The organism is Streptomyces sp. NPDC093109, assembly GCF_040701725.1.
Classification (GTDB): Bacteria; Actinomycetota; Actinomycetes; order Streptomycetales; family Streptomycetaceae; genus Streptomyces.
In genome coordinates, this window is sequence record NZ_JBFBEZ010000051.1 from 1 (window position 1) to 50,371 (window position 50,371).

Here is a 50,371-nt window from a genome sequence, read left to right on the forward strand (position 1 = left end):
GCCGCTGAACGCACCCGCGGACAGAGAACCGGCCCGCACGCGGCGTAAATCGTGCATCCGGGGATGCGCCTCCGGAGTGCCCCGGCCCCCGGCACCGGAACCAACCGGCCCACACCCACACCGCACCGCTAAGCCCACGGCCCCGCCGGGAGGCGCCCCGGCGACAACCCGCAGCTGTGCACCGGGCCCCGCCCGAACAGACCCGCACCCCCGGCCAGCGCCGCAGGCACGCACCCGCAGGCGCGCACCGCACCCGCCCAAGACCCACGGCCCCCCGCCGGGAGGCGACCCGCCACCTACCGGCGGCACCTCGTGCCACCGTCCGCGCAGCTCACCGACGCGTACGAAGCCACCCCAATGTCCGCGAAGTTGTCGAGGCTCTCGGTGCCCGGTTTGAAGTAGCCGGTGTGGCCGACCGCGTCGTGCGCCGCGACGACGCGCGCGCCGAAGTCCTTGGACACGGGGTCCGCGCCGTGGCCGAGGCCGCCGACCGCGAGGTACGGGACGTCCTGGATCCAGTCGTCGCCGTCCCGCATCGCCCAGACGCGCGCGCGGGTGTGGAGCTGGGCCGCGTTGCCGACGCGCATGCCGGGGCTGCCGGCGACGGCCACGTCGGTGACCCGGGCGGGCAGCGTGTGGGCGGCGACGCCGCAGACCACGGAGCCGTAGCTGTGGCAGAAGAGGGAGACGTGGGACTTCCCCGGGAGGGCGTCGGTGAGGGCGGTGAGCCGTACGGCGCCGCTCTCGGCGAGTTTGCCGATCGCCGCGTCCATGCCGAGGCCGGCGGGCGAGGTGTAGTCGGCCCAGGCGATGACGGCCGTACGGACGGTGGGCGCGGCGGAGCGCTCGGCGGCGTACAGCGACTCGGCCATGCCGGCCGGCGCGGTGTACCAGTTGTCGGACTTCTCGAAGGTGAGGAGGTTCGTGTCCACGCCGGGGACGACGATCGACACGCGCTGGGCGCGGTCGAGGTCGCCGAGCACCTCGGCGACGCGGCCGGTGCCCGACGGGTCGAACGAGAGGATCTGCCGCTCGCCGCCGAGCAGGGAGCCGAACCGGCGCATCCGCCGGTCGGCGACCGCCCGGCCGTCGCTCGACAGCCGGCTGTCACGGGCCCGCCGCTCCTCGACGTGGCGCGCCTGGATCAGGGCGAGCCGGTTGGCGCGGTAGCGCAGGGTGATCGGCGCGCCGTTGAGGTTGCCGACGACGAGCGGGTACGTCGCGGCGAGCCGCGCCTGCTCGGCGGCGGTGAGCGAGGCGAAGAACGCGGCGAGGACCTTGGGCGGCGCGGTGGGGGAGGGCAGGTGCCGTACGCCCGTGCGGCCCCGCTCCCACGCGCTGATGGCGACCTTCAGAGGCTCGCCGGGGCCGCGGTGGCGGGCCATGGCTGTCCATCCGGTCGTCGCCAGCATCACGAACACCACGGCGAGGGCCAGGAGGGCGCGCCATGCGCTGAGGGTGGGGGAGGAGTCGAAGGAATTCACTGCTCACCAGCGTAGGGCGAGGGCGAGGGCCTTCGCGACGAGGGTGAGTGAGATCACCCCTCGGGGAGGATTGAACCGCGGGTAACTTCACCCAACGTGGACGGCGGGTGCACGGTGCGGTGCGCCGTACCCCCTGCATCCGCGACTTTTCGGCTGACGGCCCGCCGCATTCAGAACTCACCCGAATGGCCCTGGACAAGCATCTGCGCGGGCGTGTCCGGGTGGGTCTGTGCGGGCGGGAAAGGGGACCCCGGAGGGGACCTCGGCGACAACCCGCACGTACGAGGCGACCCGCAGGTACGCACCGGGCTCAGCCCAAGACGTCCACGGCCCCTCGCCGGGAGGCGACACCGCGTTGCTGACGAAGTGGGGCGACAACGCCGCCGCGGCGGGCGGAAGGGTGCACATCTGGCGTCAGCGCCCTGCTGACCCGACGTCAACTCTCTGCCGTTCAGCGCCCCGCCGGAAGGTTCCGGCAGGGCTCTCGCCTATCAGGGTGGAGGCCGCCCCGGCCTCTTCCGGACATGAGGTGTCGCAGGTCAGGCTGGAGATGACCGAATTCGCACGACAACACACGGGGGTTGATCCGACATGCGCGGAACCACACGGACATCGAGGACCGTCACCGCGGGGGCGCTGGCCGTCGCCGCTCTGCTGCCCGCCGCCGCCACGAGCGTCGCCGAGGCCGCGCCGGGCCGGATGGGGGAGTGCGCCACGGGCGAGCTGTGCCTCTGGGAGCAGGAGGACTTCAAGGGCGTACGCCACACCCATGAGCTGTCCGACACCGACATCGACAGCTGCGTCCCGCTCCCCGCGGGCGTCACCGCCCACTCGCTGGCCAACCGGACCGGCCGGCCCGTGACCACCTACCAGTCGGCCGAGTGCGGCACGACGGGGGAGTTCGAGACCTATCCGGGCAAGGGCGGCACCTGGACACCCCGCTCGCCGTACCGCGTACGGGCGTTCAAGATCTGGGAGCGCTGAACCGGGCCGCCACGGGTCACGCGTACGGGTACGGACGGGTCACGCGTACGGGTACGGGCGGCGGCCTCCGCGGGTTCCGCCGCCCGTACCCGGCACACACCGAACGGTCAGGCGTCGCCGCCCGCCGCGCCCGGGTCGGCCGCCGCCACGTCCAGCAGCTGATAGCGGTCCACCGCCTGCTTCAGCACCGACCGGTCGACCTTGCCCTCGTCGGCCAGCTCCGTCAGCACCCCGAGCACGATCGACTGCGCGTCGATGTGGAAGAACCGGCGGGCCGCGCCCCGGGTGTCCGCGAAGCCGAAACCGTCCGCACCCAGCGACTGGTAGCGGCCCGGCACCCAGCGCGAGATCTGGTCGGGCACGGCACGCATCCAGTCCGACACCGCCACGAACGGCCCCTGCGCCCCCGAGAGCTTGCGCGTCACATACGGCACCCGCCGCTCCTCCTCCGGGTGCAGCAGATTGTGCCGCTCGACCTCGACGGCCTCCCGGCGCAGCTCGGTCCAGGAGGTCGCCGACCAGACGTCCGCCCGTACGTTCCACTCCTCGGCGAGGAGCCGCTGCGCCTCGACCGCCCACGGCACGGCGACGCCCGACGCCATGATCTGCGCCGGCACCGCGCCGGCCTCGCCCCGCTTGTAGAGGTGAATGCCCTTGAGAATGCCGTCCACGTCCACCCCGTCCGGCTCGGCGGGGTGCTGGATCGGCTCGTTGTAGACGGTGAGGTAGTAGAAGACGTCCTCGCTCGCCGGGCCGTACATCCGGCGCAGCCCGTCCTTGACGATGTGCGCGATCTCGAAGCCGTAGGCGGGGTCGTACGCGACACACGCCGGGTTGGTGGAGGCCAGCAGATGTGAGTGCCCGTCCGCGTGCTGGAGTCCCTCGCCGGTCAGGGTCGTCCGGCCGGCGGTCGCGCCCAGCACGAAGCCACGCGCCAGCTGATCGGCCATCTGCCAGAACTGGTCGCCGGTCCGCTGGAAACCGAACATGGAGTAGAAGACATAGACCGGGATCAGCGGCTCGCCGTGGGTGGCGTACGCCGAACCCGCCGCGATCAGCGAGGCCGTGCACCCCGCCTCGGAGATGCCGTCGTGCAGCAGCTGCCCGGTCGGCGACTCCTTGTAAGCGAGCAGCAGCTCGCGGTCCACCGACTCGTACTGCTGCCCCAGCGGGTTGTAGATCTTGGCGGTCGGGAAGAACGAGTCCATTCCGAAGGTGCGGTACTCGTCGGGGGCGATCAGCACGAACCGCCTGCCGATCTGCTTGTCCCGCATCAGATCCTTGAGCAGCCGTACGAAAGCCATGGTGGTGGCGATCGACTGCTGGCCGGACCCTCTGCGCACCGCCGCGTATGCCGTGTCCCCGGGCAGCTCCAGCGGCTTCGCCCGGACCACCCGGGTCGGTACGTACCCGTCCAGCGCCCGGCGCCGGTCGTGCATGTACTGGATCTCCTCCGAGTCCCGGCCGGGGTGGTAGTACGGCGGCGGGCCGTCCTCCAGCTCCTTGTCGGAGATCGGCAGGTGCAGCCGGTCCCGGAAGCCCTTCAGGTCGGCGACCGTCAGCTTCTTCATCTGGTGGGTCGCGTTGCGGCCCTCGAAGTTCGGCCCGAGCGTCCAGCCCTTGACGGTCTGCGCCAGGATCACCGTCGGCTGGCCCTGGTGCGCCTTGGCCGCCGCGTACGCCGCGTACACCTTCCGGTGGTCGTGGCCGCCGCGCCCCAGATGGAGGATCTGGTCGTCGGACATGTTCTCGACCATGGCGCGCAGCCGCTGGTCGTCGCCGAAGAAGTGCTCGCGGATATACGCGCCGGTCTCCGTGGCGTACGTCTGGAACTGACCGTCCGGCGTGGTGTTCAGCCGGTTGACCAGCACCCCGTCCCGGTCCTGGGCCAGCAGCGGGTCCCAGGAGCGGTCCCAGACCAGCTTGATCACATTCCACCCGGCGCCCCGGAACTGCGACTCCAGCTCCTGGATGATCTTGCCGTTGCCGCGCACCGGGCCGTCGAGGCGCTGGAGGTTGCAGTTGACGACGAAGGTCAGATTGTCCAGGCCCTCCCGGGCGGCGATGGACAGCTGCCCCAGCGACTCGGGCTCGTCCATCTCACCGTCGCCGAGGTACGCCCAGACGTGCGAGGCGGAGGTGTCGGCGATGCCGCGCGCCGCCATGTAGCGGTTCATCCGCGCCTGGTAGATCGCGCCGAGCGGGCCGAGGCCCATCGAGACGGTCGGGAACTCCCAGAAGTCCGGCATCAGCCGCGGATGCGGGTAGCTCGACAGGCCGTAGGGGGCCTTCGACTTCTCCTGGCGGAACGCGTCGAGCCGCTTCTCGCTCAGCCGGTCGAGCAGGAACGCGCGGGCGTAGATGCCGGGCGAGGCGTGCCCCTGGAAGAAGATCTGGTCGCCGCCGTCACCGGCGTCCTTGCCCCGGAAGAAGTGGTTGAAGCCCACGTCGTAGAGGGAGGCGGAGGAGGCGAACGTGGCGATATGGCCGCCGACCCCGATTCCCGGCCGCTGCGCGCGCGAGACCATCACGGCCGCGTTCCAGCGGGTCGCGTTGAGGATCCGGCGCTCGATCTCCTCGTTGCCGGGGAAGAACGGCTCGTCCTTGGTGGCGATGGTGTTGACGTAGTCCGTGCTGCGCATCTCGGGCACGGCGACCCGCTTCTCGCGGGCGCGCTCGATCAGCCGCAGCATCAGATAGCGGGCGCGTTCCCGGCCGCGCTCGTCGACGGCGGCGTCGAGCGAGTCGAGCCACTCCTGTGTCTCTTCGGGATCGAAGTCCGGGACCTGGCTGGGAAGGCCGCCAATGATGATCGGGTTGCGATCGGATCCGGAAGCCACTCTGTGTCCTTCGCTTTCGAGGGAGGGTCACGTCACGTACGCCGTGTCCATCGTGGACCGCCCCGGCGGACATCGTCATCTCTACCGAGAGGTAACCCACACCCGTGCCGGTTCAAATCGCAACTTTACGCCCAACCCGTCCATCTGTTCCGTTCGGTCGTCCGGGTCTGATTGACGTACCGAACCGGCATACGATGACAGAAAAGGAGGAAGTGTATGGCCTGTGTCACGGCGTGTGAGGGCGAAGTGGCAGGAGATGCCACGAAGGCGCCCGGATCGTCACCGTTTCGGCGGTCTCGGCGGCCGGGTACTTGCGCGATCCGCTCCGTCCGTGTGGACTACGGCCAATGCCCCGCGTACGCGCGCGGCCGAAGCATTTATCCGAAACATGATTCAGGAGGCAATCCGTGAGCGCGACCGCGGACCACGCGGAGGAACGGACCAACCCTGCCGCGAGGCTTGGGTTCGAACCCGGACAGGTGGTCCAGGAGATCGGTTACGACGACGACGTCGACCAGGATCTCCGCGAGGGCATTGAGTCCATCATCGGCCAGGACCTCGTCGACGAGGACTACGACGACGTCGCCGACGCCGTCGTGCTCTGGTTCCGTGACGAGGACGGCGACCTGACGGACGCGCTGGTGGACACCATCGGTCTGTTGGAGGACGGCGGCGTGATCTGGCTGCTGACTCCCAAGACGGGCCGTGACGGCTACGTCGAACCGAGCGACATCAGCGAGGCCGCCCAGACCGCCGGCCTGTCCCAGACCAAGGCCGTCAGCGTCGCCAAGGACTGGTCCGGCAGCCGACTGGTCGCGCCCAAGCGCTGACTCCGAGCGCCGCTACAGGCGCGCAGCCGCAGCCGCCCGGGACCCCCGGCCCACAGCCCGGGCCCTGGTCCCGGCCCCGGGCCCCCGCCGACCTCCGTCGGCGGGGGCCCCGTGCGTGGTCACGTGCGTAGGGTGTACGGCGACAGCGGGGCCCGCGCGGAGGGGCCCGCCGTGAGAAACGAAGGACGTGCACCATGGCGATCGAGGCCGGCAGCCCCGCCCCGGACTTCGCGCTCAAGGACAACCACGGGCGGACCGTACGGCTGTCCGACTTCCGCGCCCCCGGCGCGGCCCGCGATGTCCTGCTGCTCTTCTATCCGTTCGCCTTCACCGGCGTCTGCACCGGCGAGCTGCGCGCCCTGCGCGACGGCCTGTCCTCGTTCGTCAACGACGACACCCAGCTGCTCGCCGTCTCCAACGACTCCATCCACACCCTGCGCGTCTTCGGCGACCAGGAGGGCCTGGAGTTCCCGCTGCTCTCCGACTTCTGGCCGCACGGCGAGGTCTCGCGCGCGTACGGCGTCTTCGACGAGGAGAAGGGCTGCGCCGTGCGCGGCACCTTCGTCATCGACCGGGCCGGCATCGTGCGCTGGACGGTCGTCAACGGCCTGGCGGACGCCCGGGACCCCGACGCGTACCTCAGGGCCCTGGCGGCCCTCTGAGACCGCGTGCCGGGCCCCGCACACGCCCGTTCCGGTCCCTCCGGCGAGGAATCGGCGTTCCGGCTGTCGAAATCCTGTCGTATCGGGGAACCGGTCCATAGGATCCAGTCGTTGATCGGATGCCAACGCACCAAAGGGGCGCCCGGCTCGGTTGCCGGCCCCGAGAAACCATAGGGAGGACTCGTGGGAGTCAGCCTCAGCAAGGGCGGCAACGTCTCGCTGACCAAGGCCGCGCCCAACCTGACCGCGGTCACCGTGGGTCTGGGCTGGGACGCCCGTACGACCACCGGCAGCGACTTCGACCTCGACGCCAGCGCCCTGCTGACGAACACCGAGGGCAAGGTCGCCACCGACGGAAACTTCGTCTTCTTCAACAACCTCAAGAGCCCCGACGGCTCCGTCGAGCACACCGGTGACAACCTCACCGGTGAGGGCGAGGGCGACGACGAGGCGATCAAGGTCAATCTCGCCACGGTTCCCGCGGATGTCGACAAGATCGTCTTCCCCGTCTCGATCTACGAGGCCGAGAGCCGCCAGCAGTCCTTCGGCCAGGTCCGCAACGCGTACATCCGCGTCGTCAACCAGGCCGACAACAACGAGCTCGCGCGGTACGACCTGAGCGAGGACGCCTCGACGGAGACCGCGATGGTCTTCGGCGAGCTGTACCGCAACGGAGCCGAGTGGAAGTTCCGCGCGATCGGCCAGGGGTACGCCTCGGGTCTGCGGGGTATCGCACAGGACTTCGGCGTCAACGTCTGAGCGACGTCCGGGCGCGGCCGGATCCGGCGCCGCACCTCCCGTGCGGCGCCGGACCGCGTCCCGCCCGTCATCACCGGAGGAACAGAGCAACAGAGCCGGCCGTACGCACGGCACCACATCACCTCGGGGAGGACTCACCATCATGGGCGTCACACTCGCCAAGGGAGGCAATGTCTCCCTCTCCAAGGCCGCGCCGAACCTCACCCAGGTGCTGGTCGGGCTCGGCTGGGACGCGCGCTCCACCACCGGAGCCGACTTCGACCTCGACGCCAGCGCGCTGCTCTGCCAGAGCGGCCGGGTTCTCGGCGACGACTGGTTCGTCTTCTACAACAATCTGACCAGCCCGGACGGCTCCGTGGAGCACACCGGTGACAATCTGACCGGCGAGGGCGAGGGGGACGACGAGTCGATCATCGTCGACCTCTCCAAGGTGCCGGCCCACTGCGACAAGATCGTTTTCCCGGTGTCGATCCACGACGCCGACAATCGCGGCCAGACATTCGGCCAGGTCGCCAACGCTTTCATCCGCGTGGTCAATCAGGCCGACGGACAGGAACTCGCGCGCTACGACCTGAGCGAGGACGCCTCCACCGAAACAGCGATGATCTTCGGCGAGCTTTACCGCTACGGCGGCGAGTGGAAGTTCCGTGCAGTTGGTCAGGGGTACGCGTCCGGACTGCGCGGTATCGCCCTAGACTTCGGGGTCAACGTTTCGTAAAGCGGCGCTCTGCGAGAGCGGCGTTCTGCACGGGGGAACTCCCGTTCATCACACATGGGGTACCGAGTGATCCTGAAAACCTTCGGCTGGTCGTTCGCCATCACGGTGCTCGGCCTCGCCTTCGCGGCCTGGCAGTGGGGGTGGCAGGCGTTCGGGGTCGTGCTGATCCTGTCGGTCCTCGAAATTTCGCTGTCCTTCGACAACGCGGTGGTCAACGCCGGAATCCTGAAGAAGATGAATGCCTTCTGGCAGAAGATCTTCCTCAGCGTCGGCGTCATCATCGCGGTCTTCGGCATGCGGCTGGTGTTCCCCGTCGTCATCGTCGCGATCAGCGCCAAGGTCGGGCCCATCGACGCCGTCCAGCTGGCGATGCAGCACCCCGACCAGTACAAGAACCTGGTCACCGACGCGCACGCGGCCATCGCCTCCTTCGGCGGCATGTTCCTGCTGATGATCTTCCTGGACTTCATCTTCGAGGACCGGGACATCAAGTGGCTCGGCTGGCTGGAGCGCCCGCTGGCCAAGCTGGGCAAGGTCGACATGCTCTCGGTCTGCGTCGCGCTGATCGTCCTGCTCGTCTCGGCCATGACCTTCGCCACCGGCGCGCACGTCAGCACCGGCCACGAGGACAAGTCGGCCACCGTGCTCCTCGCCGGGGTCGCCGGGCTCATCACGTACCTCATCGTGGGCGGTCTCTCCAGCTACTTCGAGAACAAGCTGGAGGAGGACGAGGAGCAGGAGCACGAGGCGGAGGAGAAGGCCAAGGCCGAGGGCAAGCAGGTCTCCGCCGTCGGACTGGCCGGCAAGGCCGCGTTCTTCCTCTTCCTGTACCTCGAAGTCCTGGACGCGTCCTTCTCCTTCGACGGCGTGATCGGCGCCTTCGCCATCACCAACCAGATCTTCTGGATGGCGCTGGGCCTCGGCATCGGCGCGATGTACGTCCGCTCCCTCACCGTCTATCTGGTCCGCCAGGGCACCCTGGACGACTACGTCTACCTGGAGCACGGCGCGCACTACGCGATCGGTGCGCTCGCCGCGATCCTCCTCGTCACCATCGAGTACTCCATCAACGAGATCATCACCGGCCTGGTCGGCGTCGTTCTCATCGGAGCCTCCTTCTGGTCGTCCGTGCGCCGCAACAAGGCGCTGGAGGCCGAGGGCGGGGACAAGGACAAGGACGGGGACAAGACGGCGCTCCACGCCTGAGGCGGTGCGCCGGTGAGCCCTCATATGAGCCGGTCCTCCGGGGTGTGATCCGGAGGGAAAACAGGGAACGCTCTTCACGGGGCGGCCGTCAGGCGTGAGCCCACGGCCGCCCCGTCGTTCTGTGTGCGCATGTTCTCGGTGCGTACGGCGAGTTGGCGTGCTGGATGATGGCGAGTCGGACAAGAGACGGGGTGGGGGACATGGCCTTCTGGGACAACCTGTGGCAGGGACAGCGGGCATCGCAGTTCGATTCGGGCAACGCGGCGTCCAACTCCATCGAGCTGACCAAGCGGCGCCCGACGGTCTCGCTCTCCAAGCAGGGCGCGGCGACGGGCAATCTCCGCGTCAACCTCTCGTGGCAGATGCGCACGTCCGACATCGGTGAGCGGTCACGGCAGAACAACCGGCTGCTGAGCAATCCGCTGAAGCTCTTCAAGCCGGAGATCGTCCAGGGCCACACCCTGGGCGTCGTCAACGTGGACCTCGACCTGGGCTGCATGTACGAACTGACCGACGGCACCAAGGGCGTGGTCCAGCCGCTGGGCAACCTCCTCGGGGACCTCAACGGGCCGCCGTACATCAAGCTCAGCGGCGACGACCGGTTCGGCGCGTCCTCCGGCGAGACGGTCTACGTCAACCTCGACCAGCGCGAGTCGATCAAGCGGCTGCTGTTCTTCGTCTACATCTACGACCAGACGCCCGCCTTCGACCGCACCCACGCGCACATCACGCTCTATCCGAGCAACGGCCCGCGCATAGAGATCGACCTCGACGAGCAGGCGCCCCAGGCCCGTTCCTGCGCGGTGTTCTCGCTGGACAACGTCAAGGGCGAGCTGGTCATCCGCCGCGAGGTGAAGTACGTGTACGGGTTCCAGGCGGAGCTGGACCGGCTGTACGGCTGGGGCCTCCAGTGGGGGCGCGGCTACAAGACGAAGACCTGACCCCGCCCGCCGGCGCCCCGCGCCCCTGCCGCACGAACCGCCCCTACCGGATGAACCGCCCTACCGTACGAACTGCGGGCCCATCGGGGGCAGTCGGAAGCCCGGGTCGGGCGCGGGCGCGGCTGCCGCGGCCGGCTGCGGGTAGCCGTACGCGGGCCGCGGCGCCGACACCGGCTGCGGATAGCCGTACGGCGGCGGGGCGGCGGGCAGCGGGGGCTGCGGATAGCCGTACGCGGGGCCCCCGGCCGGCGGTGCGGCCGGCGGCGGGATCGTCGGAATCAGCGCGGTCTCCTCGTCGTCGGCCGGCGCACCGGCGAAGGCGCCGGGGGAGGGGGCCGGCGCGGGCCGGTCCGCGCCGGCGTCTGCCGACGGGTCGGCGCTCGCCTCCGCGTCCTCCTCCGAGTCGTCCACCGAGATACCGAACGCGGTGGCCAGACCGACCAGTCCGGTCGGATAGCCCTGCCCCACGGCCCGGAACTTCCAGCCGTCCCCGCGCCGGTACAGCTCGCCGCAGATGATCGCGGTCTCCTCGCCGGTCTCCGGCCGTACGTCGAAGGCGGCCAGCGGCTCACCGTCGGGCGAGCCCGCGTCGTACAGCAGGATCCGCAGGTCCTCCACGTGCTGGAAGCTCGCGCCGTCCGAGGAGGCCGCCAGCACCACCTGCTCGACCGACGGGTCGAGCCCGACCAGATCCGCCTCGACGCTGTCCGTCAGGGCCTCGCCGACCTGCTTCTTCGGCAGCCGGCGCACCAGCCCCGAGGGATGCCGGGGCTGGTTGTAGAAGATGAAGTCCTCGTCGGAGCGCACCCGGCCGCCGGGCCCGAGCAGCAGGGCGGACGCGTCCACGTCGGGCACCCCCGGCCCGGGCGACCAGTGCAGTACGGCGCGTACGGCCATGGCGTCGAGGGGGACGTTCGAGCCCTTGAGCATCGCGTGCGTCATAGCCGACATCCTGCCTTCCCGGCCCCCGTGCGGACAACGCGGGGCAGGGGACAGACGCGTCGGCACGGGGCGGCGGGGCGCCGCTGACACGTACCGGTATCGCGTATTCCGCACCAATGGCGCGGCGTGATGTGGACGAGTTACCGGGAATTCATCCACCTGGGGAACTCTTGACACTTGCCCGTACGTACTATTACCGGCCACCTGACCGAACGGGCCATAGCGGCAGTACAGGGGATTCACCATGCGTCACTTCGGGCATATCCCGCCCACTGCCCGGAAGGGCCTGTTCCACCAGGAGCCGAGCGAGTTCACCGCCGACTCTCCCGCCGCGCTGCTCTCCGTCGCCCTCGGGGCAACGCTCTACAGCCCCGCGACCCGGCCCCGGCTCGCGGACGACGTGGTGAAACAGACCGGCCGGGGCGTTGTCTCCATGGTGCTCTGCCTGGAGGACTCCATTCACGACGACGAGGTCGAGGCCGCCGAGGAGAACCTCGTCCGGCAATTCGCCGACCTCGCGGAACGCACCGAGAGCGGTGCCGTCGGCGGGACCGGCGGCGGGACCGGTGCCGGCGCGGGCCCCGGCACCCCGCTGCTCTTCATCCGCGTCCGCGAACCCGAGCAGATCACCGACCTGGTGCACCGGCTCGGCCCGACGGTCCGGCTGCTCTCCGGATTCGTCCTGCCCAAGTTCACCGAGGTGCGCGGCATCCCCTTCCTGGAGGCCCTCGCCGACGCCGAGCGCGCCTGCGGACGCACGCTGTACGCGATGCCGGTGCTCGAATCCCCCGAGCTGCTGCACCTGGAGACCAGGACCGAGACCCTCGCGGGCATCGCCGGCGCCGTCGACAAACACCGCGACCGCGTACTCGCGCTGCGCCTGGGCGTCACCGACTTCTGCTCGGCGTACGGCCTGCGCCGCTCGCCCGACATGACGGCGTACGACGTACGGATCGTGGCCGGGGTCATCGCGGACGTGGTGAACGTGCTGGGGCGCGCCGACGGCTCCGGCTTCACGATCACCGGCCCGGTCTGGGAGTACTTCCGCCTCCAGGAACGCATGTTCAAGCCCCAGCTGCGCCGCAGCCCCTTCCTGGAGGGTCGCGCCGAGGAGCTCCGCGCGACCCTGATCGAGCACGATCTCGACGGACTGCTCCGCGAGATCGCGCTCGACCGGGCCAACGGCCTCCTCGGCAAGACCTGTATCCACCCCTCCCACGTGCCGCCCGTCCACGCGCTGTCGGTGGTCAGCCACGAGGAGTTCAGCGACGCCCAGGACATCCTGAGGCCCGAACGGGACGGCGGCGGAGTGCTGCGCTCGGCGTACACGAACAAGATGAACGAGGTGAAGCCGCACCGCGCCTGGGCGGAGCGGACCCTGCGGCGGGCCGAGGTCTTCGGCGTCGCGCGCGAGGACATCGGCTTCGTGGAGCTGCTCGCCGCGGGACTCGCCGCGTGACCGGGCGGGGCGGCGCGCCGGTGTGGTCCGGTACGTGGGTCGCCGACCGGCTGGGCGTCGAACTGGCCGGAAGCGCCGGAAGCGCCGGGAGCGCCGGAAGCGCCGGGGGTACGGGGAGCACCGGGGGTGAGGGAGGCGCCGGGGGTACCGTTACGGACGAGCTGCGGGGCCTGCTGGGTCTCGCGCTGCGCCGCAACCCCAAGCGCGCGCATCTGCTTGTCTCGAATGTGCTGGGCAAGCATGTGCCCCAGCGCCCCGAGGTCGTATACGGCACCGGGCTCCGCCTCGGCGAGCGCGTACGGCGGCTGCTCGGCGCCGACGTGGCGCGCGCGGTGGTCCTCGGCTACGCGGAGACCGCGACCGGCCTCGGCCACGCGGTCGCCGACGGCATCCGCCACGCCCCGTATCTGCACTCGACGCGCCGCCCGGTGCCGGGGGTCGCGCGGGCGGGCGGCTTCGAGGAGTCGCACTCGCACGCCACCTCGCATCTGCTGCTGCCGTCGGACCCCGGGCTGCTCGCCACGGACGGGCCGCTGGTCCTCGTCGACGACGAGTTCTCCACGGGCAACACCGTGCTCAACACGGTCCGCGCGCTGCACGGGCGCTATCCGCGCGGGTGGTACGTGATCGTCGCGCTGGTCGACATGCGCTCGGCGGCCGATCAGGGGCGGCTCGCGGAGTTCGCCCGGGAGATCGGGGCGCGGGTCGATCTGGTGACGCTGGCCTCCGGGACGGTACGGCTGCCGGAGGGCGTACTGGCGAAGGGCCAGGCGCTGGTGGCGGAGTACGAGGCACGGGCCGCGCGGGCCGGCGGGGGCGCCGGCGGTGGCGAGGACGGCGCCGGTGGTGGCGGAGGCGAGGCAGGCGCCGGAGCCGGTGCCGTGTCCCGGGTCGTGCTCGACTGGCCGGCCGGGGTCCCCGACGGCGGCCGGCACGGCTTCACGCCCGCCCACCGGGCCCGGCTGGAGGCCGCCCTGCCCGCGATGGCGACCGCCGTCGCCGCAGGGCTGGGCGAGGGCGTCCGGCGCGTGCTCGTCCTGGGCTTCGAGGAGCTGATGTACGCGCCACTGCGGCTGGCCGGGGCCCTGGAGCGACGGGCGGCCGAGAGCGGCGAAGGCGAGACCGAGGTGCGGTTCTCGACCACGACCCGGTCACCCGTCCTCGCCGTGGACGACCCCGGTTACGCGATCCGCACCCGGCTCGTCTTCCCCGCGCACGACACGGCCGCCCTCGCCGAGGAGGACCGGAGCGGCGACCGGTACGCGTACAACGTGGCGGGCGGCGGCTTCGACGCCGTCGTCGCGGTCGTCGACTCCCTCGGCGACACCCCCGAACTCCACGCCCCCGGCGGCCTGCTGGATCGGCTGGCGGCGCACGTCCCGCGCGTGGTGCTGGCCACGATCCCCGCGTACGTACCCCCGGCGCACGTACCCCAGGCTCCCGTGCCCCCCGCACCCGTACCTCCCGCACACGCGCTTCCCGCACACGCGCTTCCCGAACGGCAGGAACCCCCCATGCTGCCCGAGCCCCTCCGCGGCCCCGCCTTCTCCTCCTACGCGCCCGACGACGTCGGCTGGCTCCTCCAGGACCTCTCCGACGTGGAGCTGGAGGCCCCCACCGAGGAGCGCGAGGAGGCGATACAGAACGGCGGCGCGCACTACGCGGAGTCGCTCCCCGTCGAGTACCAGCCCAGCGAGCGGTACCAGCGGCTCTTCACCGCCGCCCTCGACACCTCGGCGGCCCGGGTCGCGCGCGCCGTCGGCACCGTCACCGAGACGGTCCTCGCCGAACGGTCGCCGCGCCCCGTCCTGGTGTCGCTCGCCCGCGCCGGTACGCCCGTCGGCGTCCTGATGCGCCACTGGGCCCAGCACCGCCACGGCCTCGACCTGCCCCACTACGCCGTCTCCATCGTGCGCGGCCGGGGCATCGACGCCAACGCGCTGCGCTGGCTCGCGGCCCACCACGACCCCGCCGACGTCGTCTTCGTCGACGGCTGGACCGGCAAGGGCGCCATCACCCGCGAACTGGCCGAGGCGCTCGCCGAGTTCGACGGGTTCAACCCGGAGATCGCCGTCCTCGCGGACCCGGGCGGCTGCGTACGGACGTACGGCACCCGGGAGGACTTCCTCATCCCGTCCGCCTGCCTCAACTCGACGGTCTCCGGGCTGATCTCCCGTACGGTGCTCCGCGCCGACCTGGTGGGCCCCGACGACTTCCACGGCGCCAAGTACTACCGCGAGCTGGCCGGCGCCGATGTCTCCGGGAGCTTCCTGGAGACCGTCGAGGCCCGTTTCGACGAGGTCGCGGACGCCGTGGACCTTGAGGTCAAGGAGCTGCTCGCGGCGGACCGCGCCCCCACCTGGGAGGGCTGGGCGGCCGTCGAGCGGATCAGCGAGGAGTACGGCATCCACGACGTGAACCTCGTCAAGCCGGGCGTCGGCGAGACCACCCGGGTGCTGCTGCGCCGCGTCCCCTGGAAGATCCTCGCGCGGCGCGGCGCGGGCGCCGACCTCGACCACGTCCGGCTGCTGGCCGAGCAGCGCGGCGTACCGGTGGAGGAGGCCGACGGCCTCCCGTACACCTGCGTCGGGCTGATCCACCCCCGGTACACGCGCGGCGCGACGGGCGCGGACGGCACGGCGGTGACCGTCGCATGACCACTGCCACTGCCGCCGCCGGTGCGACGGCCGCCGCCGGTGCCGCCGCTCCGGTCCTGGTCGCCAGCGACCTCGACCGGACACTCATCTACTCGGCCGGCGCGCTCGCGCTCACCGGGCCGGACGCGGAGGCGCCCCGGCTGCTCTGCGTCGAGGTGTACGAGCAGCGGCCCCTGTCGTATCTGACGGAGACGGCGGCGGAGCTGCTCGGCAGGCTGGCCCGCGCGGCCGTCTTCGTACCGGCGACCACCCGGACCCGGGAGCAGTACGGCCGCATCCGACTGCCCGGTCCGGAGCCGGAGTTCGCGATCTGCGCCAACGGCGGGCACCTGCTGGTCGACGGGGTGTCCGACCCGGCGTGGCGGGCGGCCGTGGCGGAGCGGCTGGCGGCCGGGTGCGCGCCGCTGGCCGAGGTCAGGGCGCGGCTGCTGGCCACCGCCGACCCCGCGTGGCTGCTCAAGGAGCGGACCGCCGAGGATCTCTTCGCGTATCTCGTCGTCGACCGCGAGCGGCTGCCCGGGGACTGGGTGGCGGAGCTGGCCGGGTGGGCGGGCGAGCGGGGCTGGACGGTCTCGCTCCAGGGCCGCAAGATCTACGCCGTACCGCGCCCGCTCACCAAGAGCGCGGCGATGCGCGAGGTGGCCCGCAGGACCGGCGCGGAGCTGACGCTCGCCGCCGGTGACTCGCTGCTCGACGCCGATCTGCTGCTGGCGGCGGACCGGGGGTGGCGGCCCGGCCACGGTGAGCTGGCGGACGGCGGCTGGAGCGCCCCGCGGGTGACGGCGCTGGAGGAGAAGGGTGTGACGGCGGGGGAGGAGATCCTGCGGCGCATGGTCGCGATCGCGGAGGATCCGAGCGCCGCGGGCGGTGCGGGTACGGCCGCCTGACCGTCCCGCCGGGCCGCCGTACGTGTCGGGCCGCTGACCGGTCAGCCGCAGCAGCCACCCCCGCAGCAGCCGCCCCCGCCACCACCGGCGGCCGGGGCGGGGGCACCGGCGCCGCCGGAGCCCTTCGCGCTGCCGCCGACGGCGACGGTCGAGAGCAGTTTCACGGTGTCGTCGTGCCCCTCGGGGCATGCGGCGGGGGCCGAGGACTCGGCCATCGGCCGGGTCAGTTCGAAGGTGTCACCACAGGACCGGCAGCGGTATTCGTAGCGAGGCATGAGGCTCAGGCTAGTGCCTCAGCCGACGGGCAGTTGGCGATGGCCGCCCTCGCGGGCACGCTGCTCGCGCCCGGACGCCTCGCGTTCGGCGGCCTCGGGGTGGCGGGCGCGCCAGTACGGGTTGTTGTGCGGGAGGGTCGCGCTCACCCGCCCGAACATGCCGAAGAACATCAGCAGCACCCCGACCACGAAGCTGAACAGCACGTTCTGGATGTGGAAGGCGAGGAAGTTGTAACTGGTGTCCAGCAGCGCCAGATTGACGAATCCGCTGGCGATGAAGAGGATCCCGAAGACCATGTTCAGCGTCGATGCGGTGTTGCCGCCGATCACCATCCCGATCAGGAGCACCAGCCCGACACAGATCGACAGCACGCTCAACGTGCCGTTCGAGTTCAGGCCCGCGACCTCGTGGCCGCCGGTACCGAAGAAACCGATCTTGTCGACCAGCCCGAGGATGCCGAAGACGATCAGGAAGATCCCCATCAGTCCGGCGCCGACGCGGTAGATCTGGTTGAGCCGGTGGTCGAGGGGGAGCTGCGAGTCGAGCCGCACCCGCCGCCGGTGCCAGCGCGCGCGGCGCGGGCTCTGGCGGGGCTCGTGGTGCAGGAGGTGGTACTGGGGATAGGGGGACCGGTCGGGCCGTGCGGCTGCCGGAGGTGTCACGGGGGTGGCCATGGGCGGGCCTCCTTGGGACGGGAGTGGTGCACCGGCCTGGTTGTGCCATGTGTCGTGTCGTACTTCGTGTCGTACTTCCCCTTGTCGTTCCAGCATCAGCCCGCCGGGGCCACGGGACAACTCAGGCCCCCGTGCCCCGCTCCTCGCGGATCTCCGAGACGACCCGCGCGGCGGTGTTCCGTACCGCCTCCGTCTCGGTCAGGAACTGCCAGTAGTCGGGGTGGCGGCCCTCCAGCGCGGCCACCGCCCGGTCCAGCCTGGCCACGGAGTCGTCCAGCGGGCGGGCGTGCCGGGGGTCCGGGGTGTGCCGGCCGGTCATGGCCAGCCGCTGGGCGTCCCTGACCGCGAAGCGCGTACGGTCGATCTCCTGCTGCGGGTCCTTCGCCACGGCGTTCAGCCGGCGCAGCCGGTCACCGGCGGCCGACACCGCCTCGTCCGTACCGTTCAGCAGCGCGCGGGCCGTGCCGAGCCGCGATGTCGCGTCGGCCCAGCGCTGCTCCGCGCGCGCCTCTGCGGCCTCCTTGAGCTTCTCCTCCGCCTGCCGGACGCTGGTCGCCGCCTGTTCCGGAACGTGCTGGAGGTCCTGCCAGCAGGCGGCGGCGAAGCGGCGGCGCAGCTCGCTCAGGACCGGGTCGACGGTGCCGGCGCGGGTCGTCAGGGCCTGGGCGCGGGTACGCAGCGACACCAGCCGCCGGTCGATCTCCTGGGCGCGCTCGGGCAGCCGTGACGCTTCCTCCCGTACGGCGTCGGCGGAGTGCAGCACCTGCTCCGCGCGCCGGATGGTCTCCGGCACGCCGTGCCGGCCCGCGCCCTGGTTGAGCTTGGTCAGCTCGGGGGCGAGGGCCGCGAGCCGGGCGGCGAGATCGTCCGCCCGCAGTCCGGAGCCGCGCACCGCGTCGAGCGCGTTGCTCGCGGCGAGGAGCGCCTGCCGCGCCCGCTCGACGGCGGGGGCGAGCCGCGCCAGCTGGGTCTCGGCCTTGTCGAGGAGCGGGGTGAGCCCCTGCCCGAACCGGTCGAGTTCGGTCTTGACGCGGGTCAGCTCGTCCTTGGCCTTCGTCAGCTCGTCGCGCGCCTTGGACGCGACCGACGGCTCCAGGTCGTCGCGGTCGAGGTCGTGCGCGTCCACGGCCTCGATGTAGGTGTGGCTGGCCGCGTCGATCCGCTCGCCGAGCGCCGCGAAGCCTTCGGCGGCGCGCCGGGCGGCGGGCGAATTGTCCACCGCGGTGATCGTCTCCATCGAGATCCGCAGATCGCGCTGGGCGGTGTCCAGCTCGTAGAAGGCGGCGGCAGCCGCGTCCTTCGCGGCCTGCGCGTCGGCCCGCAGACTCTCCCCGCGCCCGCCGAACCAGCGCCGGGTGCCACCACCGGCGAAGGCCGCGGGCGAGGCGGCGACCAGCAGGGGGACGGGGAGCAGCAGGAGCGCGAGGACATCGGCGAGGGCACCGCGCGTACGGACGTCACCGGCCTCGCGCGCGGTCCCGGTGACGGCGTCCGCACGCGCTCGTGCCGCGCCCTCCGCCGTGGCTCTCGCTCCTGCGTGCGGCTGCGCGTGCGCGTGTGTCGCCGTCACATCCCTCTCCCGTGCCGATCGCCATGGCCTGGTTCATTCTCCCACCAGGTATGAACGAACACACGGGCCGGTCAGTTCGCGGTTCGCACCGTGATCTTCCCGTTGTCGCTGCGCGCCTTCACCACGTGCGGGCTCGTCGCGTCCTTCTCCACATCGACGTTGACCGCGCCGTTGTCGCTGGACGTCGTCACCGCGTACGCGCCGCCCGGCGGCAGGGTGATCTCGGTCCCCCCGTTGTCACTGGCGGTGTCCACGCTGTCGGGCGCCTCGGTGAGCCCGAGCCGGATCGCGCCGTTGTCCGACCTGGCGGTCACGGTCCGCGAGGAGACGTTCCGCGCGGTGACGCTGCCGTTGTCGGTCTTGAGGTCGAGCGGTCCGCTGGAGTCCGCGACGGTGATCGCGCCGTTGTCCGAGACCAGCTTGAGCGCCGTGGTGAACCCGGTCGCCGTCACCTTGCCGTTGTCCCCCTCCAGCGTCACGGCGACCCCGCGCGGCACCTTCACCTCGTGCCGGGACGAGCAGTCGTTGGCGAGGCCGGTGCACTTCACCTTGAGCGTGAGCGTGGATCCGTCCATCTTCCAGACGCCGTTGGGCCCGCTGCCCAGCAGCACCCAGCCGTCGATCTGGCGCGTCACGTCGACCGAGGTCACATCGGCGGGCACGAGATCGATTTCGGCGTTCGAGGTGTCGATGGTCAGCGTCTTCCCCTCGAACGCGAACGACTTCTTCTCCACAGGCGCATCGGAGGGATCGCTCCCGCACCCGCTCACGAACAGCACGGCGGCCAGTGCCCCGCCCGCCGCCATGAGCGTCGTACGCGTACGGTCACGGCTTTTTCCGGCCACGGCGGAACCCCCGGGGTGTGTCTCGGCACGCGCCCGAACCCCTCGGCCGCCCCACCACCGTACGGACCCGGACCCCGCCCGCCGATCCGGCCGCCCACCGTCCCGGGGTGGGGATATCCCCCGTACGGTGGGCCCCGCCCGCACGCGGATTACGGCGGTCCCGCCTCCGCCATGTACGCTGTTCCCTCGTCCACGGGTGCGTAGCTCAGGGGTAGAGCGCCGCTCTTACAAAGCGGATGTCGGCGGTTCGAAACCGTCCGCGCCCACCATGGATTTACCGGGGAAGGCGGCCTTCGGCGTCGAAGAAGCCGCCGGGGGTGCGTGGCCCGCCGGGTCAGGAGAGCTGGCCGTCGTAGTCGGGGAGCTTGAAGGTACGTTCGGCGTGGCCGCCGGTCAGGTCCGTGGTGTTGTTGCCGATGTTGGCGATGATCGTGTAGCCGTTCTTCTCGATCTTCACCCGCTGGGCCGTCTTGAACGCGCTGACCTCGGTGAACAGGTCGAGGAACGAGCGGCTGTACAGGCCGTCCAGCGGATAGCCGACCTTCTTCAGGTTGTACTCGGTGATCGGCTGGATGAGGTCGGGGCGGGCCGAGACGAAGAAGATCTTGACGCCCCGGGCGTGGGCGAAGTTCGCCAGGGCGAGGGTCCTGCGGATGGCCGGGGTCGGGATGGCCGAGGAGTAGTCGGTCTCCAGGGACGTGTTGTCGATGTCCAGCACGATCGCGGGCTTCTCACCGGCCGGCGCGGCGGCGATACGGGCGGCGACATAGGCGTCGGCCTCGTCCAGGACGGTGGCGATATCGGCCTGCCACGTCGCGTAGTCCGGCTTCGCCGCCGCCACCGCGGTGGCGGTCGTCGTCGCGGTGGCCGTGGTGGGCGCCGCGGCCAGGGCGGGGAGGGCGGTGCCCGCGGCGAGTACCGCGGTGAGCGCCGCTGTCGTGGCGATGCTGCTGAGTCGGCCGAATGCCGCCATACCGGTCTCCTGGGGGTGAGGGACGGGGCTGAAGGGTCGACCGCATCGTGACAGCTACAGGTTACCGATGGGTAGAGTCCGGACGGACAAACATCGAACTCCCCATTCCCGCGAACCGTTCGGCGCGAAAGGGGAGTTCGGGGAGTTCAGGTGTTCAGGTGTTCCGGTGTTCAGGTGCTCAGCCGCTTACGATCGCCCGTACGCTCTCCTGCGCCGACGCCACCAGCGCCAGCAGCGCCGTACCGCTGCCCAGCAGCGCGCGGAGCCGCTCCAGACGGCCAAGGACGCGGTCCGGGTCCGGAGCCGCGGCGGTGAGGTCCTCCTCGGCCGCCGCCACCTCCGTCCTGGCCTCCGCCAGGGCATCCGGCGCGGTGGCGCTCTCCGCCGCGAGAGCGCGCCTCAGCTCCGCGACGCTGTCCAGCGCGGCACGCAGCGCCTCGGCGTCCACGGCCCCGCCGGGCAGCTGGTACGAGACCGCCCGTGCGTTCGGGCCCGCCGCCATGGAGCCCCCGCTGACCTTCGCGTTGCCGCCGATCACAATGCCTTCGTTCACCTGCGGGCCGTCGCCCATGGCGGGTCCTCCCGTCCGTCGTGTGCTGTGAAGTGGTGCCGCTCGTCCGTCACTTGGCGGCGCCCGGCGCCGGCGCCGGCCCGCCGGTCCCCATCGTCGTGGCCGTCGCACCCGTGCCCGCGGCGACGCTGCCGTTCACGGAACCGCCGTACATCATCACGCCGTTGTTGAGGATCGTCGTCCTGCGCGCGTCGAGGTCGCTGACGTCCAGGCCGTGCTCCGCGAGGAAGTTCAGGACGGAGCCCAGCACTTGGAGCTCGACCTGCTTGCCCGTTCTCGTCGCGTCGACGAACTGGAAGAAGTTGCGGTAGTCCGGCGACGCCGCCGCCTCGCGCAGGCTGAGATGCGCGCCGAAGTCGTACCGCTTGTCCCGCTCGATGGCCCACCTCTCCTCTTCCTCCCAGCGCCGCAGCCGCCCGGCCTCGCCCAGTTCGGACAGGACGTTGGGGACGGAGGCGAGCAGCACCGGGCCCGCGGCGAGCACGGATTCGGCCGCGCGCCGCGCGCTCTCCTCGGCGGTCTCGGTGGCGTGCAGCGAGTCGGCGACCCGGAACTCCTCCCTGACCGGCGCCAGCACCCTGGTGTCGGACTGGAGGTAGAGCGTGCCCCCGTTGACCGCGACCTGGACGAACACGGTGAGCACCAGATCGGTGTCCCAGCTGCGGATCTGCACGCACAGGCAGTGCCGCAGCGGGCCGTCGATCAGCCCGCGCGCCGCTGTGATCCGCTGGTGCGGCAGCCGGTCGGTGGGGCGCTTGAGGCCCGGCGCCGCCGCCGCGCCCCCGGGCCAGATCTCCGCAGGGGGGATCAGCGGGGTGCTGAGCAGCGCGGAGCCGTGCACGAAGACCTTCTCGCCGACCTCCAGCCCGGCGATGCCGTCCGCCGAGCCCGGGGTCCGCGCGGACAGCTCCGCGAGGTCGGCGCCGAGCCGGTCCACCAGATCGGACGTGGAGAACGTCACCGGCGGCGGCCGTTCGCCGGTGCCCGGCTTCCAGCCCTCCGGGACCAGCCGGTTCGCGAACGACCAGGAGCTGAAGCGCACGCCCGCCCCCACGAACGGCGTGTAGCCGCTGTAGGCGATCAGGTTCGCGTCGTCGCCCGTCGCCCCTGCCGCACCCGCCGCGCCTGCCGCGTTCCTCCTGGGCCGCTGGAGGCCGGGGCGCAGCTCCTGCCGTACGACGGCCCACGCGGCGGTGCGCTGCCGCCAGGTGAAGTACCAGGGGCAGCCGATCAGCAGCCCCATGGTCATGACGTATGTGGCGGCGATCGGCGGTGACCAGAGGATGAGCGGGCCGAACCAGCAGGCGATGAGCAGGATCGCGGCCTGGGTGGCCAGCGGCCGGGCGATCGCGGCGATCCGGGAGCCCTGCGGCTTCGTCAGATGGACCGGACCGGCCGACTCGACCGTCGGCTGCCCCTTCCGCGCGCGGAGCCGGCGCCGGCTGCCGGAGCCCAGTACGCCGGAGATCAGGGCGTAGAGGACCGTCACCCAGGGCGAGAGGAGCAGCGAGAACACGAATGCCGCGCTCACCCACCGGTCCCGCAGCCGCAGATCGCGCAGCGCCGCCTCGGCGTGCCGGGCCACCTCGTCCAGGTCGACCCCGTACGAGGGGGCGCGGGCCTTGATCCGCTCGAAGCGGGTCTCGGCGACGACCGTACGGGCGAACTCCTCGTAAAGGCGCACGCCGGTGCAGAGATAGCGGGTGGCGGAGTTCTGTTGGTCGAGATTCTCGCCGCCGGGCGACACGTTCGCGCCGGCCGCCGCGCCCGGTGAAGGACGCGGCGGCTGTAGCGGTGGCCGGTTCGGCGGCTGACGTGGTGGCTGGGGCGGATGGTTCGGCTGTGACGGTACGGTCATGACGTCCCCGTGATCTCTCTGGTGGATCCTCCTCGTACTGTGACGGGACAACGACTTTTCGGACAGTCCGAAAACGACCAACAGCGGGGCGCACGGGTGCACTTGGTGGCATTCAGGGGGCGCACGCGGCAGTGGTCGTCAGGGCAGCCGCGTGGCCTCCCGCGTGGCCTCCCCCGTGGTTTCCCCCGTGGTCTCCCGCGTGACGGTGAACTCCGCGTGCAGCTCCCTGGTGTGGTCCACGTGCCGTACGGGACCGGTGAGCGTGACGGCGGCGGTGAGCCGCACATCCGCGCTGGAGGCCGCCAACCGCAGCTCCAGCGCCCCCGGTTCGACGCGCCTGCGCCCGTCACGTCCGGTGAACGAGGCGAGGTCGGCCGGTACGCGCACCGCGATCCTGGCCCGCTCGTCCGGCTCAAGCGGCACCCGCGCGTAGCCGATCAGCCGCTGCACCGGCTGGACGGCCGAGGCCACGGGATCGTGCAGATACAGCTGGACGACCTCGGTGCCGGCCCGGCCGCCCGTGTTGCGGACGGCGAAGGACACCTCCAGCGCGCCGTCCGTACGGGCGGTACCGGCCCCCGCCGCCACCGTCAGCTCCGACCAGTCGAAGGAGGTGTACGACAGCCCGTGCCCGAAGGCGAATTCCGGGGTCGGGTCGATGTTCGAGACCTCGGTGAGCCGGGCCAGCGGGGCCGCCAGATACGTGGACGGCTGGGCGCCCGCCAGGCGCGGAACGCTCACCGGGAGCCTGCCCGACGGTTCGATCCGGCCGCTGAGCACCCCGGCGATCGCCGGAGTGCCCTCCTGGCCGGGGAAGAAGGACTGTACGACGGCCGCCGCCCCGGTGGCCGCCCGTCCCAGCGCGTACGGCCGGCCGGCCAGCAGGGTGACCACCAGCGGCGCCCCTGTCTCCCGGCAGACGTCCAGCAGCGCGTCCAGCAACGCGCCTTGTTCGCCCGGTAGTTCGAGGCTCTCGGCGTCGCAGCCCTCGCCGCTCGTACCGCGCCCGAAGAGCCCCGCGCGGTCGCCCAGGGCCGCGATGACGACATCCGCCCGCCGCGCCACCCGTACGGCTTCGGCGATCCCCTCCGTACCGAACGGAGCGTCGTCGCGCGTGATGCCCGTACCCGCCGCCCCGACGATCTCCGCGCCCGGGAACTCGGCCGCCAACGACTCGCGCAGCGTGGGCAGTTCGATGCCCGCCGGGGTGCCGGGGTGCTGGGAGCCGACATGGACGGGGAACGAGTAGCAGCCGAGGACGGCCGTCGGCGACTGCGCCTGCGGGCCGATGACCGCGATCCTGGCGGGCCCGCCGCCCAGCGGCAGTGTGCCGTCGTTGCGGAGCAGGATCACCGACCGCTCCGCGAGCCGGCGGGAGATGTCCCGGTGCGCGGGGGAGTCCAGGGTCACACTGCCGCGCAGCGCCTCCGGACCTCCGCCGGGGCCGCCGGGACCGTCGAGGCCGTCGAGGCCGTCGGGGCCCCGGCCCGTGAGCGCGCTGGGGCGTGGCGTCCAGTCCGGGTCCAGCAGGCCGAGATCCGCCTTCTGCGTCAGGACCCGGCGCAGCGCGCGGTCGACCGTCTCCTCCGCCAGCCGCCCGGCGGCGATCGCCGCCCGCAGGGGCTCCCGGAAGGTCTTGACGGTCGGCAGCTCCACATCGACGCCCGCGCCGAGCGCCATCGTGGCCGCCTCGCCCCAGTCGGCCGCCACCCCGTGCAGCGTCCTGAGGAAGTCGACACCGAAGTAGTCGGCGACGACCGTACCCTCGAATCCCCAGGTCTCGCGCAGCAGTTGGGTCAGCAGCTCCGGGTTGGCCGCGCAGGGCACCCCGTCGATGTCGTTGTACGCGTGCATCACGGACCGTACGCCGCTCTCCCGTACCGCCATCTCGAACGGCGGCAGCACCACGTCGGCCAGCTCGCGTGGGCCCATGCTCACCGGCGCGAGGTTGCGCCCGGCGCGCGAGGCCGCGTACCCGGCGAAGTGCTTCAGCGTCGCGACGATCCCGGCGGACTCCAGACCCCGCACATAGGCCGTGGCGACCGTCCCCACCAGGTACGGATCCTCGCCGATGGTCTCCTCGACCCGCCCCCAGCGCGCGTCGCGCACCACGTCGAGTACGGGCGCGAGCCCCTGGTGCAGCCCCACCGAGCGCATGTCGCGGCCGATCGCGCCCGCCATCTCCCGTACCAGCGCGGGATCGAAGGACGCGCCCCAGGAGAGCGGGACGGGGTACGTGGTCGCGCCCCACGCGGCGAAGCCGGCGAGGCACTCGTCGTGGGCCATCGCCGGGATGCCGAAGCGATTGGCCGCGACGATACGTTCCTGGGTACGCATCAGGGAGAGCGCGCCCAGGGCCGGATCGACCGGGACCGTGCCGAACGGCCGAGTCAACTGCCCGAGCCCGTAAGGGAGTAGCTCGTCCAGCGTCGGCGGTTTCTCCATGTTGTGCTGGTACGGGGCGACTTCGGCGCCGTCGGCGGACGCGCCGGCCCACAGACCGTAGAGCTGGGCGAGTTTCTCGTCGAGGGTCATGGCGGCGACGAGCGCTTCGACGCGCTCGGCGCGGGCGGTGCGTCGTACGGTGGGGCCCGTGGGTTCCGTACTGCCGTCGAGGGTCTCGTTGCCGAGTGTGTCGCTCCTGAGGGTGTCGCTCACGTTGTGGGTCACTTTCCTCCGACGCCCATCAGCCCCTGGACCAGGGCTCTGCGGGCAAACAGATAGACGAACAGGACGGGCAGTGTGGAGAGGACCACGGCCGCCAGCAGACCGGGGATGTCCACCCCGTGCTGGGTCTGGAAGTCGTACAGACCGAGGGTGAGCACCTTCGTCTCCTCGGACTGGGTCAGCACGAGCGGGAAGAGGAAGCCGTTCCACGCCTGGAGCGCGGAGAACACGACGATGGTCGCGATACCGCCCTTGGAGAGCGGGACGACGAGCTGGAAGAAGACCCGCCGGGTGGTCGCGCCGTCGATGGCCATGGCCTCGAACAGCTCGTTCGTGATGTCGCGCATGGTGCCGGTGAGGATGAGCACGCAGACGGGCAGACAGAACGCGGCCGTGGGCAGGATGACACCGATGAGGTTGTCGTACAGCCCGGCCTTGCTGATCACGTAGAACATCGGCACGATCACCGCCTGCGCGGGGATGGCGAGCCCCAGCAGGAAGACCCGGAAGACCCGGGAGGTGGCGAGACCGCGGTTGCGGACGATGGCGAAGGCCAGCGGCGGCACGAGCAGGCACACGAGCGCGACGACGCTCGTGGTGACCACGACGGTGTTGAGGAAGTAGCGGCCGAAGCCGCTGGAGAAGTCCTGGGTGTAGTTGGAGAGGGTGAGGTTGCGCGGCAGCGAGAGCGGGCCGCCGGCGGTGTAGTCGGGGCGGGACTGGAGGGTCGCCGCGATCATCACGTACAGCGGCAGCGCGACGAGGCACAGCCAGAGGAACACCCCCATTCCGGCAAGGTAGTTGGGACGGCCGCGCGTGACGGAACGGCGTGGGGTCGCCGGACGGCGGGTGGTGGTGCGGGTCACATCCCCTCCTTCGTGCCGGACATCCGGTCGTAGCCCGACATCCGTACGACGACCAGCGAGATGAGCGTCGCGACGACGACCAGCAGCAGCGCGATGGCCGAGCCGACGCCGAACTCGAAGCCCTTGAAGGCCTTTTGGTACATGTAGAAGGCGGTGATGGTGGTGTCGGTACCGGGGCCGCCCTGGGTCAGGATCAGCACGGTGTCGAAGGTGGTGAGCCCGCCGACCACCATCAGGATCACGGACGTGATGATGGAGTTGCGCAGCTGCGGCAGGGTGATGTGGAAGAACTGCCGTACGGTCCCGGCGCCGTCGATCGCCGCCGCCTGGTAGAGGACCTCGGGGACCGCGCGGGCCGCGCCCTGGTAGATCAGCGCGTGCAGCGGCGTGAACTGCCAGGCGGCGACCAGGACGAGCACGGCGACGGCGCCGTCGCGCGAGCCCAGCAGATTGCCGTCGCCGAAGAGCCACCGCGCCTGCGCGGGCACCCCGAAGTTGGGGTCGAGCAGCGCCCGCCAGAGTACGGAGATGGCGGTGGCGGACAGCAGCAGCGGCACGAAGAAGACCGCCGAGAGCAGGGCCCGGTTGCGCTGCGGCCCGGCGGCCCAGACGCCGAGCAGGATGGCCAGCGGGGTCTGGGTCACCACACCGAGCGCGGTGAGCAGCACACTCAGCCAGAGACTCCTGATCATCACCGGGTCGTCCAGCAGCTTGACCCAGTTGTCCGTCCCGGCGAACCGCGGGTCGCCGAGCCCGTCCCAGGTGGTGAAGGACAGGACGGCGACCAGCACGAGCGGGACGAGGGCGAAGAGGCCGAAGAAGACGGTGGCGGGCAGGGCCCAGCCGAGACCGGGCCGGGCGACGGTGCTGCTGGGCGTACGGGACGCGGCCGGCGTACGGGAGCCGCGCGCGGGCGGCCGGCGGCGCCGCTCGCGGGGTCCGGCCGGGCCGGCGGGCGCGGCCGTATCGGTATCCGAGGTCACCGTTCAGTCACTCCGTGCTCAGGGCCTGCATGGCCTTGATGAAGCCGTCGGCGTCGAGGCGGCCGTTGACGAACTGCTGGACGGCCTGGTGCATCGGCGTGGCGTTCGTCTGGAGGTACGCCTGGTCCCACGACAGCTGGAAGGCGGGCGCCTTGTCGACCAGGTCGAACTGGTACTTGAGGTAAGCGGAGTTGTCGGCCGCGTCCAGGAACCCGGCGGTGTTCGTGGTCGTGGGGAGGTTGCCGATGGCCAGCTGCTCCTTCACGAACTCGTCGGAGTACATGAGCTTGAGGAAGTCGGCGATGGCGTCGGCGTGCTTGGTCTTCTTCAGCACGGAGTAGAAGTTGTTGGTGTTGCCGACGAGGTCGGCGGGGTCGCCCTTGCCGCCCTCGACGGTGGGGAAGGCGGTGTACCCCAGATCCTTCTTGGCGAAGTCGGGGCTGGTGTCCTGCTGGGTGGAGAACGCCCAGGAGCCCATCAGCTCGAAGCCGGCCTTTCCGGCGGCGAGGAGCGCGGGGGAGCCGCCGTCGGTGAACTTCACCGAGTCGTAGCTGGTGCCGAACGCGCCCGCGTCCACCAGCTCGCGCAGCATGGCGAGCGCCTTGCGGCTGTCCTCGCTCGCCCACGCCTCCTTGTCGCCGGCCAGCGCCTTCTTGAACAGCTCGGGTCCCGCGACCCGGTCGTACAGATACTCGAACCACATCAGGGTGGGCCACTGGTCGCCGCCGCCGAGCGCGATGGGGGTGACGCCCTTGGCCTTCAACTTCTTTACGGAATCCAGGAGTTCGTCCCAGGTGCGGGGCGGCTGGGTCCCCGCGTCGGCGAGTACCTTGGCGTTGTTGAACAGCAGCACCGGCTGGGTGCCGCGCATGGGGACGCCGTACGCCTTGCCGTCGACCTTGGCGGTGTCGAAGACGGACGGCAGGAAGCTGGACGCCAGCTTCGGCTCCTCGGCGATCATGCCGTCGAGCGGCAGCAGCAGATCGGCCTTGACGAAGGGCTGGATGGAGCCGCCGCCCCAGTTGAAGAAGACGTCGGGGGCCTGGGGGGTGTTGATGACGGTCTGGAGCTTCTGCTGGTAGTCGGCGCCGGGAACGGTGTCCAGGACGGCCTTGACGTCGGAGGTCTTGTTGAACGTCGCCACGATCCGCTTCTCGACCTTGTTGGCGGCGTCGCCGTAGACGAGTACGTGGAACTCCTTTGCGCCACCGGACGATCCGCTGCCGCCACCGCAGGCGGCGAGGCCCAGCCCGAGGGCGAGCACCAGTGCCGTGGTCCGCGATGTGGTTCGAGTAAGCCGTGCGCGATGTGTCAGCGTTGCCATCGTTCACCCCTCGAAAGTATCGGCTGCATTGCCGAAAGTATCTGGCGAGTGACCGTAGGACTCTCCTTCGGGGCGGTCAACAGTGCGGTCGCCGCGCAGCCAAACCGTTATCCTTCAGTCCATGCGTGATGAGACGAGTGCAGGCCGGGTCACCCTGGCTCAGGTGGCTTCGCAAGCCGGGGTATCTCTTTCGACAGTTTCGAAAGTCCTCAACGGGCGCCCCGATGTCTCCGCACCGACCCGGGTCAAGGTCGAGGAACTGCTCGAAAACCACGGCTACCGGCGCTCCACGCCCACCGCGCCCGAGGCGCCGCTCATCGAGATCGTCTTCCACGAGCTGGACAGCACCTGGTCGATGGCGCTGATCAGGGGCGTCCAGAACGTCGCCAAGGAGACCGGCGTGAGCGTCGTCCTCACCGAGACCGGCACTCGCCACTCACCCGGCGCCGACTGGGTCGAGGGCGTGCTGCGGCGCCGCCCGCTGGGGGTCGTCCTCGTCTTCTCCACGCTCCCCGACGACCTCAAGAAGAAGCTCTGGTCCCGGGCCATCCCGTTCGTGATCATCGACCCGGCGGGCGACCCGGAACCCGACGTACCGTCCGTCGGCTCGGCGAACTGGGCGGGCGGTCTCGCCGCCACCCGCCACCTCATCGAACTCGGCCACCGCCGCATAGCCGTCATCACCGGCCCCGAGGACATGCTCTGCTCCCTGGCCCGCCTGGACGGCTTCCGCTCGGCGATGGGCATGGCAGGCCTTACCCCGGACCCGGCCCTGACCCGCTTCGGCGACTTCCACGTACGGTCGGGCCACGCCCACGCGCTGGACCTCCTCCGCGCCCCGGCCGGCACCCGCCCCACCGCGATCTTCGCGGGCAGCGACCTCCAGGCCCTGGGCGTCCTGGAGGCGGCCCGCGTCCTTGGCCTGCGCATCCCGGAGGACCTCTCGGTCGTCGGCTACGACGACATTCCCCCGGCCCAGTGGTCCAGCCCCGCCCTCACCACCGTCCACCAGCCCCTGGTCGAAATGGCCGAGGAAGCCGCCCGCATGCTCCTGCGCCTACGCCGAACCGACCGCGCGGACCGTACGGGAGGCCCGGCAGCCCAGCCCTCGGGCGCCGACCAGGCGGACACCCGCATCGAGTTCGGCACACGCCTGGTCGTACGCGACAGCACGGCGCCGCCGCCGGGCGCGTAATCGCCGTTGCCGACCTGATGTCTGCATAGGCGCGTCACCGTAAAACGTAATCTGGTGGTGACTCTGTCAGCCCTTCCGGAAGTGGGCCGATCGTCCCGTGACCACCATTGTTATCGGCTCGCGTGCCAGTAACCTGGCCAAAGCGCAGGTGCGCGCATTCCTTGCCCCGCTTCGTGAGCGCTTTCCGGAAGTGAGTTTTGCCCACCGAGTGATTCTCGAAGCAGGGGACAGGGACCGGAGGTCGCCTCTCCCCGGCGTATCGGCGGTCAACGGTGGCTCGGCGTTCAGCTCCGAGCAGGAAGCGGCGTTGGCACGGGGCGATGTGGACGCCGTCGTCCACTCCCTGAAGGACCTTCCGACCGCCAACCCGCCCGGCCTTGTGTTGCTGCCACCACCCGGACGTGAGGACGTACGGGACGCGCTCTGCGGATCGACCCTCGCTGGGCTGCGGCAGGGTGCGCGGGTCGGAACCGGTGCGCCCCGTCGCATCGCTCAACTTCTCGCCGTACGCCCCGACCTTGAATTGGTGCCCATACGGGGGAATGTTCCGCCACGCCTCAAGAAGATCGAGACAATGGGTCTCGACGCGGTCGTCCTCGCGGTCGCGGGACTGCGCCGCCTCGGCCTGGAGGGATCTGTCGGGGAAATTCTCCCGCTCGATCTCTTTCCGCCGAGCCCCGGACAGGGGGCGCTGGGAATTCAGGTCCGTGAAGACAATGCGGTAGCCCGGGAAATCCTCTCCACCACCGGAGATCTCGCCGTCGACGCTCATGTACGTGCGGAACGGGCGCTGCTCGCCGAATTGCACGGCGGGTGCAGTGTGCCCGTAGGCGCGTATGCGGAAAGCCGGCCGGACGGACAGCTCTCACTGACCGCCCAGGTGACGTCCCTGAACGGGACGGAACGCGTGTCCGGCACGCTTGCCGGATCCTCCGCGGAGCCGGAGAAGCTGGGCGCGGCCCTGGCCACCGAACTCATCGGGCAGGGCGCGCGTTCGATCCTGGACGCGGTTCGGTCCGCCGACCGGGATCAGTTGAGCTGACGGGCGATGTCAAGCGCGGCATAGGTCACGCTCGCGCTCGCTCCCGCGCGCTTGAGCATGGTCAAGAGTTCTACCAGTCGACGAATGTCACGCTTACCCGTACTCGGGTCGATGTGAGTCAAGGTGTTGTACTCCCCGGAGACCGAGAACGGGAAGAGCGGAGCGCGGGTCATGCTCCGGAGCGTCCCGAGTACGTCGGCGGTGAACATGGCGGGTTCGAGTAGCAGCATGTCGGCGCCATCGGCTTCCATGCGTAACGCGGTGTCGATGAACTGGTCGGCGCGGCCCGGGTTGATCTGGAACTCCCGGTCCGTGCCTGCCTTCGGGGTCGCACCCATGGTGAGCCGGAACCCGTCGTACAGACTGGACCAGAAGATCACATGCGGCATGACGGACACTCCTTCGTGTCCGGTCTCGTCGAGTGCGAGCCGCACGCCCCCGGTGGTGCCGAGCACCATGGAGGCGGGGCCAACGATGTCCGCGCCGGCTTCCGCGTGCGCGACTGCCTGCCGGGCAGTCACTTCCACCGTCGCCGCCACATCCGGCCGCCCGTGTGCCCCGGTGAGGTAGCAGACCCCATCACTGGTGTACGAGCACAGACACGTCTCCGTCATAACGGCGATGGACGGTGCGGCGTCCTTGACCGCGTGGACAGCGCGGGCCATCAGGGAATCGGCGGCGAGTGAGATCTCCCCTGTGGCGTCCCGATCTGCCGATTCGGCGAACAACTTCACGGACCGGATACCAAGGGTGGCGGCCTCCCGCATCGTGGCGGGAATCCGCTCGACTGTCACTGTGGGCATGGGCCTGTCGGCGGGCCCCGCAGTCACGAGCAGAACCATGGAGAGGTCGGCGGGGGTGAGCGTCTGCGGCTCCAGCAGGCTCCGGACTGCCGGGCGGCTCCGGAGCGGGCTCGTTGTCCCAGTGGCGCTGCGGCGGTGTGGTGTTGTGGTGAGAGGCATGTTTCCTCTTTCCTCTGTTCGGTGTCTGGCGACTTGGTTCAGCCCACCGCCTATGCGGTGTAGGACTCCAGGCTGGTGATCCTGAACTCACGGAGCCGCATGATGAGTTGTCCGGCCCGGAGCCAGTGGATCCGGGGGTCGCCGAAGGCGACTTCGGTCACCTCGGTGGCGACGGGCGCCGGATATCCCGGGCGGTAGAACGCGCCTCGCACTCCGGCGAGTTCGAAAGCGCGGGCCCGGAGGGGGACGTACCGCTCACGCAGGTGCGGGCAGGAGCGGACGGACTTAACCGCGCATGGCATGCACAGCGGCGGGTGCGTTGTGTTGAGATCGGTGGTCCAGAAGCCGGGGTCGCCGGGGTCCTCGCCCAGCAACCAGAGCACGCCGTCGCTGTCGCGGTCGGCGGGACGGCCGCAGACCTGGCAGAGCAGCTCCCGTATGGCCCGCTGCTGCCGCAGCGCATGGACCCGGCCGAACTCGGGCCGGCCCTTGCCGGGGAGGGCCGGGACCCGGGTCCACAGCACGCCGTTGCTGTCGCGGTCGTAGGGCCGCTCGTCCGCATAGCCGATGCCGCGGCCCTTCGCGACGACGCGTAGGGCAGGTGCTTCTTCGGCGCTCCACTTGGTGATGTAGGGGACCGGACTCATCGTCGGACCTCCTCCAGTCGCAGGAGTGCTGGTCTTGGGTGGTGGCATGGAAGCCCCTAGGGTCAACCGTGATACGTGCTACGTAGCACGTAGCGTTTAGGCGAGTAGAGCACTCCGTGCCGGGAGCGGTCAAGGTGCTACGTGCTACCTAGCCCCTTCAGGTGCTACGTGCCACCTGTCGGTTACGGTGACCCCATGCCTGTAAATCCATCCCGTAGCCAGTACCGACAGGCGGCCGATTTGATTCGCGCCGCCATTGAGGGTGGCGACTACCCGCGCGGTGAGGCTTTGCCGCGCGAGGACAATTTGGCGGAGAAGCTCGGCGTAGACCGCAGCACCATCAATCGAGCCCTGCGAATCCTCGCGGCGGAGGGACTTGTCCAGCCGATCCGTGCGAAAGGAACCATTGTGAATGCAATCCCTCGTATCAGGCGGAACGCAGTCGCTCGCTACGCGCGTGAAGCCCGGGAGCGCTCAGGGGCGCGAGGTCCGTTCGAGACGGAGATCCGGGGCCTTGGGATGACACCGAAGACGGTCGTGGAGGTCAGCCGCTCGGCGCCGCCGTCGAACGTGGCGGGCATTCTCGGTCTGTCCGCAGACGACGTCAGTACGGTCAAGCGGTCCCGGCGCATGTTCGCGGACGAGACTCCGGTTCAGCTTGCCGATTCCTACATCCCGTTGGATCTCGCCGCAGGCACCGCGATCGAGTCCGAGAACAGCGGTACCGGCGGGATCATCTCCCGGTTGGCCGAGATCGGTCATGCGCAGGTGCGGATCACCGAGGAGATCGATGTCCGGCCGCCGACTCCGGAGGAGGCCACGTTCCTGGGCCTCAGCGAGGACCACCGCGTGTACGCGATCACTCATGTGGGCTGGACGGCTGAGGATCGGGCGGTTGAGGTCTGCCTCCACGTCATGCCCACGCACCTGTGGACGCTGGAGTACGAGTTTCCGGCCGATACGCCGGCGTGAGTTCTGGATTTCAAGAAGACCTCGGAGCCACATGGTTCCGGGGTCTTCCCTGTGTGAGGGCACCGTCGGCGACACTGGAGGTATGTGCCGCAGTATCAAGACCCTCCGTCCGCCCGTGCTCCCCGGTGAGGCCACCGAGGACGACATGCGGGCCGCCGCGCTTCAGTACGTACGTAAGGTGTCCGGCTTCCGGGCGCCCGCCGCGCACAATCAGGAGGTGTTCGAGCGGGCCGTCGAGGAGATCACGGCCGCCACCGCCCGGCTCCTCGACGGGATCGAGGTCCGGGGGCGGCGGGGGCAGGGGGTGGCCTGAGGGTCAGGGGGTGCTGAGGTACTCCGAGGGTCAGGGGGTGCGGAGGTACTCCGCCAGTTTCCCCAGCAGGCGCGCGGCGCTGTCCAGGCCCTGGGCGGTGTCCGTCAGGTCTCCGGGCAGCAGTTTCTCCCGCGGGATTTCCCCCTCGGTGTCGGACTCCGGGCCCGGGACCGTCGTGCCCCGGTACCCGGTGGGCGTCTTCCCGGCCGGGCCGTAGTAGCCGATGAAGTCGGCCGTGGGGGACGCGTCGGACGCCGGAGTCCTGGTGGGGCCGGCCAGGAGCTGTACCCGGCTGAGCTGGAGTTCGCCGCTCCCGGCGTTGTCGGTGATGCGCAGCCGGTAGCGGGTGTAGGCGGTGGTGTTGGCGAAGGGGAAGTCCCTCGTCTCGAAGCGGTGCGCGAAGCGTTCGCCGGTACGGGTGTCGACCGTCGTCCACGTACGGCCGTCGTGCGAGCCCTGGAGCTGCCAGTCCCTCGGATCGCGGCCCGGGGAGTCGTTGGCGGTGGTCAGCAGGTACGACGCGACGGCGGCCGGGTGCTGGAGGGTGAAGTCCAGCTCGGCGTTGTCCTCGTGCACCAGCCACTTGTTCCGGGACTTGCCGAGCAGATTGCGCGCGACCTCACCGCCGGCCGTGAACTCGTCACTCGCCTCGACGTCGACGATGGTGTCGGTGATGTCGCGCAGCTCGCCGGGCGCGGGTGCGGCGGGCACGGCGGAACCGGCGGGGCCGGCCGCCATCGCGACGTGGGCGGTCAGGGTGACCGAGGCCGCGTTTCCGCGCCGGTCGGTCCACGACACCCGCTCCACGGGTGTCGCCCGGCCGTCGTCGAGCAGGATCCGCAGCTCACCCGAGGGGCGCCAGTCGCCGTCCTGCCCCTCCTCGGTGGAGAACCGGTGCGGCGCGACGTCTCCGGTGCCGTCGGGGTAGGCCGAGCGGTCCGTGAGCGTGCCACGGAGCTCGCCGGTCTCGCCGTCGGCGGCCCGGTAGTGACCGTGGAAGCCCGACATGTCCGCCCGCAGTGCTATCGCCGTATCCGCGCCGTCCGTCCCGCGCCAGGAGAGCTGCGCGGGGACCGCCCGGTCGCCCCGGTCGATGTGGAAGAGCAGCCGTGGAGCGGGGCCCCACACCGCGGAGCCGACCGGGCGCCGTTCGGTGCCGAACGCGAAGACCGACCGGATGCTCGACCTGGCCGCCATGGCGCGCCGGGCGCGGCCACTGTCCTCGGCGGGGTCCAGGGTGACGGCGGACAGCCGGAGCAGCCCCTCCTCGCCGGCCGGGCCGCGTATCTCCAGGATGTTGTCGCCCGGCGCCAGCAGCTCTTCCGGGAGGGACAGGACCCTGTCCAGCGGGGCGTTGTCCCCGCCGGCCTCGGGGAAGGTGAGTCCCTCCGCCACGGCCTTGCCGTTGAGCAGGACATCCATGGGAACGCTCGCCCCGAGGGTCGTTACGGTCAGGACCGCCCCTGCGGACCCGGCAGCCATGGCGACCCCGGCGGCCTCGTCACGTATGTCCGTTCCGTCCGCCGTGAAGTCCAGCTTGATGTATCCGCCGGAGCCCAGCGCGAGATGCGAGGGCGCGACCCCGCACCGGTGGTACTCCACGACGGCGTTCGACAGCCGGGCCGGAGTGGTGGAGAAATCCGCGAAGACCGGTTCCATGAGTGTCCCTCGGTAGTTCAGCAGTCGTCATCCCGGCGGTTGGCCGCGACGGCGATCCGGGGAACGGACAACTCCCGCCCCCTGATACCGAGAAGCTATCGGCACCCACTGACAGGACGGGCGGAACAACGGACAGGACAGGGGTTACGCCGGGGACGCGGCTCCCGGGTCGGCGCCCGGCCTGCGGATGAAGTACGCCGCCAGAGAGCCCGCCGCGAAGAGCGCCAGCACGGAGACCGCCGTACCGAGCCAGCTCGCGCCGAGCCACTGGCCGCCGAGATAGCCGAGGCCCGCGCTGTAGCCCGTCCAGGCCACGGCGGCCAGCGCCGACCAGGGCAGGAACTCCTTGAGGCGGCGGTGCGCCACGCCCGCGCTCAGGGAGACCACCGAGCGGCCGGCCGGCGCGAAGCGGGCGATGACGACCAGGACGCCGCCACCCGCGCTGAGCGCGCCGCCCAGGCGTTCCTGAGCGGTCGTCAGCCGACGGGAGCGGGCGATCGTACGGGCAACCCGGCCGTCGCGGCGCCGCGCCAGCCGGAAGGCGACCAGATCGCCGAGTACGGACGCCGTGAACGCGCACAGCATCACCAGCAGCAGCGACGGCACCTCCCGCACCTGCGCCTGCGCGACCTTCCCGGCCGCGCCCGCGACCGCGACCGTCGTCGAACCGGCCGCCGCGGCCGTGGCCGCGGTGATCACCAGAACGCCGCTGGGCAGCAGGGGGAGGAAGACGTCCAGCAGTACGGAGAGGGCGACGACGGCGTAGATCCACGGGCTGCCCGTCAGCATCCCCAGACTCTCGACCACCTGTAACACACCCCGCCCGTCGCCCGTTGGCAGCGCCTCGGCATCGCAGGGAGCGGCAGTGGCGGCTGCAACCATACAGCGTACGCGTGTGCGGTTCGAGGGGTGCGGGCGGGTCCTGGCACGGCTGCGCCCGGCCCGCCACAGAGGCGGGCCGGGCGAACGTACGAGCAGGTCAGGCGGTTACGCGGGGATCGACGTACGGTCGTTCCCGCCGTCCCGCACCGACTGTCCAGGACCGCCGCGCGAACCGAACAACTGGTCCAGTGCGAACGCGCCCGGGCCGGTGAAGACGATCAGCAGGAACGCCCAGCTGAACATGGCGGACAGCTCGCCGCCGTTCTGGATGGGGAAGAGGCCGCCCTCCTGGTGGACGCTGAAGTACGCGTACGCCATGGCTCCGGAGGCCACGAGCGCGGCCACCCGGGTGCCGAGGCCGAGCAGCACCAGCGCGCCGCCGACCATTTCGATGACCGCCGCGTACCAGCCAGGCCAACTGCCCCCGGCGGCCGTCTCCCTGCCGAAGGCGCCGAAGAGCGACCCGGCGCCGTGGCAGGTGAAGAGGAGACCGGTGACGATGCGGAACAGACCGAGCGCGTACGGCTGCGCCTGCTGGAGACGCGTGTTGAGGGAGGGGGTGGGGGTGGGGGGAGAGGTGGAAGGGGACGTGGAGGTGGAGTTCATGGGGGTGCTCATGTGGGGGGTGTACTCCTTCGATCAAAGGTCGGACCGGCAAGAAGCTCCGCCCCCCACGTTAGGCAGTCCTAATCAATGCTTGCAAGTTCAACTTCGTGTGGAGCGTCACGCGGGAGGTCGATTCGCGCCGTACGTTCCGGATCGTCCCCCACCCGCGTTCGCAAACCGGCACGCGCCACCGCGTCCGTGTCCGACAGCATGACCGAGTCGACCCCCGGCCGCGCGCCCGCCGCCGTCACCCAGTGCACCCCCTCCGTCGGCACGCCGATGGCGAACCGCCGTGGATGCGGCCGTCCCTGACGGTCCACCAGAAAGTACGGCCGCCGGGTGACGTCCAGCCCGCCGGTCTCGTATCCGCCCACCGTGTGCGGCCGGCACTGGCCCGTCTTCAGCAGTCGCGACAGCAAGGGATCGGAGTTGCGCCGGAGATCCGGTTCCGGCAGCCGCGCCTCCACCAGCGTCGTCGCCAGGACCAGCGACCCCGGCACGTCGGGGGACTCGGCGGTGAACGCGCCGTCCTGCGCGCGTACGGCCGTCCGCGGCCCGATGACGTCCAGCACCCCGGCCTCGACCAGCGCCGCCATCTCCTCGACGCGCCGGCGCGGCGGACCGATCGACAGGAACGCGTTCAACGGCGTGTACCAGCGGTCCAGATGGTCGCGCCGGGAGATACCGGAGAGCCCGGAGTGGTCCACGATCTGCCGCAGCTCGTTACGGAGGTCACGCAGGACGTCGAGGGCCGCCTTGACCGGACCCGCCACATTGCCCAGCACGGCCTCGGCCGCGTCCGCCCGCAGATGGGCCAGCAGCCAGGCGCGGTGGTCGGCCGGGTCGAGGAAGGTCTCCGTACCGTACGGCCGCGAGATCAGCTCCCACGACCAGCGGTCCGCCGGGCCGAAGCCCGCGTCGTCGAGCAGGGCGCACTCGTCGGCGCTGCCGTGGGGCGTCGCGAGGAAGCCGGCGAGGAAATCGGCCAGATACCGCTCCGGGGGGCGGCTGTCGGGGGTGGACTTCCGCACGCGTAGCGTCGTGCCGTAGAAGACCGCCTCCACCTCCTTCGCCACCAACGGCCATATCTCGCGCAGGAAGTCCGGCGGATCGCCGCCGTCCGCGCGCTCGCGGAACCCCGCGATCACCTCGGGCGTCAGCACCAGCGGCTCGTGCCGCCCCGACGGCCCCTTCTCGTTGTCCCCCCGCGCCTGGTACGGCACCCCGCGCCGCGACCCCGCGTACAGCTGCGGCTCCCGGCCCGACGGGTGGTAGACGAGCACGCCCTCGGCGTCCCGGGTGAACAGGCCGCCGCGGCCCGCCGTCAGGAGCGCCATGTGGTCGAAGAAGTTCAGCCCGAGCCCGCGCAGCAGCACCGGTTCGCCCGCGGCGACCCCGGAGAGATCGACATCGGCGGGGTTGGCCGGCGGCAGATAGCGCAGCCGGTGGCGAGCCGCGTACCCGGCGAGCGTCGCCTCGGTCTGGCCGGAGACCACCGGGAGATGGCCCTGGGCGAGGACGACGGCACGGAGACCGGTGAGGGTCGTGCCGTTGTCGAGGGTCAGGGTCTGGGTGGGGGTGACGGTGTGGGTGGGGGCGGGATCCGTACGGCCGGCCTGTTCGTTGGTGTTGGTGTTGGTGTTGGTGTCTACGTTGGCGTTCGCGTCGTCGTCCAGCCGTACCGCCAGCGCCCGGTGCACCACCACTGTCACGTTCTCCGGGGCATCCGCCACCGTCCGGTGGAAGGCCCACTCCAGATATCGGCCGTACGCGGCCCGGCTCGGATAGTCGTCGGGGCCCAGGCGTTCTCCCGGGCGGGTCCTGGCCCACTCGTACAGGCTCGGCCCCGGACGTATCGGCCCCTCGCACGTGACGCTCTCGTCGGTGAAGACGGTGACCTGCGAGGCGACCGTGTTCATCAGCAGCTCGGCGGACTGGTCGGTGCGCCAGACGCGGCCCGCCCCCGGAGGCGCCGGATCTATCAGATGCACCGTCAGGGGTATGTCGGGTGCCAGCTCGGGGACGGAAGCGCAGAGTCTCTCCAGGACCGAGGTGCCGCGGGGGCCGGCGCCGACGACGGCGATCGAATGGGGCTGAGGCTGCCGTACGTCGGACAAAACGGTGACTCCCGGGGCATGGGGGTTACGGGATGCGGATGGTCCGCTCATCATGCCGTTGGTGCACCGGGAGTTCGAACCCTTGGGAGAAGGATCACGTGGTGTGGGAATGATCACTCGGGGAGGGAGTGGCCCGAGTGCCGGGGAGCTCTGCTGTACCGTGCCCGGTTTCGTCGTGCTCGGTACGCTCGGTGCCCTCCGGGGATGTTCCGCACCGTACGTGCACGGCGCGGGGACACCCCCGGAGGGCTGTGGGGGGAACCGGGACGGTCTGTCAGCAGCCGCTGAGGACGCTGGTGAGCTTGGTCTTCTCGGCCGAGTCGACGGTGAGCTTGTAGTAGTACTTCACCTGCACCCAGGCGCGGACGTACGTGCACTGGTAGGCGGTGCGCGTCGGCAGCCACGCGGCCGGGTCGCTGTCGCCCTTGGACCGGTTGGAGCTGGCCGACACGGCGATGAGCTGGGGGCGGGTCAGGTCGTTGGCGAACGCCTGGCGCTGGGCGGTGGTCCAGCTGCTGGCGCCGGAGCGCCACGCCTCGGCGAGCGGCACCATGTGGTCGATGTCGAAGCTGGACGAGGTGGTCGTGGTGGCGCCGTCGTACTCGGAGTACCAGCTGCCGCTGACGGCGGCGCAGGCGGAGTCCTGCACGACGTTCGTACCGTCACGCTTGAGTACGACCTCACGGGTGTTGCAGGTGCCCGACTGGGTGATCCAGTGCGGGAACAGGTCGCGGCTGTAACCGCTGGTGGAACCTTCCGCCGCCACGGTGAGCGTGCCGAGGTAGGTACGGGCGGTGGCGGCGGTCACCGGGGTCGGCATGGCCGCCACGGCGGCGGGTGCGGTGACCAGGGTGGCGACGAGCGCGAGGGCCGCCGTGAGCAGGAGGATGACGAGGCGCGGCATTTGACGCGCGTAGACACGTGACATGCGAACTCCCGTGAAGTGGGGGGAACCTGACATGGCGGTGTGGTGCGGGGATGTGTGGTGGTGCGGTGTGCGCGGCCTTACGGGCTGTGCGCCTTACGGGCCGTGCGGCGCCGTGGCCCGGCCGCCATCGTGGGGGCGGTGGGTTTCCGGGGGGTGGGCGCCAGGTAACAGCGTGGCGACATGTTCACGTCACATCAAGGGGTTGCGGGTGCCCGGCTTTCCTGACGGGCGGGCAATTGGCGCTTAACCGGGCAAGGTTGGCGCGGTGGCGCTCCATCGCGAGCGGGGGCGCGGGCCGGTGCGCCGGGAGGGTGCGGGGGTGGGGTGCCGGGAGGGCGCGGGGTGGGGCGCCTGGAGGGCGCGGGGTGGAGGGTCTACCGGAGGAGCCTGCGCGTCCCTGATGTCCTGGATGTCCCGGACATCGCACCGCCTACAGTGGGCCCGTGCTGCTGCGGGTCGATTTCACGTTCGGGGTTGTGCTCGGCCTGCTCCTGGCCGTGGCCGTGACCGTCGCCGCGTTCGCGCATCTCGGGCGGGGCCGGGAGATGGCCGTCGCCGGGGTGCGCGCCGCGCTGCAACTCGGCGTGGTCTCGCTGGCGATCGGCTGGGTCATCGGCTCCGTACCGCCGCTGGCCGGTTTCGTCGCGCTGATGTACGTGGTCGCCGTACGGACCGCCGGGCGGCGGATCACCCCGAACCGGACCTGGTGGTGGGCGGCCCTGCCGATCGGGGCGGGGGTGGCGCCGGTGATGGCCCTTCTGCTGCTGACCGGGGTCGTACCGGCCAAGGGCATCGCGGTGATCCCCACCACCGGCATCCTCATCGGCGGCGCGCTCACCGCGACCGTACTGAGCGGGCGCCGCGCCCTCGACGAACTGCACGCGCGCAAGGGCGAGGTCGAGGCGGGGCTCGCGCTGGGGCTGCTCGACCGCGACGCCCGGATGGAGGTCGCGCGGCCGGCCGCGGGGGACGCGCTGCTGCCGGGGCTCGACCAGACGCGGACGGTGGGGATCGTGACGCTGCCGGGGGCGTTCGTGGGCATGCTGCTGGGCGGGGCGTCGCCGGTGCTGGCGGGCGCGGTGCAGCTCTTCGTGCTGGTGGCGCTGATGGCGGTGCAGGCGGTGGCGGTGAGCGTGGTGCTGGAGCTGGTGACCAGGGGGCGGCTGAACCGGGACGAGTGAACCGGGACGGGTGAGGCGGGGCGGCTGAACCGGGACGGGTGAGGCGGGGTCCGTGGCGCGGTACGCCGTCAGGCCGTCGGTACGGAGTCGGGCGCGGCCAGGTGCAGGTGCAGGGCGATGCCGCCGGACGGCAGAGCCGCCACCCGCAGCCGCGTGAGGTCCTCGATGTGTACGTCCGGGCGCATGTCCGCGGCGCGCGGGCCAACGCCGACCACGCGCATGCCCGCCGCGCGTGCCGCCAGGATGCCGGCCTCCGAGTCCTCGAAGACCACACAGTCCGCCGGGGTGATGCCCAGCGTGGCCGCGCCGAGGAGGAAGCCCTCCGGGTCGGGCTTGCTCGCCGTGACGCTCTCGGCGGTGACGCGGATCTCCGGCATCGGCAGGGCCGCCGCCGCCATCCGGGCACCGGCGAGCGCCGCGTCGGCGGAGGTGACCAGGGCGTGCGGCAGGCCGGCGAGGGCGGCCAGGAACGCGGGGGCGCCGGGGACCGGCACCACGCCTTCCGTGTCGGCCGTCTCCCTGGCGAGCATGGCGCGGTTGTCGGCGATGTTGTGTTCGGCCGGACGGTCCGGGAGGAGTACGGCCATGGTCGCGTGCGCCTGGCGGCCGTGCGAGACCTTCATGACCTCGTCGAGGGTGAAGCCGTTCTCGTCCGCCCAGACGCCCCAGGAGCGCTCCACCGCGGCGTCCGAGTTGACGAGCGTGCCGTCCATGTCCAGCAGCAGGGCGCGAGCGGTGAGGGCTGGCGCGGAGGCGGAGGCGGAGGCAGGGGTGGACGCGGGCGTGGTGGCGGTGGCCGTCATGGGCGGACTCCAGGGAGGGCGGTAAAGCGAGACAAGTGGCCCCGCCCGCCGGTCAGGGTGAACGGGCGGAGCCACTTTGTTTCGCCATTATACAAAGCGGGTCGATCGCCGCTGTGCGCGCCCCCCGCCCCCGCGTCGCCTCCCGCCCCGCCCCTGCTAATTGCGTCCTTGGCCCCGGCCCGGCCCCTGTCCCTGGCCCTGCTTGGTCTCCGCCTCCAGTGCGCGCCGGGTGTCCGGCCCGTACACGCCGAGCGGGTCAGTCAGGGTGTTCCTGGACCACTGGAAGATCTTGACGGCCTCCTCGACGCTCGCGTCGAACTCCCCGTTCGCCGCCCCCGGGAACAGCCAAAGCTGCTTCAGCCGCTGCTGAAGCTCCACGACCTCGGCCCCGGAGTCACCGAGCCGCAGCGTCGCCCCCGTCGGGTCGGGATCGGAGCCGGGCGGCGCCGTCGCGCCCTTCGATGCCCCCGGTGATCCGGAAGGTCCCGAAGTCCCCGCGGATTTGGTGGACTTCGAGGCGTCCGGCTCACCGGACGCGGACGTGCCCGTCCCCTTGTCCGACCCCGTCCCGGCCCCCGCGGCGTCGGAGGCCGCCGCCGACGTCCCCGGCGACGCGGTGGACGTCGCCGCGTCCGACGGCGCCGACTCCGTGGCCGTCGCGGAGGTCCCCGTACCTCCGGAACCCGACGCGGACGACGGTGCGGACGGCGACGCGGACGCGTCCGCGCCGGTCGCCGTCGCGTCCGGCTGTCCCGCGTACGACGTGCTGTCCGGGAGCGCCGTGTCCCGCTCTCCGCCGCCCTGGAACAGCCCGCCCGCGAACGCCGCAGTGCCGACCACCGCCACGGTCGCCGCCGCGATCGCCGCGACCCGGAGGGATCTGCGGCGCGCGGGTGGTGACGGGGGCGCGGGTATGGGTGCCGGAGCGTACAAGGGCACGGGCGCGGGCACGGGGGCGGACACGACGGGTACGAGAGCGGTGGAGTGGGCCGGCCCGGACGCGATGACGGGCAGGACGGCCGTCGTGGCCGCCGCCGGGGTCTCCGTAGGGATCACCGCAGGGGCCGCGATCACCCGTAGTGCGGTGGTCGGCCGGTCGTCCTCCACGTCCGGTGCGTCAGCGTCAGCGCCAGCGGCGGTGGCGTCCGGCGTGGTGGGCGGTGCGTGCGGTGGCGGTGGAGTCGCCCCTTCGGCCCCGCCTTCGTCGGCCCCGCCCCCGCCGGCCCCTCCCGCCTCGTCCGCGCCCCCCGGCGGCACCGGCACGTACGGTCTGATGCGCAGCGGATGGAAGTCCTCCGACGCCGCGATCTCCTCCGAACGTCCGGCCTGTACGGCTTGTACGGCGCGTTCCGCGCAGCCGCAGCCGGGTCTGCCCAGCGCGGCTCGCGGCGTACCGCATTCGGGACAGAGCTGTCCGCTCACTGTTGGGTCCCCTCCCCTTGAACTGCCGCTGATTATGCAGTGCTCCTTGGGGCGCGTGGGGGCGGTCCCGGCAGGCCATAACCGGACAGAGCCGTCAGGATGGACATCTGAGGCGTCCGGAGTAGAGAGCGAGCGATACCGCATGGCCCAGGAAGCGAGCCCCCCGGCGGATCCGGATCCGGATCCGGGATCGGTCCCAGCCCCGGACGCGGACCCGGCCCCAGCCCCGGACGCGGACCCAGCCCCGGACCCATCCCCGGAGCAGGCCTCCGGCAGCAACGGCCGGAAACCGCGCACCGTACTCGTCGCCATCGGCGCGCTCCTGATGGGCATGCTGCTCGCCGCGCTCGACCAGACGATCGTCTCCACGGCCCTGCCGACCATCGTCAGCGACCTCGGCGGGCTCGAACACCTCTCCTGGGTCGTCACCGCGTACCTGCTCGCCTCCACCGCCGCCACCCCCCTCTGGGGCAAGCTCGGCGATCAGTACGGCCGCAAGAAGCTCTTCCAGACCGCCATCGTCATCTTCCTCATCGGCTCCGCCCTCTGCGGCATCGCCCAGAACATGCCGCAGCTCATCGGCTTCCGCGCGCTCCAGGGTCTCGGCGGCGGCGGGCTGATCGTGCTGTCCATGGCGATCGTCGGCGACCTGGTCCCGCCGCGCGAACGCGGCAAGTACCAGGGCCTGTTCGGCGCCGTGTTCGGCGCCACGAGCGTCCTCGGGCCGCTCCTCGGCGGGTTCTTCACCCAGCACCTCAGCTGGCGCTGGGTCTTCTACGTCAACCTGCCGCTCGGCGCCGTCGCGCTGCTCGTCATCGCGGCCGTCCTGCACATTCCCGTGCACCGGACGAAGCACACCATCGACTACCTCGGCACGTTCCTGATCGCGTCCGTCGCCGTCTGCTTCGTGCTCGTCGCCTCGCTCGGCGGCACCACCTGGGCCTGGGACTCCGCCGGGATCATCGGGCTCGGTCTGCTCGGACTCGTCCTCCTCGCGGTGTTCATCGGCGTCGAGCGGCGCGCCGCCGAGCCCGTACTGCCGCTGCGGCTGTTCCGCCTCAGGACGTTCACGCTGGTCGCGTGCATCAGCTTCATCGTCGGCTTCGCGATGTTCGGGACGATGACGTACCTGCCGACGTTCCTCCAGGTCGTGCAGGGGGTCACCCCCACCATGTCGGGCGTGCATCTGCTGCCGATGGTGCTCGGGCTGCTGATCACGTCCACGCTCTCCGGGCAGATCGTCAGCCGCACCGGCCGCTGGAAGGTGTTCCCCATCCTGGGCACCGGGGTCACCGCCGTCGGGCTGCTGCTGCTCCACCACCTCACCGAGTTCAGCGGTACGTGGCTGATGAGCGCCTACTTCTTCGTCTTCGGCGCCGGCCTCGGGCTGGTCATGCAGGTCCTGGTGCTGGTCGTGCAGAACGCCGTCAGCTACCAGGACCTCGGCGTCGCCACCTCGGGCGCGACCTTCTTCCGCTCCATCGGCGCGTCCTTCGGCGTCGCAGTCTTCGGCACGATCTTCACCAACCTCCTGCGGGAGAAACTCGCCGGCGCGCTGGCGGGCAAGCCGCTGCCGCCCGGCGCGAGCGCGGGCGAGCTGGCCGCCGACCCGCAGTCCCTCGCCCGGCTGCCGGCCGCGCTGCGGGCGCCCGTCCTGCACGCGTACGCGACCTCGATCACCGACGTCTTTCTGTACGGGGTGCCGGTGGTGCTGGTGGGGTTCGTGGTGGCCTGGTTCCTCAAGGAGGACAAGCTGCGCGGCTCGGTGACCGCCCCGGAGGCCAGCGAGACCCTGGCGTCCAACCCGGTCGTCCGCTCCTCGCACGACGAGGTGGCGCGCGCCCTGTCGGTGCTCGGCACGCGCGAGGGGCGCCGGCGGATCTACGAGAAGATCACGGCCAGGGCGGGGTACGACCTGCTCCCGGCGGCCAGTTGGCTGCTGCTGCGGGTACGGCGCCACGGCGTGGTCAGGCCCGCCGCCCTGGCGCAGGCCACGCCCGTACCCCTCGCGTCCGTCACCGAGGCGGCCAGGCAGCTGGAGGAGCGCGGGCTCGTCGAGCGCGTGGGGGTGGAACTGACGCTCACCGAGCCGGGCGCGCGGGTGGCGCGGGACCTGGCGGCGGCGCGCGAGGAGTCGCTCGCGGAGCTGCTGGGGGACTGGTGGGGGCCGGAGCGGCCGACCGATCTGGTGCGGCTGGTGCGGGACCTGAACAGCGAGCTGTGCGGATCGGAGAGCGAGCGGCCGAAGAGACGGCAGGAGCCGCCCGGGGACCATGCGGCGCATGTGACGGAGTGACGGGAACGACGGGAGTGACGGGAGTGACGGGAGTGACGGGAGTGACCGGTACGGAACGGAGGGGAGCGAGGGGAAGCGGTTACGGGCACCGGTCCGCGTAACCCCTCCTGTCCGCCCGTACCGCCCGTCCCCTCCGTACCGCCGTACGCGCGTCAGGCCAGCACGCGGATCAGCGCGAACCCGTCGTATCCCTTGCTGCCCACCGTCTGCACGGCGGTCGCGGAGAGCTTCGGGTTGGCGGCGATCTGCTCGATCATGATCTGCACCCCGCGCATGGCCGGGTCGGTGGTGTCCGGGTCGGCGACTCCGCCGCCGCGTACGACGTTGTCCACGATGATCAGGCTGCCCGGCCGGGTGAGCTTCAGCGCCCACTCCAGATAGTGCGGGTTGTTGCGCTTGTCGGCGTCGATGAACACCAGGTCGAACGGGCCCGCGCCCTCGGCCTCCAGCACCGGCAGCGAGTCCAGCGCCGCCCCGGTCCGTACCTCGGCGATCTTGTCGAGCCCCGCGTACGCGAGATTGGCGCGCGCGACGTCGGCGTGCGCCGGGTCGTACTCCAGCGAGATCAGCCGGCCGTCGTCGGGCAGCGCCCGCCCCAGCCAGATGGTGCTGTAGCCGCCCAGCGTGCCGATCTCCAGTACAGTACGGGCGCCCTGCGTGCGGGCCAGCAGATGCAGCAGCTTGCCCTGGTTGGGGGCGACGCTGATGGCGGGCAGGCCGGCGGCGTCGGCGGCGGCGAGGGCCGCGGAGAGCGCTTCGTCCTCCGGGGCGAGCCGGTCGGTGAAGTAACGGTCGACGGCGTTCCACTGCTCCTGTGACATGGGCCTCTCCGTGACGGTCGGGTCGACGACGGGTGGGTCGACCATTTAGTTTCTGGCGGGAACATATCGCGGAAGCCAAGGGCATTCAGCCAAAACACGGGTGACAGTCAGGCGAAGAGGGGGTTGCCTGAGTCTCTTCGGAGAGGCAGTGCGAGGCTCTATGCCCAGGACGGGCGTAATCAGGACGGAGGGTCGGCGCGGCGTGGCGAATGCAGAGCACAGCGCGCACGGCGGTGCGGCGGCGGGTGCTGCGGGAAGTGGGCTCGGGAGAGCCCGCGCAGTGCTCTGGCTGGTCGCCGCGGTGCTGGCGGCAAGACAGGCGGCGGCGGTGCTCAGGCAGCCGCCCGGGGAACGGCTCACCGATCTGGAGACCTGGATCGGGGACAACGGCGTTCTGCATGTGACGGGGTCGCTGTACGACACCGGGCAGTTCACCGGCACGCCGTTCGCCGGCCTCGTACTGAAACCGCTGGCACGCTCGGCGGAGCAGAGCCTCGGCATCGCCTGGACCCTCGGGACCCTGCTGCTGGTCGTCGCCCTCGGCCTCGTCGTGGCGCGGGCGCTGCCGGGGCAGGTGTCGCGCCGTACCGGACTGCTGGCCGCGCCGGTCGCGATCAGCCTGCTGATGCTGTCCCTGCCGGTGCGCAACAGCTTCTCGCTCGGGCAGACCAGCATCATCCCCGTCCTGCTGGTGCTGCTCGGCACACTCGCCGTACGGAACGAACGCGGGGCCGGCGTCCTCGTCGGCGTCGGCGCGGCGCTCCAGCCCGCCGTCCTCCTCTTCGCACCGCTGCTGTGGCTGACCGGGCGGAAGCGGGCGGCCGTGGCCTCGGCAGGCACCTTCGCCGCCGGGACGGCGCTGGCCTGGGCCGTCATGCCGGGCGACTCGTGGGCGTACTGGGTGCACCATGTGGCGGGCGCCGGGCTCGGCGAACGCGCCGACAGCCTCGCCAACCAGTCCCTGCACGGCGCGCTGCTCCGGTTCGGCCTGGAAGGGCCGCTGGAGGTCGCGCTCTTCGTCGTCCTGGCGGCGGGTGTCGTCTTCCTCGCGCTGCGCAGGGCCGCGCGGTACGCCCAGGACGGACAGCTGCTGCTGGCCGTCGCGCTGACCGGCTGCGCCGCGATCGCCGTATCGCCGACCGCGTGGCAGCACCAGCTGCTGTGGGTGCTGCTGGCGCTCGTGGGCAGGGTCGGCACGCGTGCGCGGGACCGGCTGGTGTGGCCGGCGGTGGTGATCCTGGTGATGACGCTGCCCGGCAAGATGATGCTGCCGAACATGAAGGTGCTCGTCCCGCTGCGCGAGAACGTGCCGCTGCTCGCGGCGCTCGCGGCGGCGTGCGCGGTGCCGTTCCTGCTGCGTACCTCGCCGTACTTCGACAAGCCCGTCCCGACGGAGTACGCGCGGCCCGTGCCCTCGCGCTGGGACCGGGTGCCGCTGGCGCCGTTCTGGAAGCGGCTGGTGAGCCGGCCGAACCTGCTGCTCGAACTCCTCGTCATCCGGGTCGGCTACTCGGCGTACTCGCACATCCGGCTCGTCGCGACGGGCGGTCGCGAGACCGCCGAGAAGCACGCGCACCAGATCCACTCGATCGAGCGGGCGCTCGGGATCGACATCGAGCACTGGGTCAACCACACGGCCGTGCGGATCGGGTGGGCGGAGAGCTTCTTCAACTTCTACTACACGTCGTTCCACTTCGTGGTCCCGCTGACGATCCTCGCCGTGCTGTACGTACGCCGCCCCGCCGACTACCGCTGGGCCCGCTCGTCGCTCGGCTTCGCCACGGTGCTGGCGCTGATCGGCTTCTGGTTCTACCCGCTGGCCCCGCCACGGCTGATGCCCGACCTCGGCTTCATCGACACCGTGCACGGCCCGCAGGACCTGACGAACCCGGACTACGGCGCGCTGACGGCGCTCACCAACCAGTACGCGGCGATGCCGTCGCTGCACTTCGGATGGTCGCTGTGGTGCGGCGTGGTGATCGTGGTGCTGGCCCCCAAGATGTGGATGAAGCTCCTCGGCCTGCTCCACCCCCTCTTCACGGTCTGCGCCATCGTCGCCACGGCCAACCACTGGGTCCTGGACGCGGTGGGCGGCGCGACGGTCGTGGGCGTGGGCTTCGCGCTGACGTACTTGCTGGCGGGGCGGCGGGAGCTGCTGGGGGCGGTGCCGGCGGTGCCGGCGGGGGCGGCGCCGGGGGCGGCCGGGGATGCCGGGCCGCTGGCGAAGGTGAAGACGAAGGTGAAGCTGCCGTCGCCGACGAAGGGCGACGAATCGCCGGTACGCGAGCGGGAACGGGAACGTGGGCATGAACGTGAGCGGGAGCCGGACAGGTTGTAGCGCTCACCGGAGGAAGGGGCGGGACGAGATGTAAAGAAACGTGCCCGGCCGCTTCGCCAGAAGCCCCCGGGACGGCTGCGGGAGGGGGTGTTGGCAGTGTGTCGCGCCGGTGCGCGGGTGAGGGGGCCGGAGGGCCGTTCCCGGTCCGGCCGAACGGCTTCGGCGCCTCTCCGGGATTCGCCGTAACCCGCTCCGAGCTGGGCTTTCTCCGCGTCCGTCCGTACCGTGCTGCTCCTCTTCATGTCCCAGCGTGAGAAGGAGAGCGGATGGAAACGGAACACCGGAACATACGCACGGTCGACGATGTGCTGAAGCTCCTGGACACCCTGTTCGCGCCGGAGGCCGACCGTTGGACGAGTGAAGCGGCCACGTGGTGGGACGGGTTCTATGCCGACCGGTCGAGGCCGGTGCCGTTCTTCGTGGCGAAGCCGGACGAGAACCTGGTCTCGTACCTCGACCGGGGGCTGATCCCGCGCGGCCGGGCACTGGACCTGGGGTGCGGGCCGGGCCGCAACGCCCTGTACCTGGCGTCCATGGGTTTCCGGGTGGACGCCGTCGACCTCTCTCCGGCGGCCATCGGCTGGGCCGAGGAACGCGCCCGGGAAGCCGGCGCGGACATCCGGTTCCACTGCGGCGACGCCTTCGGCCTCTCGGCCACGGAGCTCAGCGGTCCGTACGACCTCATCTACGACTCCGGCTGCTTCCACCACCTGCCGCCACACCGCCGCGTCAGCTACCGCGACCTGCTCACCCGGGCCCTCGCCCCCGGCGGCCATCTCTCCCTCACCTGCTTCGCGTCCGGCCGGATGGGCTCCGAACTCCCGGACGCCGACTTCTACCACGAGGGCCGACCACGCCTCCACGGCGGACTCGCCTATACGCCGGAGTCCCTGCGCGGGATCTTCTCGGACCTGACGGAGGTGGAACTGCGCCACATGCGGGACGAGCCCGCCGACTCCCCGCACTTCGGCGAGCCTTTCCTCTGGACGACGCTGCTCCAGCGCCCGCTGCTTTGAGGTGGGGCGTTGCTGTGCCGTGATCGGGTGCGGGTCAGGGCGGTGTTGAGTGAGGTGGGTGGGTGGCGGGGGTTGTTGGGATGGGGGCCGCCCCTCCTGGTGTGAGTGTCGCGTCTCCGGGACAGGTGTAAAGGGCGCTCCTGCGTCGCGTCGGCTGCGCCGATTTCGCTTCGCTCACCCTTGACTCCTGTCCCG

The 50,371-nt window shown here is 71.2% G+C and carries 42 protein-coding genes and 1 tRNA gene; 19 read left to right on the forward strand and 24 right to left on the reverse strand.

The window, feature by feature from the left end:
• Nucleotides 1-296 precede the first annotated feature (296 nt).
• Nucleotides 297-1,484 carry an alpha/beta hydrolase gene (locus AB0389_RS32690; RefSeq protein WP_366399164.1) on the reverse strand — a complete coding sequence of 396 codons (1,188 nt, stop codon included), beginning with the start codon at nucleotides 1,482-1,484 and terminating at the stop codon, nucleotides 297-299.
• Nucleotides 1,485-2,075: 591 nt separating this feature from the next.
• Between AB0389_RS32690 and AB0389_RS32695 the strand changes: the two genes are divergently transcribed.
• On the forward strand, nucleotides 2,076-2,468 hold the full coding sequence (locus tag AB0389_RS32695; RefSeq protein WP_366399165.1) for a peptidase inhibitor family I36 protein: 393 nt from the start codon (nucleotides 2,076-2,078) through the stop codon (nucleotides 2,466-2,468).
• Between the two features lie 107 nt (nucleotides 2,469-2,575).
• On the opposite strand, the gene aceE is transcribed toward AB0389_RS32695, so the two are convergent.
• Complete coding sequence (gene aceE, locus AB0389_RS32700; protein ID WP_366399166.1) at nucleotides 2,576-5,308, reverse strand: pyruvate dehydrogenase (acetyl-transferring), homodimeric type; 2,733 nt, start codon at nucleotides 5,306-5,308, stop codon at nucleotides 2,576-2,578.
• A gap of 407 nt (nucleotides 5,309-5,715) precedes the next feature.
• Here aceE and AB0389_RS32705 point away from each other — a divergent pair, with 407 nt between their 5' ends.
• From AB0389_RS32705 to AB0389_RS32730, 6 genes are all read left to right on the forward strand, one after another.
• Nucleotides 5,716-6,138, forward strand: a complete 423-nt coding sequence (locus AB0389_RS32705; RefSeq protein WP_366399167.1) for a DUF3052 domain-containing protein — start codon at nucleotides 5,716-5,718, stop codon at nucleotides 6,136-6,138.
• A gap of 194 nt (nucleotides 6,139-6,332) precedes the next feature.
• A complete protein-coding gene (locus AB0389_RS32710) occupies nucleotides 6,333-6,800 on the forward strand; it encodes a peroxiredoxin (protein WP_366399168.1) in 468 nt (155 codons plus the stop codon).
• Nucleotides 6,801-6,983: 183 nt separating this feature from the next.
• Nucleotides 6,984-7,559, forward strand: coding sequence for a TerD family protein (locus tag AB0389_RS32715; protein WP_366399169.1), 576 nt, complete (start codon nucleotides 6,984-6,986; stop codon nucleotides 7,557-7,559).
• 142 nt (nucleotides 7,560-7,701) lie between these two features.
• Entirely contained in the window at nucleotides 7,702-8,277 is a 576-nt protein-coding gene (locus tag AB0389_RS32720; protein WP_366399170.1) for a TerD family protein, read from the forward strand.
• 66 nt (nucleotides 8,278-8,343) lie between these two features.
• Nucleotides 8,344-9,483 carry a DUF475 domain-containing protein gene (locus AB0389_RS32725; protein WP_366399171.1) on the forward strand — a complete coding sequence of 380 codons (1,140 nt, stop codon included), beginning with the start codon at nucleotides 8,344-8,346 and terminating at the stop codon, nucleotides 9,481-9,483.
• A 200-nt stretch (nucleotides 9,484-9,683) separates the two neighbouring features.
• Nucleotides 9,684-10,424: a Tellurium resistance gene (locus AB0389_RS32730; protein WP_366399172.1), complete on the forward strand. Its 741-nt coding sequence runs from the start codon at nucleotides 9,684-9,686 to the stop codon at nucleotides 10,422-10,424.
• A gap of 60 nt (nucleotides 10,425-10,484) precedes the next feature.
• Here AB0389_RS32730 and AB0389_RS32735 read toward each other — a convergent pair whose 3' ends face one another.
• Nucleotides 10,485-11,366 carry a TerD family protein gene (locus AB0389_RS32735; protein WP_366399173.1) on the reverse strand — a complete coding sequence of 294 codons (882 nt, stop codon included), beginning with the start codon at nucleotides 11,364-11,366 and terminating at the stop codon, nucleotides 10,485-10,487.
• Nucleotides 11,367-11,610: 244 nt separating this feature from the next.
• Between AB0389_RS32735 and AB0389_RS32740 the strand changes: the two genes are divergently transcribed.
• From AB0389_RS32740 to AB0389_RS32750, 3 genes are read left to right on the forward strand one after another with little or no spacing between them, the layout of a single operon-like run.
• On the forward strand, nucleotides 11,611-12,825 hold the full coding sequence (locus tag AB0389_RS32740; protein WP_366399174.1) for an HpcH/HpaI aldolase/citrate lyase family protein: 1,215 nt from the start codon (nucleotides 11,611-11,613) through the stop codon (nucleotides 12,823-12,825).
• Entirely contained in the window at nucleotides 12,822-15,482 is a 2,661-nt protein-coding gene (locus tag AB0389_RS32745; RefSeq protein WP_366399175.1) for a phosphoribosyltransferase, read from the forward strand. Before AB0389_RS32740 ends, AB0389_RS32745 begins: the two co-directional genes overlap by 4 nt.
• Nucleotides 15,479-16,369, forward strand: coding sequence for an HAD family hydrolase (locus tag AB0389_RS32750; protein ID WP_366399176.1), 891 nt, complete (start codon nucleotides 15,479-15,481; stop codon nucleotides 16,367-16,369). Before AB0389_RS32745 ends, AB0389_RS32750 begins: the two co-directional genes overlap by 4 nt.
• 41 nt (nucleotides 16,370-16,410) lie before the next feature.
• Here AB0389_RS32750 and AB0389_RS32755 read toward each other — a convergent pair whose 3' ends face one another.
• The 4 genes from AB0389_RS32755 to AB0389_RS32770 all read right to left on the reverse strand — a co-directional run bounded on the left by AB0389_RS32755 (nucleotide 16,411) and on the right by AB0389_RS32770 (nucleotide 19,695).
• A complete protein-coding gene (locus AB0389_RS32755) occupies nucleotides 16,411-16,644 on the reverse strand; it encodes a zinc ribbon domain-containing protein (protein ID WP_366399177.1) in 234 nt (77 codons plus the stop codon).
• Nucleotides 16,645-16,662: 18 nt separating this feature from the next.
• Nucleotides 16,663-17,319: a DUF4383 domain-containing protein gene (locus tag AB0389_RS32760; RefSeq protein ID WP_366399178.1), complete on the reverse strand. Its 657-nt coding sequence runs from the start codon at nucleotides 17,317-17,319 to the stop codon at nucleotides 16,663-16,665.
• A 121-nt stretch (nucleotides 17,320-17,440) separates the two neighbouring features.
• The gene (locus AB0389_RS32765; RefSeq protein ID WP_366399179.1) at nucleotides 17,441-18,889 is read right to left on the reverse strand and encodes a hypothetical protein; all 1,449 of its coding nucleotides are present in this window, start codon (nucleotides 18,887-18,889) and stop codon (nucleotides 17,441-17,443) included.
• A 71-nt stretch (nucleotides 18,890-18,960) separates the two neighbouring features.
• The gene (locus tag AB0389_RS32770) at nucleotides 18,961-19,695 is read right to left on the reverse strand and encodes a DUF4097 family beta strand repeat-containing protein (RefSeq protein WP_366399202.1); all 735 of its coding nucleotides are present in this window, start codon (nucleotides 19,693-19,695) and stop codon (nucleotides 18,961-18,963) included.
• Between the two features lie 233 nt (nucleotides 19,696-19,928).
• On the opposite strand from AB0389_RS32770, the gene AB0389_RS32775 reads away from it, so the two are divergent.
• A tRNA-Val gene (locus AB0389_RS32775) sits at nucleotides 19,929-20,003 on the forward strand.
• Nucleotides 20,004-20,068: 65 nt separating this feature from the next.
• On the opposite strand, the gene AB0389_RS32780 is transcribed toward AB0389_RS32775, so the two are convergent.
• The 7 genes from AB0389_RS32780 to AB0389_RS32810 all read right to left on the reverse strand — a co-directional run bounded on the left by AB0389_RS32780 (nucleotide 20,069) and on the right by AB0389_RS32810 (nucleotide 28,976).
• Complete coding sequence (locus AB0389_RS32780) at nucleotides 20,069-20,707, reverse strand: HAD family acid phosphatase (protein WP_366399180.1); 639 nt, start codon at nucleotides 20,705-20,707, stop codon at nucleotides 20,069-20,071.
• A gap of 178 nt (nucleotides 20,708-20,885) precedes the next feature.
• Nucleotides 20,886-21,278 carry a hypothetical protein gene (locus AB0389_RS32785; RefSeq protein WP_366399181.1) on the reverse strand — a complete coding sequence of 131 codons (393 nt, stop codon included), beginning with the start codon at nucleotides 21,276-21,278 and terminating at the stop codon, nucleotides 20,886-20,888.
• Nucleotides 21,279-21,327: 49 nt separating this feature from the next.
• Nucleotides 21,328-23,136 (reverse strand): hypothetical protein, encoded by a 1,809-nt coding sequence (locus AB0389_RS32790; RefSeq protein WP_366399182.1) that lies wholly within the window; start codon nucleotides 23,134-23,136, stop codon nucleotides 21,328-21,330.
• Between the two features lie 138 nt (nucleotides 23,137-23,274).
• Nucleotides 23,275-25,671, reverse strand: coding sequence for a glycoside hydrolase family 3 N-terminal domain-containing protein (locus AB0389_RS32795; protein WP_366399203.1), 2,397 nt, complete (start codon nucleotides 25,669-25,671; stop codon nucleotides 23,275-23,277).
• A 131-nt stretch (nucleotides 25,672-25,802) separates the two neighbouring features.
• The gene (locus AB0389_RS32800; RefSeq protein ID WP_366399204.1) at nucleotides 25,803-26,591 is read right to left on the reverse strand and encodes a carbohydrate ABC transporter permease; all 789 of its coding nucleotides are present in this window, start codon (nucleotides 26,589-26,591) and stop codon (nucleotides 25,803-25,805) included.
• 74 nt (nucleotides 26,592-26,665) lie between these two features.
• On the reverse strand, nucleotides 26,666-27,652 hold the full coding sequence (locus AB0389_RS32805; protein WP_366399183.1) for a sugar ABC transporter permease: 987 nt from the start codon (nucleotides 27,650-27,652) through the stop codon (nucleotides 26,666-26,668).
• A gap of 7 nt (nucleotides 27,653-27,659) precedes the next feature.
• Entirely contained in the window at nucleotides 27,660-28,976 is a 1,317-nt protein-coding gene (locus AB0389_RS32810) for an extracellular solute-binding protein (protein ID WP_366399184.1), read from the reverse strand.
• Nucleotides 28,977-29,097: 121 nt separating this feature from the next.
• Between AB0389_RS32810 and AB0389_RS32815 the strand changes: the two genes are divergently transcribed.
• On the forward strand, nucleotides 29,098-30,171 hold the full coding sequence (locus AB0389_RS32815; protein WP_366399185.1) for a LacI family DNA-binding transcriptional regulator: 1,074 nt from the start codon (nucleotides 29,098-29,100) through the stop codon (nucleotides 30,169-30,171).
• Nucleotides 30,172-30,268: 97 nt separating this feature from the next.
• A complete protein-coding gene (gene hemC, locus AB0389_RS32820) occupies nucleotides 30,269-31,213 on the forward strand; it encodes a hydroxymethylbilane synthase (protein ID WP_366399186.1) in 945 nt (314 codons plus the stop codon).
• Here hemC and AB0389_RS32825 read toward each other — a convergent pair.
• Nucleotides 31,201-32,175: a hypothetical protein gene (locus AB0389_RS32825; protein WP_366399187.1), complete on the reverse strand. Its 975-nt coding sequence runs from the start codon at nucleotides 32,173-32,175 to the stop codon at nucleotides 31,201-31,203. The genes hemC and AB0389_RS32825 overlap by 13 nt on opposite strands.
• A 50-nt stretch (nucleotides 32,176-32,225) precedes the next feature.
• On the reverse strand, nucleotides 32,226-32,822 hold the full coding sequence (locus AB0389_RS32830) for a hypothetical protein (RefSeq protein WP_366399188.1): 597 nt from the start codon (nucleotides 32,820-32,822) through the stop codon (nucleotides 32,226-32,228).
• Between the two features lie 195 nt (nucleotides 32,823-33,017).
• Between AB0389_RS32830 and AB0389_RS32835 the strand changes: the two genes are divergently transcribed.
• On the forward strand, nucleotides 33,018-33,794 hold the full coding sequence (locus tag AB0389_RS32835) for a GntR family transcriptional regulator (protein WP_366399189.1): 777 nt from the start codon (nucleotides 33,018-33,020) through the stop codon (nucleotides 33,792-33,794).
• Between the two features lie 82 nt (nucleotides 33,795-33,876).
• Complete coding sequence (locus AB0389_RS32840; RefSeq protein ID WP_366399190.1) at nucleotides 33,877-34,107, forward strand: DUF2277 domain-containing protein; 231 nt, start codon at nucleotides 33,877-33,879, stop codon at nucleotides 34,105-34,107.
• 30 nt (nucleotides 34,108-34,137) lie between these two features.
• Here the strand turns inward: AB0389_RS32840 and AB0389_RS32845 are convergent, their stop codons facing one another.
• The 5 genes from AB0389_RS32845 to AB0389_RS32865 form a co-directional block, all read right to left on the reverse strand.
• Nucleotides 34,138-35,766, reverse strand: coding sequence for an alpha-1,2-mannosidase (locus AB0389_RS32845; protein ID WP_366399191.1), 1,629 nt, complete (start codon nucleotides 35,764-35,766; stop codon nucleotides 34,138-34,140).
• Nucleotides 35,767-35,910: 144 nt separating this feature from the next.
• Nucleotides 35,911-36,573 carry a VTT domain-containing protein gene (locus AB0389_RS32850; RefSeq protein WP_366399192.1) on the reverse strand — a complete coding sequence of 221 codons (663 nt, stop codon included), beginning with the start codon at nucleotides 36,571-36,573 and terminating at the stop codon, nucleotides 35,911-35,913.
• 180 nt (nucleotides 36,574-36,753) lie between these two features.
• Nucleotides 36,754-37,254 carry a DoxX family protein gene (locus AB0389_RS32855; protein ID WP_366399205.1) on the reverse strand — a complete coding sequence of 167 codons (501 nt, stop codon included), beginning with the start codon at nucleotides 37,252-37,254 and terminating at the stop codon, nucleotides 36,754-36,756.
• An 80-nt stretch (nucleotides 37,255-37,334) separates the two neighbouring features.
• Nucleotides 37,335-39,371: an FAD/NAD(P)-binding protein gene (locus tag AB0389_RS32860; RefSeq protein ID WP_366399193.1), complete on the reverse strand. Its 2,037-nt coding sequence runs from the start codon at nucleotides 39,369-39,371 to the stop codon at nucleotides 37,335-37,337.
• A 274-nt stretch (nucleotides 39,372-39,645) separates the two neighbouring features.
• Nucleotides 39,646-40,299 carry an HNH endonuclease family protein gene (locus tag AB0389_RS32865; protein ID WP_366399194.1) on the reverse strand — a complete coding sequence of 218 codons (654 nt, stop codon included), beginning with the start codon at nucleotides 40,297-40,299 and terminating at the stop codon, nucleotides 39,646-39,648.
• A gap of 443 nt (nucleotides 40,300-40,742) precedes the next feature.
• Between AB0389_RS32865 and AB0389_RS32870 the strand changes: the two genes are divergently transcribed.
• Nucleotides 40,743-41,480, forward strand: a complete 738-nt coding sequence (locus tag AB0389_RS32870; RefSeq protein WP_366399195.1) for an ABC transporter permease — start codon at nucleotides 40,743-40,745, stop codon at nucleotides 41,478-41,480.
• Nucleotides 41,481-41,548: 68 nt separating this feature from the next.
• Here AB0389_RS32870 and AB0389_RS32875 read toward each other — a convergent pair whose 3' ends face one another.
• Together AB0389_RS32875 and AB0389_RS32880 are read right to left on the reverse strand one after the other, a co-directional pair.
• Nucleotides 41,549-42,283, reverse strand: a complete 735-nt coding sequence (locus AB0389_RS32875; protein ID WP_366399196.1) for an HAD-IA family hydrolase — start codon at nucleotides 42,281-42,283, stop codon at nucleotides 41,549-41,551.
• Nucleotides 42,284-42,439: 156 nt separating this feature from the next.
• A complete protein-coding gene (locus AB0389_RS32880; RefSeq protein ID WP_366399197.1) occupies nucleotides 42,440-43,705 on the reverse strand; it encodes a peptidoglycan-binding domain-containing protein in 1,266 nt (421 codons plus the stop codon).
• 142 nt (nucleotides 43,706-43,847) lie between these two features.
• Between AB0389_RS32880 and AB0389_RS32885 the strand changes: the two genes are divergently transcribed.
• On the forward strand, nucleotides 43,848-46,001 hold the full coding sequence (locus AB0389_RS32885; protein WP_366399198.1) for an MDR family MFS transporter: 2,154 nt from the start codon (nucleotides 43,848-43,850) through the stop codon (nucleotides 45,999-46,001).
• A gap of 152 nt (nucleotides 46,002-46,153) precedes the next feature.
• Here AB0389_RS32885 and AB0389_RS32890 read toward each other — a convergent pair whose 3' ends face one another.
• Nucleotides 46,154-46,822: an O-methyltransferase gene (locus tag AB0389_RS32890; protein WP_366399199.1), complete on the reverse strand. Its 669-nt coding sequence runs from the start codon at nucleotides 46,820-46,822 to the stop codon at nucleotides 46,154-46,156.
• A 280-nt stretch (nucleotides 46,823-47,102) separates the two neighbouring features.
• On the opposite strand from AB0389_RS32890, the gene AB0389_RS32895 reads away from it, so the two are divergent.
• Nucleotides 47,103-49,160 carry a bifunctional glycosyltransferase 87/phosphatase PAP2 family protein gene (locus tag AB0389_RS32895; RefSeq protein WP_366399200.1) on the forward strand — a complete coding sequence of 686 codons (2,058 nt, stop codon included), beginning with the start codon at nucleotides 47,103-47,105 and terminating at the stop codon, nucleotides 49,158-49,160.
• A gap of 266 nt (nucleotides 49,161-49,426) precedes the next feature.
• Nucleotides 49,427-50,176 (forward strand): methyltransferase domain-containing protein, encoded by a 750-nt coding sequence (locus AB0389_RS32900; protein WP_366399201.1) that lies wholly within the window; start codon nucleotides 49,427-49,429, stop codon nucleotides 50,174-50,176.
• Nucleotides 50,177-50,371 lie beyond the last annotated feature (195 nt).

Bases quoted from the DNA above. Each gene is read 5' to 3' on its own strand.
- AB0389_RS32835 (WP_366399189.1), top strand. From the start codon at position 33,018: ATGCCTGTAAATCCATCCCGTAGCCAGTACCGACAGGCGGCCGATTTG.
- AB0389_RS32875 (WP_366399196.1), bottom strand. From the start codon at position 42,283: ATGACGGCCACCGCCACCACGCCCGCGTCCACCCCTGCCTCCGCCTCC.
- AB0389_RS32695 (WP_366399165.1), top strand. From the start codon at position 2,076: ATGCGCGGAACCACACGGACATCGAGGACCGTCACCGCGGGGGCGCTG.
- AB0389_RS32730 (WP_366399172.1), top strand. From the start codon at position 9,684: ATGGCCTTCTGGGACAACCTGTGGCAGGGACAGCGGGCATCGCAGTTC.
- AB0389_RS32780 (WP_366399180.1), bottom strand. From the start codon at position 20,707: ATGGCGGCATTCGGCCGACTCAGCAGCATCGCCACGACAGCGGCGCTC.
- AB0389_RS32840 (WP_366399190.1), top strand. From the start codon at position 33,877: ATGTGCCGCAGTATCAAGACCCTCCGTCCGCCCGTGCTCCCCGGTGAG.
- AB0389_RS32830 (WP_366399188.1), bottom strand. From the start codon at position 32,822: ATGAGTCCGGTCCCCTACATCACCAAGTGGAGCGCCGAAGAAGCACCT.
- AB0389_RS32750 (WP_366399176.1), top strand. From the start codon at position 15,479: ATGACCACTGCCACTGCCGCCGCCGGTGCGACGGCCGCCGCCGGTGCC.
- AB0389_RS32885 (WP_366399198.1), top strand. From the start codon at position 43,848: ATGGCCCAGGAAGCGAGCCCCCCGGCGGATCCGGATCCGGATCCGGGA.
- AB0389_RS32900 (WP_366399201.1), top strand. From the start codon at position 49,427: ATGGAAACGGAACACCGGAACATACGCACGGTCGACGATGTGCTGAAG.
- AB0389_RS32810 (WP_366399184.1), bottom strand. From the start codon at position 28,976: ATGGCAACGCTGACACATCGCGCACGGCTTACTCGAACCACATCGCGG.
- AB0389_RS32815 (WP_366399185.1), top strand. From the start codon at position 29,098: ATGCGTGATGAGACGAGTGCAGGCCGGGTCACCCTGGCTCAGGTGGCT.
- AB0389_RS32790 (WP_366399182.1), bottom strand. From the start codon at position 23,136: ATGACCGTACCGTCACAGCCGAACCATCCGCCCCAGCCACCACGTCAG.
- AB0389_RS32755 (WP_366399177.1), bottom strand. From the start codon at position 16,644: ATGCCTCGCTACGAATACCGCTGCCGGTCCTGTGGTGACACCTTCGAA.
- AB0389_RS32710 (WP_366399168.1), top strand. From the start codon at position 6,333: ATGGCGATCGAGGCCGGCAGCCCCGCCCCGGACTTCGCGCTCAAGGAC.
- AB0389_RS32890 (WP_366399199.1), bottom strand. From the start codon at position 46,822: ATGTCACAGGAGCAGTGGAACGCCGTCGACCGTTACTTCACCGACCGG.
- AB0389_RS32825 (WP_366399187.1), bottom strand. From the start codon at position 32,175: ATGCCTCTCACCACAACACCACACCGCCGCAGCGCCACTGGGACAACG.
- AB0389_RS32735 (WP_366399173.1), bottom strand. From the start codon at position 11,366: ATGACGCACGCGATGCTCAAGGGCTCGAACGTCCCCCTCGACGCCATG.
- AB0389_RS32855 (WP_366399205.1), bottom strand. From the start codon at position 37,254: ATGAACTCCACCTCCACGTCCCCTTCCACCTCTCCCCCCACCCCCACC.
- AB0389_RS32740 (WP_366399174.1), top strand. From the start codon at position 11,611: ATGCGTCACTTCGGGCATATCCCGCCCACTGCCCGGAAGGGCCTGTTC.
- AB0389_RS32795 (WP_366399203.1), bottom strand. From the start codon at position 25,671: ATGACCCTCGACGAGAAACTCGCCCAGCTCTACGGTCTGTGGGCCGGC.
- AB0389_RS32785 (WP_366399181.1), bottom strand. From the start codon at position 21,278: ATGGGCGACGGCCCGCAGGTGAACGAAGGCATTGTGATCGGCGGCAAC.
- AB0389_RS32865 (WP_366399194.1), bottom strand. From the start codon at position 40,299: ATGTCACGTGTCTACGCGCGTCAAATGCCGCGCCTCGTCATCCTCCTG.
- AB0389_RS32720 (WP_366399170.1), top strand. From the start codon at position 7,702: ATGGGCGTCACACTCGCCAAGGGAGGCAATGTCTCCCTCTCCAAGGCC.
- AB0389_RS32800 (WP_366399204.1), bottom strand. From the start codon at position 26,591: ATGGGGGTGTTCCTCTGGCTGTGCCTCGTCGCGCTGCCGCTGTACGTG.
- AB0389_RS32845 (WP_366399191.1), bottom strand. From the start codon at position 35,766: ATGGAACCGGTCTTCGCGGATTTCTCCACCACTCCGGCCCGGCTGTCG.
- AB0389_RS32770 (WP_366399202.1), bottom strand. From the start codon at position 19,695: ATGGCGGCGGGCGGGGCACTGGCCGCCGTGCTGTTCGTGAGCGGGTGC.
- AB0389_RS32760 (WP_366399178.1), bottom strand. From the start codon at position 17,319: ATGGCCACCCCCGTGACACCTCCGGCAGCCGCACGGCCCGACCGGTCC.